The 57,671-nt window shown below is 38.8% G+C and carries 40 protein-coding genes and 1 pseudogene; 16 read left to right on the top strand and 25 right to left on the bottom strand.

The window, feature by feature from the left end; genetic code table 11:
- Positions 1-10: 10 nt before the first annotated feature.
- The gene (rpmF, locus tag ACFIK8_RS01410; protein WP_375644444.1) at positions 11-238 is read right to left on the bottom strand and encodes a 50S ribosomal protein L32; all 228 of its coding nucleotides are present in this window, start codon (positions 236-238) and stop codon (positions 11-13) included.
- A gap of 426 nt (positions 239-664) precedes the next feature.
- On the opposite strand from rpmF, the gene ACFIK8_RS01405 reads away from it, so the two are divergent.
- A complete protein-coding gene (locus ACFIK8_RS01405; protein WP_375652697.1) occupies positions 665-1,567 on the top strand; it encodes a polyprenyl synthetase family protein in 903 nt (300 codons plus the stop codon).
- 1,747 nt (positions 1,568-3,314) lie between these two features.
- Here the strand turns inward: ACFIK8_RS01405 and ACFIK8_RS01400 are convergent.
- From ACFIK8_RS01400 to ispG, 3 genes are all read right to left on the bottom strand, one after another.
- Entirely contained in the window at positions 3,315-3,533 is a 219-nt protein-coding gene (locus ACFIK8_RS01400; RefSeq protein ID WP_375668871.1) for a hypothetical protein, read from the bottom strand.
- A gap of 807 nt (positions 3,534-4,340) precedes the next feature.
- Positions 4,341-5,492: an MFS transporter gene (locus tag ACFIK8_RS01395; protein ID WP_375668870.1), complete on the bottom strand. Its 1,152-nt coding sequence runs from the start codon at positions 5,490-5,492 to the stop codon at positions 4,341-4,343.
- Between the two features lie 339 nt (positions 5,493-5,831).
- Positions 5,832-7,073 (bottom strand): flavodoxin-dependent (E)-4-hydroxy-3-methylbut-2-enyl-diphosphate synthase, encoded by a 1,242-nt coding sequence (gene ispG / locus ACFIK8_RS01390; protein ID WP_375668869.1) that lies wholly within the window; start codon positions 7,071-7,073, stop codon positions 5,832-5,834.
- Positions 7,074-7,943: 870 nt separating this feature from the next.
- Between ispG and ACFIK8_RS01385 the strand changes: the two genes are divergently transcribed.
- Positions 7,944-8,228, top strand: a complete 285-nt coding sequence (locus ACFIK8_RS01385; protein WP_375635500.1) for a hypothetical protein — start codon at positions 7,944-7,946, stop codon at positions 8,226-8,228.
- A 344-nt stretch (positions 8,229-8,572) separates the two neighbouring features.
- Here the strand turns inward: ACFIK8_RS01385 and ACFIK8_RS01380 are convergent, their stop codons facing one another.
- The 9 genes from ACFIK8_RS01380 to ACFIK8_RS01340 form a co-directional block, all read right to left on the bottom strand.
- Positions 8,573-9,580, bottom strand: coding sequence for an HlyD family secretion protein (locus tag ACFIK8_RS01380; RefSeq protein WP_273787657.1), 1,008 nt, complete (start codon positions 9,578-9,580; stop codon positions 8,573-8,575).
- 30 nt (positions 9,581-9,610) lie between these two features.
- Complete coding sequence (locus tag ACFIK8_RS01375; RefSeq protein WP_375635499.1) at positions 9,611-11,239, bottom strand: MFS transporter; 1,629 nt, start codon at positions 11,237-11,239, stop codon at positions 9,611-9,613.
- A gap of 24 nt (positions 11,240-11,263) precedes the next feature.
- The gene (atpC, locus tag ACFIK8_RS01370; RefSeq protein WP_015856985.1) at positions 11,264-11,680 is read right to left on the bottom strand and encodes an ATP synthase F1 subunit epsilon; all 417 of its coding nucleotides are present in this window, start codon (positions 11,678-11,680) and stop codon (positions 11,264-11,266) included.
- A 108-nt stretch (positions 11,681-11,788) separates the two neighbouring features.
- Positions 11,789-13,432, bottom strand: coding sequence for a F0F1 ATP synthase subunit beta (gene atpD / locus ACFIK8_RS01365; protein ID WP_375635498.1), 1,644 nt, complete (start codon positions 13,430-13,432; stop codon positions 11,789-11,791).
- Positions 13,433-13,451: 19 nt separating this feature from the next.
- Positions 13,452-14,363 carry a F0F1 ATP synthase subunit gamma gene (locus tag ACFIK8_RS01360; protein WP_375635497.1) on the bottom strand — a complete coding sequence of 304 codons (912 nt, stop codon included), beginning with the start codon at positions 14,361-14,363 and terminating at the stop codon, positions 13,452-13,454.
- A 20-nt stretch (positions 14,364-14,383) separates the two neighbouring features.
- Complete coding sequence (gene atpA / locus ACFIK8_RS01355; protein WP_026500438.1) at positions 14,384-15,919, bottom strand: F0F1 ATP synthase subunit alpha; 1,536 nt, start codon at positions 15,917-15,919, stop codon at positions 14,384-14,386.
- Positions 15,919-16,503 carry an ATP synthase F1 subunit delta gene (gene atpH / locus ACFIK8_RS01350; RefSeq protein ID WP_375635496.1) on the bottom strand — a complete coding sequence of 195 codons (585 nt, stop codon included), beginning with the start codon at positions 16,501-16,503 and terminating at the stop codon, positions 15,919-15,921. The genes atpA and atpH overlap by 1 nt, the downstream gene beginning before the upstream one ends.
- Positions 16,504-18,495: 1,992 nt before the next feature.
- A complete protein-coding gene (locus ACFIK8_RS01345; protein WP_375635495.1) occupies positions 18,496-20,703 on the bottom strand; it encodes a primosomal protein N' in 2,208 nt (735 codons plus the stop codon).
- Between the two features lie 135 nt (positions 20,704-20,838).
- A complete protein-coding gene (locus ACFIK8_RS01340) occupies positions 20,839-21,054 on the bottom strand; it encodes a hypothetical protein (RefSeq protein WP_375668868.1) in 216 nt (71 codons plus the stop codon).
- A 172-nt stretch (positions 21,055-21,226) separates the two neighbouring features.
- Between ACFIK8_RS01340 and ACFIK8_RS01335 the strand changes: the two genes are divergently transcribed.
- Together ACFIK8_RS01335 and fsa are read left to right on the top strand one after the other, a co-directional pair.
- On the top strand, positions 21,227-21,379 hold the full coding sequence (locus ACFIK8_RS01335; RefSeq protein ID WP_375652694.1) for a hypothetical protein: 153 nt from the start codon (positions 21,227-21,229) through the stop codon (positions 21,377-21,379).
- A 461-nt stretch (positions 21,380-21,840) separates the two neighbouring features.
- Positions 21,841-22,494: a fructose-6-phosphate aldolase gene (gene fsa / locus ACFIK8_RS01330; RefSeq protein WP_375620026.1), complete on the top strand. Its 654-nt coding sequence runs from the start codon at positions 21,841-21,843 to the stop codon at positions 22,492-22,494.
- Here fsa and lptE read toward each other — a convergent pair.
- Both lptE and leuS read right to left on the bottom strand, forming a co-directional pair.
- The gene (gene lptE / locus ACFIK8_RS01325; protein ID WP_375668867.1) at positions 22,491-23,087 is read right to left on the bottom strand and encodes an LPS assembly lipoprotein LptE; all 597 of its coding nucleotides are present in this window, start codon (positions 23,085-23,087) and stop codon (positions 22,491-22,493) included. The two genes, fsa and lptE, sit on opposite strands and share 4 nt — an antisense overlap.
- Entirely contained in the window at positions 23,074-25,734 is a 2,661-nt protein-coding gene (gene leuS, locus ACFIK8_RS01320; protein ID WP_375668866.1) for a leucine--tRNA ligase, read from the bottom strand. The genes lptE and leuS overlap by 14 nt, the downstream gene beginning before the upstream one ends.
- A gap of 165 nt (positions 25,735-25,899) precedes the next feature.
- Here leuS and ACFIK8_RS01315 point away from each other — a divergent pair, with 165 nt between their 5' ends.
- From ACFIK8_RS01315 to ACFIK8_RS01290, 6 genes are all read left to right on the top strand, one after another.
- Positions 25,900-26,589 (top strand): YggS family pyridoxal phosphate-dependent enzyme, encoded by a 690-nt coding sequence (locus ACFIK8_RS01315; RefSeq protein ID WP_375652692.1) that lies wholly within the window; start codon positions 25,900-25,902, stop codon positions 26,587-26,589.
- A gap of 1,043 nt (positions 26,590-27,632) precedes the next feature.
- Positions 27,633-27,926 carry a hypothetical protein gene (locus ACFIK8_RS01310; protein ID WP_375635490.1) on the top strand — a complete coding sequence of 98 codons (294 nt, stop codon included), beginning with the start codon at positions 27,633-27,635 and terminating at the stop codon, positions 27,924-27,926.
- A gap of 1,767 nt (positions 27,927-29,693) precedes the next feature.
- Positions 29,694-31,637: an acetate--CoA ligase gene (acs, locus tag ACFIK8_RS01305; RefSeq protein WP_375652690.1), complete on the top strand. Its 1,944-nt coding sequence runs from the start codon at positions 29,694-29,696 to the stop codon at positions 31,635-31,637.
- Positions 31,638-32,195: 558 nt separating this feature from the next.
- Entirely contained in the window at positions 32,196-32,855 is a 660-nt protein-coding gene (ftsE, locus tag ACFIK8_RS01300; protein WP_015856996.1) for a cell division ATP-binding protein FtsE, read from the top strand.
- Positions 32,848-33,801: a cell division protein FtsX gene (locus ACFIK8_RS01295; protein ID WP_375647345.1), complete on the top strand. Its 954-nt coding sequence runs from the start codon at positions 32,848-32,850 to the stop codon at positions 33,799-33,801. The genes ftsE and ACFIK8_RS01295 overlap by 8 nt, the downstream gene beginning before the upstream one ends.
- Positions 33,788-34,477 (top strand): YdcF family protein, encoded by a 690-nt coding sequence (locus ACFIK8_RS01290; RefSeq protein WP_375668865.1) that lies wholly within the window; start codon positions 33,788-33,790, stop codon positions 34,475-34,477. The genes ACFIK8_RS01295 and ACFIK8_RS01290 overlap by 14 nt, the downstream gene beginning before the upstream one ends.
- Positions 34,478-34,897: 420 nt before the next feature.
- On the opposite strand, the gene ACFIK8_RS01285 is transcribed toward ACFIK8_RS01290, so the two are convergent.
- From ACFIK8_RS01285 to ACFIK8_RS01245, 9 genes and pseudogenes are all read right to left on the bottom strand, one after another.
- Positions 34,898-35,131, bottom strand: a complete 234-nt coding sequence (locus tag ACFIK8_RS01285; RefSeq protein WP_375668864.1) for a hypothetical protein — start codon at positions 35,129-35,131, stop codon at positions 34,898-34,900.
- A 635-nt stretch (positions 35,132-35,766) separates the two neighbouring features.
- Positions 35,767-40,725 (bottom strand): DEAD/DEAH box helicase, encoded by a 4,959-nt coding sequence (locus ACFIK8_RS01280; RefSeq protein ID WP_375668863.1) that lies wholly within the window; start codon positions 40,723-40,725, stop codon positions 35,767-35,769.
- A 967-nt stretch (positions 40,726-41,692) separates the two neighbouring features.
- Positions 41,693-43,702 (bottom strand): MacB family efflux pump subunit, encoded by a 2,010-nt coding sequence (locus ACFIK8_RS01275; RefSeq protein ID WP_375668862.1) that lies wholly within the window; start codon positions 43,700-43,702, stop codon positions 41,693-41,695.
- A 3-nt stretch (positions 43,703-43,705) separates the two neighbouring features.
- On the bottom strand, positions 43,706-44,932 hold the full coding sequence (locus ACFIK8_RS01270; RefSeq protein ID WP_375635486.1) for an efflux RND transporter periplasmic adaptor subunit: 1,227 nt from the start codon (positions 44,930-44,932) through the stop codon (positions 43,706-43,708).
- Complete coding sequence (locus ACFIK8_RS01265) at positions 44,929-46,410, bottom strand: efflux transporter outer membrane subunit (protein ID WP_375635485.1); 1,482 nt, start codon at positions 46,408-46,410, stop codon at positions 44,929-44,931. Before ACFIK8_RS01265 ends, ACFIK8_RS01270 begins: the two co-directional genes overlap by 4 nt.
- A 67-nt stretch (positions 46,411-46,477) precedes the next feature.
- Complete coding sequence (locus ACFIK8_RS01260) at positions 46,478-47,287, bottom strand: exodeoxyribonuclease III (protein WP_375635484.1); 810 nt, start codon at positions 47,285-47,287, stop codon at positions 46,478-46,480.
- Positions 47,288-47,317: 30 nt separating this feature from the next.
- Positions 47,318-47,926, bottom strand: a complete 609-nt coding sequence (locus ACFIK8_RS01255; protein ID WP_375635483.1) for an outer membrane lipoprotein carrier protein LolA — start codon at positions 47,924-47,926, stop codon at positions 47,318-47,320.
- 122 nt (positions 47,927-48,048) lie between these two features.
- Positions 48,049-48,313: pseudogene (locus ACFIK8_RS01250) on the bottom strand (DNA translocase FtsK); the annotation flags it as partial.
- Positions 48,314-49,029: 716 nt separating this feature from the next.
- Positions 49,030-51,471 carry a DNA translocase FtsK 4TM domain-containing protein gene (locus ACFIK8_RS01245; protein WP_375668861.1) on the bottom strand — a complete coding sequence of 814 codons (2,442 nt, stop codon included), beginning with the start codon at positions 51,469-51,471 and terminating at the stop codon, positions 49,030-49,032.
- Between the two features lie 724 nt (positions 51,472-52,195).
- On the opposite strand from ACFIK8_RS01245, the gene ACFIK8_RS01240 reads away from it, so the two are divergent.
- Positions 52,196-53,473, top strand: coding sequence for a ubiquinone biosynthesis hydroxylase (locus tag ACFIK8_RS01240; protein WP_375668860.1), 1,278 nt, complete (start codon positions 52,196-52,198; stop codon positions 53,471-53,473).
- A 1,535-nt stretch (positions 53,474-55,008) separates the two neighbouring features.
- On the opposite strand, the gene ACFIK8_RS01235 is transcribed toward ACFIK8_RS01240, so the two are convergent.
- Positions 55,009-55,296: an H-NS family nucleoid-associated regulatory protein gene (locus ACFIK8_RS01235; RefSeq protein WP_375635480.1), complete on the bottom strand. Its 288-nt coding sequence runs from the start codon at positions 55,294-55,296 to the stop codon at positions 55,009-55,011.
- Between the two features lie 128 nt (positions 55,297-55,424).
- On the opposite strand from ACFIK8_RS01235, the gene ACFIK8_RS01230 reads away from it, so the two are divergent.
- The 5 genes from ACFIK8_RS01230 to ACFIK8_RS01210 form a co-directional block, all read left to right on the top strand.
- Complete coding sequence (locus ACFIK8_RS01230; protein ID WP_375661533.1) at positions 55,425-56,039, top strand: hypothetical protein; 615 nt, start codon at positions 55,425-55,427, stop codon at positions 56,037-56,039.
- Entirely contained in the window at positions 56,039-56,671 is a 633-nt protein-coding gene (locus tag ACFIK8_RS01225) for a TrwN protein (RefSeq protein WP_375668859.1), read from the top strand. The genes ACFIK8_RS01230 and ACFIK8_RS01225 overlap by 1 nt, the downstream gene beginning before the upstream one ends.
- Positions 56,672-56,795: 124 nt before the next feature.
- Positions 56,796-57,095, top strand: a complete 300-nt coding sequence (gene korA, locus ACFIK8_RS01220) for a KorA family transcriptional regulator (RefSeq protein ID WP_375647334.1) — start codon at positions 56,796-56,798, stop codon at positions 57,093-57,095.
- On the top strand, positions 57,058-57,381 hold the full coding sequence (trwL, locus tag ACFIK8_RS01215) for a VirB2 family type IV secretion system major pilin TrwL (protein WP_375668858.1): 324 nt from the start codon (positions 57,058-57,060) through the stop codon (positions 57,379-57,381). Before korA ends, trwL begins: the two co-directional genes overlap by 38 nt.
- Positions 57,382-57,454: 73 nt before the next feature.
- The coding region (locus tag ACFIK8_RS01210; protein WP_375668857.1) for a TrbC/VirB2 family protein at positions 57,455-57,671 on the top strand (217 nt) is incomplete at its 3' end.

The raw sequence follows: 57,671 nt of genomic DNA, 5'->3' as shown, positions 1-57,671 counted from the left end.
AAACGTGCATTCACTCATGAATCAAAAGAAGTTTACTACTGGAAAAGAGATAAAACGCTAAAGTTTTAACCACTAAAACGGAACGCCCGCGATACATTCCCGTTTTCAAATCAATGTGATGAGGACGACGTAATTCACCAGAATTTTTATCTTCGATATAAGTCGGCGCCTTCAGAGCATCAGCCGAACGGCGCATGCCCCTCTTCGCTGGAGAGGTTTTTCGTTTAGGTACAGCCATAAAAAGACACTCCAAATCCATTAAAACAGAAAAAGCAATGTCAAAAATGACAATGCTTCATTTAAAAACACCATAAAATTTTAAGATGTTATACACTGATAAACAAGAAGAGGCAATGTCAAAATGCTCCTCCTCTTACCAAAAATGACCTTCTTTTTATCAAAAATGATGTCAAAATGATCAAATGAATATCAAAAACACCGCAAAATTTGAAAATTTTATACGCCAATGAAAGCATTCTCATAAGACCTTCATTCAATTTTTATTTGGCTTAAAAAGGGATTTGCACATACAATAGAGATACGGATAAAAAGAGAAATTGATTTTTAATAAAAAACGACGCCAATTTATGAAAACAAGAAAAAGCGACAACATTTCTCTTTAAAACTTCGTAATTTCATTTTTGTAAAAACAAAGGAAGCAAGAATGCACGAATTTACTACCCTTCTTGCAAAACATGGACACACCGTTGAAAAGCGGCTTGATACCCTGTTAAGTGATCAAATCCAAAATGGTGAAATTTCACGCCCTAAAAACTTAATCAAAGCCATGCGCTATGGCGTGCTGAACGGTGGAAAACGCCTGCGTCCTTTTCTTGTGATTCAAAGCGCTGCACTTTTTGATATCCCTGTAGAACATTCTCTTGATGTTGCATGTGCCTTAGAATGTATCCATTGTTATTCGCTCATTCATGATGATCTTCCCGCTATGGATAACGATATACTCCGGCGTGGAAAACCCACCGTCCATATAGCATTTGACGAAGCAACAGCAATTCTAGCAGGCAATGCTCTCTTAACATTTGCCTTTGAAATCATTGCCCATAAAGCCAGTACTTTATCTACAGACATTAGAATCAAACTGATCACGTCTCTTGCACAATCGGCAGGACTTGGCGGTATGTTAGGTGGACAAATGCTGGATCTTGCAGCTGAAAAAAAACCGCAAGGAAGTAGTGACATCATCACTCTACAACACATGAAAACAGCAGCCTTGATAAGCTTTGCTTGCCAAGCAGGCGCCATCATTGGCAATGCATCTAAAGAATTAACCGAAAAGCTTACTGATTTTGGTACCTATCTTGGTTTAGCCTTTCAATTAACCGATGACCTTCTTGATGTCACCGCCAACACGCAAACCCTAGGAAAAACTGCTGGGAAAGATGAAACGGCACAAAAAGCAACTTTTGTTCATCTTTATGGCATTGAAGAAACCCAAAAAAAGCGTGATACACTCATCAGTAAAGCAGAAGCATTCTTACATCCTTTTGGCGCTAAAGCACTCCCCCTCCAACAAGCAGCACACTTTAGCGCAATACGCAAAAATTAAACTCCATCCGCTCCATTGCACATAGTGTAAACCATCACCTTTGTTGAATGCATAATAGACTTTTCAAAGAAACGTTACCATTAATCTCCATTATAGTTCTTATCATGAAATGGGTGCGACAAATCTTGAGAGGGATTTCATTAAAATAAGCCGCGTGAATTTATAACACAAGTGCATTCTGGGCATTTCATTTTGCATGAAAAATACCTTCCTTTAAAGAATGAACGAAAGAAAATGTGAAACAATGCGTAATCACCATGCTTTAAAAGATATTACCGTGGATGCTTTAAAGCCGAATAAAAACGATCAAAAAGAAGAAAACTCGTTTTCTCCTTCATGTCTTTAATCTTCTAACGATAAGGCAAAAAATAAACAGGATAAGTATCAAACAAGGCATTTTATAAACCCGTAAAAAACAATAAAAGAAGTACAATGCCCTAAGTAAATGCCCTCAGTAGAGAATCGTAATTTTTATGCCTTTCCACGCTATCTTGTTATAGAAGATCAAATATGGTTACATTCTGTAAATTCACTCGTGTATTGCTTGATCTCTAAAAACACTTTTACAAAAGTACTCGTTGTTTAGTTCAAGCATCATTTTTTTGAAGCCCGTATTTAAAATATCAGAAAAAAATGAACACAATGGCTATTTTGATTTTTATGCCACCCTCAAAGAACAAAGTTTTTTAACCCAATCTGCTCTGTAAACAGTCTAGATTCTTAACCGAGTAAGTTCCTCTAGCTTTCCACGCATGCGATTCACTTAAACTAAAGACTCGATAAACAAGACTTAAGAATATTCACCATGCAATTTTTAAAATATTTAATGTGTCAAACAGACAACCTTCACCTCCCCTCAAATGACAGTGTATTACGGCATAATAGGATAAATAAAGTCATCAATTTCAATAGAACGAAAGACCAAAGCAGTATTATTACTAATCTCTCTTTTCTTCGCAAAAAAGCTACAAATAATTTATTTATAATGATAATTCAGCGTTATTCATATTGAATTAGAACTCTGAATACCGTAGGATTTTTTCATTTCAATCTGTGTATGTTGAATCAATCAAAATCATTTGCTTGCACCTCACAAACGGAGAAAGCCGCGTGGGGAAAAACATCAAAGAACGGATTAAAAAATACCTCTTATGAATCGTCTCAAGAGCCAAGAGCTGTAGCAACATTAGGGGACAGCAAAGTGAATGATAGTGTCGGCGCGCTCCTTCAAAAGTAGAAACATTTTTACAAAACTATGGAATAATTTCAATTTAATAATAATCACGATCACTGTAGAACTTTAATTCGTCACGCTCTTTATCTCGTTTATTCAATTCATCGCATAAAAAGAGAATTGATAAGATTAAACAGAGAATGATCATTGAAACAGAAAGATAAAAAAGGCCTTATTATTAATATAATAGCGCAATTTAATTTATAATAAGTACTTTTTTCAAGCTAAGTGTAAATTTCCTCCTTTAAGTGAAATTTTCTTATTAAGATGAAGAGCATCATTGTAAGTGAACCTATGCCTGTTGCCAAAGCTGGAAAATGCGTCCATCTTTTGAAGACATAACAAAAAACATGCAACATGGCTAAGAAAATATCGTGACGATCAATAGAGTATCATAGCCATTTAATATCCTTCGAGAGAATTTTGCCCATTACCCATTAAATGTCATTTGTAAGTTTTTCTTGGTTTCATCATGTCATATATCGTATTGAGCTCTATACAAAAACCCGCTATTTATTTAGTGTTTTCATTATGACAAGCTTCCATACTAGACACAAGGTCAATAACTTGTGTTATTGAGCTAATGCCATTTCCGCTTGAAGAATTAAGAAATTTTTTCGCATAATCAATCATGGGATCCGTAGAGTTCATAGACATATTATATGCCCAAATAAAATTGTTTTCTCTCCAATTATAGTCATAACGCAAACTGCTTATGACATTAGGAAACATTGCCCATGACATCTCCTCATTATAATTCACCGCGCAATAAATTAACAAAGCGTCCACATAAAACAATAAGTCTGTGATGATGCCATATAATATCAAATTTGAGCGCTATATTCTGATAACCACGGCTATATACGAAGTTTCTTGCTTGCTCTTGTTTTTGAAAATGTTCAAAAGCCTCTTATTTTCCATTTATCTATTCTTCGTAAAGTTTATTGTACTGCTCTAGACTATCCACGCGAGTACATCCCAACAATACCAATACAGAGACCACAACCAAAGAGAAAATACTCAAAAATGAGAATGAAAGATGCCGTTATCTCAACAAGATCATTCATATTTTAAAGGAAACAGAAATAAAACGCGTTAGATATATCAACAATAAAATCGGTCATGAGGAAAGCCTTTTTGAACAGGCTAAAATTGTCCGACTGCTTAATGAGCTCTAATGAGATAAAGTGTTACCAGCAAGTAACCAATGAAAATGGGAAAACTGCTCCATCACCATTCCTTAATAAGCATATAATCCAGCACAATCATTTTCTTTATCAGCGTCCAATCTTGTCAGCAACTCTTGGTGCAATATTCATGAGAAGCATTTTTATTTTTTTAATGATTGTGATGCCACGCCCATTTATAACGTACAAGCAGATGACTTTGATTGCTTCAACATACATAGATTTGAAATAAGAATAACGGATAACATTCTGCTTTCCCATTCAACATGCAAAAACAATGATGCGCCTTAATAAATAAAAGCCTTGATCCACTATAAACCCCATGAAACACACGTGAAATACGTTACTATTTTCACTGAGATTTCTTTAGGGCTCCTTCTAAAAAAAACATTGCCAACAGATAAACCAATAAATAGATACCAAAAACATAAACGAGAGAGAAAAAGCCAAATATATCAACCATATACGCACTCATGTAAAAAAATACCAATAAGCTAAATCTCCCAACAGTTGACAAGAAAGATTCATATGTAGCCCTGAAATGATCACTAATACTATCGTGCAAAACAACTTCTACACGCAGATATGTATACTTAATTAAGTAAAAAATCATACAGACTAAAATAACAGCAATTTCTTTTTTCGGCTCAAAGAAAACCACTGTAAAAATCAGTGAAACCAAAAGAAACAGCAATAAAACAAAATTCACCCTTTCACTTAGTTTTGTAAAGAGAAAACTAGCCAAGAGCTGAGAGAGCAATATCAGTGAAAATGTCACACCAAGATCAAAATAAGTGACATTAATATTATGATCTTTAAATATCCACTGCCAATACTGCGAGAATATATTGAAAAAGATCAGTGAAAAATAAAAGCATAAAGAGATATAAGGAACTTTAATAAAAATAGACAACATCTCTTTAGCATCATAAATGAGAGAATTCGCTTTATTTGTTTTTTTCTCTCCCTTCAGGTCATCAAGAAAAAACAAACCAAATAGTGTTGTCATCAACATTAAAAACGCCGCGATATACCATATATATTGGCTAGAATAATCAGCAAAATATGCGCCAATTAAACTGAATATAAACATGCCGATGTAATTATATTGAGAGCTGGAACCAAGCACTTTTTTAGTCGATGTCACTTTTGCTTTTGCATATTGAACAAGTAAAGCATTATAAGCCCCAGCAATCAATGTCAGCGATAAGGCATTAAAAGATTCTGCCAAAAGAAAACCATAAAAGCTTGTAGAAAATCCCATGAGACATAGCCATGTAGCAGCAAAAGCCGCTGCCAAAACGATCGATATTTTATAACTTTTTCTATCGGCAAAATATCCCAGAGGAATGTCTGTAACCATCATAATAAAAGCCTGAAACGACTTAATGATCCCGATATCAATAAGAGTTAGCCCTTTTTCAAGCATATAAAATACAATAAAGGCACCTGTTAAAATTCTTATACCGTTAAACAAAAATCCAAACGCTAATATATTTGTCATCTATTCCCCAATAACGCCACGAAAGGTGTCAATACATCCTTTTATATAAAGATAAAAGCTTAAATTTTATGACAAATATGGCAATAGCCGCTATGCGGATCTCCAATCCTATCAATTTGATATCCTGAAAATTTCTGGAAATAATGTCACGTTTAGTTTGCTATTGGATCTGTTTGAAAACAGTATTATCAAGGAGAAATGCTTGAAACCAATGAAGAAGCGCCTCAATTTATGAATAATCATCTTGTTCTCAACATGCAACCACAATGAAGACTGATATTGATTTACAAGCAAAAACACAGCCTTTAATGAAGAAAAAATGCACTCCAAGAATTTATTTCAACCCTGTCCAAAGCGTGTATGAATATAATCACTCAAAAGCGCTTCAAATTCTTCAGCAATGTGATCACCCCGCAAAGTTTTTACCTTTTGTCCCTCAATAAAAACAGGTGCCGCAGGACTTTCCCCCACTCCAGGCAAAGAGATTCCAATATCCGCATGTTTTGACTCCCCCGGTCCATTGACGATACATCCCATCACGGCAACCTTCAAACTTTCAACGCCAGGGTATTTTTCACGCCAAATAGGCATATTTTTGTATAAATCTGCTTCAATTTTTTGCGCCAATTGTTGAAAGACCGTTGAGGTTGTGCGCCCACAACCAGGACAAGCCGCAACCACGGGCAAAAATTGCCGAAAACCCATCACTTGCAAAAGTTCTTGCCCCACCTTTACTTCTCGTGTCCGATCACCACCAGGTTTTGGTGTTAAGGAAATTCGTATCGTATCGCCAACACCTTGCTGTAATAAAATACCCAAAGCCACCGAAGAAGCAACAACGCCCTTTGTTCCCATCCCAGCTTCCGTTAATCCCAAATGAAGAGCATAATCACAACGTGCCGCCAAGGTGGTATAGACAGCAATAAGATCTTGAACATCACTCACTTTAGCAGAAAGAATAATTTTATCACGTCCCAATCCCATCTCTTCAGCCCAAAGAGCCGATTGCAGAGCAGACTGCACAACAGTTTCCCGCATCACTTCAGCAACCGATAAAGGATTTTCTTGCTGTGCATTTTCATTCATAAGCCGTGTTAACAACGCATTATCAAGAGAGCCCCAATTCACGCCAATGCGAATAGGTTTATGATACCGACAAGCAATCTCAATAATTTCTGCAAATTGACGATCTTTTTTTGCGCCAAAACCAACATTTCCAGGATTGATGCGATATTTTGCAAGCGCCTCAGCACACGCAGGATGCTCAGATAAAAGCTTGTGTCCAATATAATGAAAATCCCCAACCAATGGTACAAAAAATCCTAACCTCTCCAATCGCTCCCGTATTTTTGGTACAGCTGCCGCCGCTTCATCACGATCAACAGTAATCCGAACCAATTGTGAACCAGCTTGCCAAAGAGCAGCCACTTGAGCAACAGTTTCATCAACATCAGCCGTATCCGTATTGGTCATTGACTGTACAACTATCGGGCTCTGCCCCCCAACGATCACATCACCAACAGCAACACCAATAGACCGACGACGCTCAAGTGGTTTAGATAAAAAATAGGTCGTACTCATCAAGTCCTCAAATTTTTAAAACCTGCGCTATCAATCATCATTTACATTGACTTCCTCCGCGCTTCAAAGGACGAAAATTACACCGCCCCCCAATCTTAACAGATTACTCTCAAAAGGTTCCACCTACTAACCACTGATGCAATTCAACTCATAGGTGCGATTCATCCTATAGACGCACCGGATAAGTTTTACTACTTCTGTTCAAGTTTATACTTCTACACTTGGGTGATTCAAAAAGAAACCGAAACCAAACAGAGACAATACTGTATTTTTAAGTTGCATGCCGATACCGTACATCCACGTCATCGCAAAACGTGTTTTACAACACAACAGATAACGCCTATCAAAGCGCAATTTTTAAAAATTGCATGAAAGACACCGCCAAATTAATCCAACACATTGATTTATAATAATCTATTTTTTACAAATTTGAATAGAAAACCCAAATATCGTAAGATTTTCTCATTTTAAATCTTCTTAATTGAATCAATCAATACCACTTCTCCTAAAGCCGCAAGAGAACATGTAGATAAAAATTCTTTATAAACTATTTCAAGTACTAAAAGCTATCCCAACACTTTAAACAAACAAAAAAATGAAGACACCGACTTACATCTTTATGAAATAAAGATGATAGAATGAATTCTACACCATTTTGTAAAATTTTTTACCTCACATCCTTAACAAACACCATCATGAAATGAACTCGAGCACATTAAGAAATTCCTCATTAAACCCAAACTCTTAATTCTCATCTCACCCACGCGCGGCATTATCAATGCAACCTTTCAATTTTCAAGCCGTTATAGCAAAACCCCAAACACAATTCCAACTGTCACGCAACAATTTAACACATGAAGGAGTCAATAAATGTGTCTATTTTCACCCAACGCCAAAAATGCTAAAATTAAAAAACGTATAGCACAATTAAAAAGAGAGCTGGTCCCCGTAAATCATTGGAGTTCTCAAAATGATAGCTTTGAAAACATTTCTGAGCTGTTTAACACATGGAAACAAAAAGGCCGTCACGCGCTTTATCACCTCAACGAACATGCTACAGAATTAAAGAAAAAAGCGAAAGAAAATCCTAAAAAAACCCTCGCACTAGCAGCAGGAGTCGTTTTAGTAAGCTTCTTGCTGATCCGTAAAAATTAACAACACAACCAACAACCTTCCCTTTTAATGCCCGACTCAAAGCGGGCATTTTTTATAGTTTACAAAATATAAAATTTACGTCTTTCCCCCTAACTTTACACTTTCCTCCAAAAGATAAGTTTTCATCCATCCCGCTACTGAGTTAGTTCAAAAGAAATGGAAGTGAGTAAAGATGCATGCGCTTTAATATTCTAAGGAACATTAATTGACATCATGATATAGAAGTATAAGAAGCCTAAGAGCTTTAAAAGATGTATTATAAAAAACCAAACGAAATCTTCCAATGTGAATACCCATTTGCTATAAGTAAATGGCACAAGAATTAAACTGAAAAAACCCAAAATTTATCCTCCAGAATCGACCCGCTGCGAAGTATCCACATACGTAACCACAGACATCCCAGGAATGAGCTTTTCAATTCCCTCCTGCCCAGGATCTAAAGAAATCCGTACTGAAATACGTTGCGCAATTTTGATAAAATTACCAATTGTCGTATCTGTTTTTAACAATGAAAACTCTGAACCTGTCGCTGGAGCAAAACGAACCACACGCCCCGTTAACTTTTTGTTGTTCAATGCATCAACAGAAAAAACAACCGGTTGTCCCACACGCATCTGAGAAAGTTGCGTTTCCTTATAATTAGCAATAATCCAAATGTCATCAGAAATAACAGAGACCAATTGCGTACCCGGCATAACATATTGCCCTACCCTAGCGCCAACCAATCCAATATAGCCTGTTCTAGGAGATAAAATCTTTGTGTGATCGAGATTAAGTTTTGCCAACTCAACACTCACCTTTGCTCCCGCAACTTCTGACTGTAAACTTTGTTTTTCAAGATTTAATTGTTTTTGCAATTGTCGTTTTGTTTCTAGGGCTGCCAAGAGTTGTGAAAGAGGGCGAGAAACAGAAACTGCCGCATCACCAAAGCCTAACTTTTTACTATCAGAAACAACATTAGAGAATGCTCGTGAACGCGCTAATTCCGCTTCTGCAGCATTAACTTCTCCCTGTAAAATCTGAGCTTGCAATTCAATACTTGCCAGTTTTGCATTTTTTGAATCGAGAACAGCCTGTGCCCGTGCAAGCTGCTGACGAAAAAGAGAATCATCAAGCTCAAAAAGCAGCATTCCTTTTTCAACACGTTGATAATCTTGCACATAAATCCGTGCAATCACCCCAGAGATCTGTGAACTAACCAAAGTAACATTGCCCTTAATGGAAGCATTATCCGTTATTTGAATGTTATTTACAAAAGGAGGAAGTCTCCAAGCCCACAAAATTAGCAAAACACCCGTAATACCTGACAGGAATGCAACAATCGTAGCTTTTGACCGTAATGCTTTTATCATTTTTTTGCACCCCTCTTCTATACCATCACTCTACTTTTCTAACGCCCGCAAAGAGCATGACTTAACAACTATTGTGACAAGAAAGATAATGAATACAACCATTGAAATATAAAAATAAAGCCGAAAAACGTCATCATAAGCAAAAATATTTGCTGTTAACTTAAATTTTTCTATCAACAGAGAAGTTCCCTGTTCACTCCCTAAGCCATGAGGGACAGAAGTAGCATAAGAAGGCGAAAACAAAGTATTCATCTCACCAGAAATAAGCGGATCAGTCACAACAATATTTTGTGTTAAGGACTCAAAGTTTTTATGGGCAAAATAAAACTGTAGGCTGCCAAAAAAAGCCGATCCCATCAATCCCCCTGTCACTTGCGTTAGCAAAAAAACCGCAATAAAACTCAAAACATAACGCGGTCCTCGCTCACCAGCGATCACAAACCCTTTGAAAAGAGCAGGAGGCAAAAAAAGTGCATAACTAAAACTCACCAACCCTTGGCTCAACATCATATCTTTCGGACGTGTTAAATAGTTTACACGACTGTCTAAATAAGCTCCCAGCGCCAAACAACCTAAAGATAACAAATAAAAATAATCTTCACGCCCCGCCCGTAAAAAAAAGACACAAACAGCCCCCCCTAACAGAATACCCAATGTCACCGCAAGATACATGGGCGCCATCTCACGATTAAGCAAACCAAAAAGATTAAAAAAACCTACGGGCAAATTTGACCGCTCTAACAAAAAAACATGAAAGATCAATAAAATAAAAACAGATTGGACCATTTCTTTACTGAAAATCCAACGTAAATCAATCAATGGTTTTTCTCTATTAAGCTCAATAATAATAGCAATAGCCAACGAGAAAATAGCAAGTGCAAGCCCCCAACCAATCCATGGTGCTTCATACCACCAATACAATATGCCAACAGACATAATCACGGCATTTAATCCAAGACCAAGAGCAATCAAACCATAACTTATCCAATCTAACTTTTGAATAACCTTACTGCGGACAACAGGCGTTAGAGGCAAAGTATAGATACAGACCAAGCTGATGAGAACCAACCCCATTTCCAGAGCGGAAAGACTGGAAAAGCCACCATTTTCCAGCAAATCAGGAGAAATCAAACGTGATAAAGGCGCCGCTAAAGCCGCATTCATATAATTCAAACTAAGACCAATAGTAAACTTCTTTGCTGGAGCAAAAGCCTCCATCATATAAAGCAGCGCAAGCGAAGCCAAAGGCGCAGCAGCAATCCCAGCAAAAAAGCGAATAATCAATGCAGAACGCAAATCCGTAACAAAGAGTTGCAACACGCAAACCAAAACGAAGCCAAGGATTGATAATTCAGCAAAAGCACGCAACCCAAATTGATAGCGGATTTTGATCAACATAATCGCTACACTCACATTTGGCGCCATATAAGCCGCTACCAACCATGTTGTCTCGGTTAAAGTTGCGTGAAAATCACCCGTAAGATGGACAATGTTAGACTGAACAATATTAGCCCCTAAACCATAAGCCCATTGCAAAATAAGAGAAGCAAAAATATAAACAAAACATTTTGGCAAAGGTCCTGCAAAAATACGACCAGGACGAGGAAAAGGTTTTCCACCCCTTTTAGCAAACACAACCGTACTCTTTTTTCCGCTCATGTCACCTTTTTCCTGTATACGCTGCTACGCTTCTATCAACACAGCACCATCAGCTGACAATTGCTGGAAAAAAGCCTCTATTTTATGATTATCCTCATCTCTTGTCCCCCCTTCTAATGTCGCTTGGACCTGCAAAATCCGCTGTTCCAATACATCAAAAGAAAGATGCTCTACAGCCACAACGTGCTCTACCAATAAAGAGCAGCCCGAAAAGGTAATATTTGCAACGCCCCCGCATACAGCAAATAATTTTTCACCCAAAGAGGTGCGAACACGCACACTACCCAACACAATGCTTGCCACCAATGGCGCATGATGCGCCATAACTGTCAAAGAACCTGAGGCTGAAGGAAGAACAACAGACACTACCTGCTCTGAAAACACAATTTTTTCAGGCGATACAAGCTCAAATAAAAAATGCTCTTCTCTATTGTTTTCCACAAAAGTCTCCACAATACCCGATATAAGGACTCTCTGTTTTCTTCAACGACTTATCCTTTTTAACGAAAAACATCCATGACAGTTTTCTCTTGAACAAGAAGCTTCTCACTAAGACGCCTCCGCCATAAGACGCTTTCCTTTTTCAAGTGCTTCATCAATCGAACCAACCATATAAAAAGCAGCTTCTGGCAAATCATCATAATCGCCAGCACAAAGACCTTTAAAGCCTTTAATCGTCTCTTCTAAAGGAACGAGTTTCCCTGGCGAACCAGTAAAGGCTTCCGCAACATGGAAAGGTTGCGAAAGAAAACGTTCAATTTTACGCGCCCGTCCCACCAGCAATTTGTCATCTTCAGAAAGTTCATCCATTCCAAGAATAGCAATAATATCCTGAAGCGCTCTATAACGTTGTAAAATGGTTTGCACTTGACAAGCAACAGTGTAATGCTCTTCCCCTACAATCAATGGATCTAACATACGCGAGAAAGAGTCAAGCGGATCAACCGCCGGATAAATTCCCTTTTCCGCAATAGAGCGCGAAAGAACAGTTGTTGCATCCAAATGGGTAAAAGATGCCGCAGGTGCCGGATCAGTCAAGTCATCAGCCGGAACATAAATAGCCTGCACAGAGGTAATAGAGCCTGTTTTCGTACTGGTAATACGCTCTTGCAAAGCCCCCATATCTGTTGCCAAAGTTGGTTGATAGCCCACAGCAGAAGGGATACGTCCTAAAAGCGCTGACACTTCAGCACCAGCTTGCGTGAAACGGAAAATATTATCCACGAAGAAAAGAACGTCTTGTCCTTCATCACGGAAACTTTCTGCAATTGTCAATCCTGAAAGAGCGACACGCGCACGCGCTCCTGGTGGTTCATTCATTTGCCCGTAAACAAGGGCACACTTTGACCCTTCCGTTGAACCATTATTCTCTTTTGGATTCACATTCACGCGGCTTTCGATCATTTCATAATAAAGATCATTTCCTTCACGTGTACGTTCTCCCACACCAGCAAATACAGAATAGCCACCATGTGCCTTTGCAATATTGTTTATAAGCTCCATAATGAGAACGGTTTTTCCAACACCAGCACCACCAAACAAGCCAATTTTACCTCCTTTAGAATAAGGAGCTAACAAATCCACAACTTTAATACCGGTGACGAGAATTTCTGAAATGGTTGATTGCTCAACATATGCAGGTGCCTCTTGGTGAATCGAACGCGTTTTGGTTGCAGGAATTGGTCCCACATTATCCACCGGCTCTCCAATCACATTCATAATACGTCCCAATGTTGCTTCTCCTACAGGAACGCTAATTTGCATGCCTGTATCCACAACCTTTTGGCCACGCGCCAACCCATCGGTTGTATCCATAGCAATCGTACGCACAGTATTTTCACCCAAATGCTGCGCAACTTCTAATACCAAGCGATTGCCTAAATTGTCTGTTTCTAATGCATTAAGAATATTTGGCAATTCACCTTCAAATTGCACATCAACGACAGCACCAATAATCTGCTTGATCTCACCAACAGCGCCTTTTGCACGCTCTTCTTTTTTTGCGGATGCATCTTTTTTTACAGGTGTCTCTTTAGCTGCACTACGCGCAGGCGCAGAGGAAGCCTTTACATCCGCTGAAGCCTTTACATCCACTTGAGACTTCGAAGCGGCTTTTTTCACGCCGGAACGAGCAGCTGATTTCTTTTTTTCACCTTTTTCTATTCCTTTGCTTGAGGTTACTGCTTTTACCATCAATCCTTACCTTTTCCATTTAAAGCGCTTCAGCGCCCGCAATAATTTCGATCAGTTCTGTCGTAATCTGTGCCTGACGTTGACGATTATAAGCTACCGTCAATTTATTAATCATTTCACCCGCATTGCGCGATGCATTGTCCATAGCTGTCATCTTGGCACCCATCTCACCAGCAACATTTTCTAGCAAAGCCCGAAAGATTTGCACCGAAAGATTGCGTGGCACAAGCGCCTCTAAAAGAGAAGCCGCATCAGGTTCATACTCATAAACAATTGATTGTGAACCTTTGCTATGATCGGTTTGCTCCTCAACATCTATTGCCTCAATAGCTGCTTTTGGAGCAATCATCGGAATCAAGCCAAAAGCTGTTGGACGCTGATTAATCACAGAAATAAATTCAGAATAAAACAGCGTACAAACATCGAAAGCGCCTTCATTGAATAAATCAACAATCCGTTGACTAATCATCACCGCCTCTGCAAAACCAATGCGCTTTACAGCATGCAAATCGATATGATCAATTATCAAACCTTTGTAATCACGCGATAAAATATCCGCACCTTTTTTGCCCACAGTGATAATTTTCACTATTTTACCAGATGCCAACAATGCCTTAATCTGTTCACGTGCACGACGAGCGATTTGCACATTAAAAGCACCACACAAACCGCGCTCAGCAGTACACACCACCAAGAGATGCACATCATCTCGCCCCGTACCACGCATAAGAGCAGGCGCATCAACACCATCTACATCAGCAGCAACACTGGTCAAAATATCAGCCATCTTCTTCGCATAAGGACGCGCAGACTGCGCTGCCTCTTGAGCACGATGCAACCTTGCCGCTGCAACCATCTGCATAGCTTTGGTGATCTTTTGTGTTGCTTTAACCGAAGCGATACGGTCTCTAAGATCTTTTAGTGAGGCCATTCAAGCATTCCATCAATTCATCACGAGAAATTTTTCGCATAAGTATTAAGAACAGTTATCAACTTGTCTTTCAGCTCGTCTGTTATTTGCTTTTGCTCAGCAATTGCCTTTAAGAGATCTTGATAATCACTACGCAAAAGCACCAAAAGTCCCTGCTCAAACCGCGCAACATCAGAAACCGCCAAAGCATCAAGATAGCCATTCACACCCGCGAAAATAACCACCACTTGTTCTTCTGTTTTGAGTGGAGAAAATTGTGGCTGCTTCAACAACTCTGTCAAGCGCGCACCCCGATTCAACAGACGCTGGGTTGACGCATCCAAATCAGAGCCAAACTGCGCAAAAGCTGCCATTTCACGATATTGCGCCAATTCACCTTTAATCGAGCCAGCAACTTGCTTCATCGCCTTAATTTGTGCAGCAGAACCAACACGAGACACAGAAAGACCAACATTTACAGCAGGACGAATTCCTTGATAAAACAAATTAGTCTCTAGAAAAATTTGCCCATCAGTAATCGAAATCACATTTGTAGGAATATAGGCAGAAACATCATTTGCTTGCGTTTCAATAACCGGCAAAGCTGTCAGTGACCCAGATCCATTTTCCGCATTCAACTTCGCAGCCCGCTCTAAAAGACGCGAATGAAGATAGAAAACGTCTCCCGGATAAGCTTCACGACCTGGAGGACGACGCAACAAAAGAGACATCTGACGATACGCCACCGCCTGTTTTGACAAGTCATCATAACCGATCAAAGCATGTTGCCCATTATCACGGAAATACTCACCCATAGCACATCCAGCAAGAGGTGCAATAAATTGCAGTGGTGCTGGATCAGAAGCGGTCGCTGCAACAATAATAGAATATTCCAACGCTCCACGTTCTTCTAAAACTTTAACGAATTGTGCCACCGTCGAACGTTTTTGACCGATAGCCACATAAATACAATAAACTTTGTCTTGCTCTCGTCCAGCCCCTTTTTCATGAAAAGGTTTTTGGTTTAAAAATGTATCGAGCAAAATTGCTGTTTTTCCTGTTTGGCGATCACCAATCACCAATTCACGCTGCCCCCGTCCAATAGGAATAAGTGCGTCAATCGCTTTCAATCCGGTCGACATCGGTTCATGCACTGACTGACGCGGAATAATTCCAGGAGCCTTAACATCGACACGACGACGCTCCGTTGCTTTAATGGGCCCCTTACCATCTATAGGGTTTCCCAACGCATCAACCACACGCCCCAGCAAAGCGGGCCCCACAGGAACATCGACGATAGCGCCTAACCGCTTTACACAATCACCTTCACGAATATCGCGATCTGAGCCAAAAATGACCACACCAACATTATCAACTTCCAAATTGAGGGCCATACCACGCACACCGTTTGGAAAAGCAACCATTTCCCCTGCTTGGACATTATCCAAACCATAAACGCGAGCGATACCATCCCCTACAGAGAGAACCCAACCAATTTCTGAAACCTCAGCCTTTTGGTCAAAGTTTTTGATTTGCTCTTTTAGAATTTTTGAAATTTCAGATGGTCTAATATCCATCAGCTGACCTCTTTTTTCAATGAAAGCTTAAGCGAAGACAATTTTGTGAGAAGAGACGTATCAATTTGAGACGACCCCACACGAACGATTAATCCACCAAGAATTGTTGGATCCACAATGCTGTGTAGCAAAACTTTTCCTCCAACGACACCTTCCAAAGCCTCACACAACTCTTGTCTTTGTTGAGAACTTAAGGGGCGCGCAGAAATAATTTGCGCAGTCACCTGCCTACGAGCGCGCGCAACACAACGCTGAAAAGCATGTAAAATACCAAATACGGCACTAAGCCTACGGTTTGTTGCAATAACGCGTAAAAAATTACCAATAATCTGACCTGCGTTTTTATCAGCAAATTGGATGTTTGCACAAACAGATTGCATCACCTTAATTTGCTCTTTAACTGAAAAGAATGGACTAAGCACAAAGCGTTTTAAATCTTTATTTTGCTCCAAAACAAGCAAAAGATCTTCCACTGCCTTTTCAACCTTTTCAACGTTTCCAGCTTCTTGAACGCAATCAAAAAGCGCTTGCGCATAGCGTTGATCTACCAACGGCAGCGGTATGAGAGAAAATGAATCCGACACGAAATACCGCCTCTTTCCCTTGAGCGACTCTCTGATAGTTATCAGATGAAATGAAACAGACATTCTCAATCTTAAGAATCTTCTTCTTAAAACCTAGAACAAAAACCTCTTGGTTTCTAGCATAGACATAGCCGACTCGCAACACCACAAATCGCTGCTTTTTAAAAATTTTAATAAAATATTCAAAATATTTTTGAAAAGAATTTTTTTTAGATATACAGGATGGCATCACAGTTTTTTTATGCCTCTTTTTGACATTCTCTGAGCGATTTTTTCACTCTCTTTGATTTTGCTTCAAATGCTCTTGCCACTATAACAAAACACTTCTTCTCTAAAAATCACTCCCTTTATCACCTCAAGACCTTCAACAAGATGCGACTGCGACTAAAAAAGTCTATTCTTTTAAACTGATAAGAAAGAAAAAATAATGAATATCCTCCTAAAAACTAAAGAAAAAATTGATCTTTTTTCTTCAAATACCCACACCTTTTAAAAAAATTCACCAAGTATATTTTCTTGTAAACACACTCTTTAAGCATACAATGCATTGATTTATAATGATAATGTATCATTTTTCATACCAGATGAGCCCCAAACATCGAAAGATTCTCTTATTTCAAATCTTTCTATCAAAATCACTCCCTTGCTCCATCACAAACAAAAGAGGAAATGATTAAAGAAAAAACACCTCGTATAAACGCTCTCAAGTACCAAGAGCTTTCGTAATCCTAAAAGCTAAATAATAAATGGCGCCATTTTATACCTTTATGAAATAAAGATAGGGAGCCTTAATGCGTTTTTTTCATTCATGAAAGCTTTTACATTCTACACTCGAAAAACATCGTAAAATGAATCCGAGCATGCTGAGAAACATTTGCTTAAACAAGCATATGAATACAGTAATACAATAGATGTTCTGTAATATTCCGTTTTGGGCGTTCTGCTTTACATGAAGCTTTACATGAAGAATGTGCCCCCATTAGAGAACGAAAGTAACAAAAGCGTGAAGCAATGGATAATCTCCATTTCACGACAGCGTCCATAAATGCTATAATGATAACTCCATTGAGCAGCCTCATCTTTACACTTATGAAAGAACAAGCCGGCACCATCACATACTTTGCCATCTCCCAATTTTACGACAGCCCTTAACACTTGAAATGATGAGGTATTTCAGTCCTTTCTTATATAGTTTCACCCGACACAAGCTCCCCCATCTGTAACATGCAAACGAATGGTTTTGATTGATCAATATAAACAGATTTGAAATAAGAGAATCCTACAATAGTTGAAATTCTAAAGCGAATAACGGCATATTATCACTATAAATCAATATGTTATTATTTATAAAATTATAATTATGGGCGCTTTTGAAAATTCTAGAGCCATAAATAAGGACGACAACGATAAATGCTCATTTTAACCTTTACGCTCCCAAATGAGTCTATGTTCTCGTCAAAGATAAATAAAATAGATATATGCAATACTCTCGCCCTAATCTAGCATACAAAAGCAGATACGACTCGTATAGCACTAATACATCTTATGAATGCTGCTTCATAAGTTTTTAAGGTCAAACAACATCAAAAACACGACCTTCATTAAGCCTACATAGCTTCACTTTATATGGCACTATATTGCACTGATTTTAGAAAAAGCATAGATCAATATCAATTTGAACCCGTATAAATTTGGATATTTTTGGTGTATTTACAAGCATTTTCAGCCCCTATAATCAGCCATTATAAAAAAATCCGCCTATCAAAAGGATACTGTCCCTAAAACAAAAAAGGAGTAAAAGCCAAAATGATAGCGCCCTCAAATAAAAGAGACGCTTCTGCTGGTTCCATAACAAAGATATTTTTTCCCGTGGCTCTGCTTAATGCAATGCACATGTATCATATTCTGCTGCTTGGATGCTTATTCTGAATAGATAGTATTAAAGTAAAGCACCTTAAGCTAAAGGGACCTTCACTTTATGCGAGACTGGTTTTAGAAAAAACTTTGCGGATCAATATCAATTTGAACCCGAACGGAACTGGGCATTTTGGGTATACCGCTAAGCATTGCACGTATAAACCCTTGTATATCAAAAGAGCGCTGTCCTTGCAGCAAAAGCCGAAAACGATAACGCCCCCGAACCAGAGCTAAAGGCGCTTCTGCTGGTCCCATAACCGAGATATTTTTCTCCCGTGGCGCTGCTTGGCGCAATGCGCGCGCATAATGTTCTGCTGCTTGGCGCTGTTGTGCAGATACAATCAAAGAGGCAAGCCGCCCATAGGGAGGCAAATGATAATGCTGACGCGCTGCAATCTCACGTGTGTAAAAATCTTCTGGCTGGCATGAAAGTAAGGCTTTGATGACCGGATGATCTGGTTGATAAGTTTGCAATAATCCTAAACTTTCCAATCCCACACGCCCTGCTCTTCCGGTAACTTGAGAAAGCAGCTGGTAGGTACGTTCACTTGCGCGTAAATCGCCATTGGCAAGACCAAGATCAGCATCAATAACGCCAACCAAAGAGAGCTTGGGAAAATGATGTCCTTTAGCGACCAACTGTGTTCCAATAATAATGTCCACATCGCCATTTGCAATGGCTTGTAATTCGCTTCGCAATTGCCCAATCCCTCCTTTGAGATCTGTTGAAAGAATCAATGATCGCGCTTGAGGAAAAAGCATTTGTGTTTCTTCTGCAATTCTTTCCACACCCGGTCCACAAGCCACGAGATGATCTAATGTCCCGCATTCAGGACAGGCTTGAGGAAGTGGTTCATGATATCCACAATGATGACATTTCAATTGCCCTTGCGCACGATGTTCGACCAACCAACTTGAACAATCAGTACAATGAAAACGATGTCCGCAAATTCGGCATAAAGTTAAAGGTGCATAACCACGACGATTAAGAAAAAGAAGAGCTTGTTCGCCCTTATCAAGCGTTTGTTTTAAAGCCCTTTCAAGAGCAAAGGAAATAAAGCGCCCCTTTTGCACCCCTCCTTGGCGCATATCAACTACCCGCAACTGTGGAAGTGCTACTTCTTTAAAACGGGAAGGTAAATGCACCTTTTGATAACGCCCTTTTAAAACATTGGCTTGGCTTTCAATCGACGGTGTAGCTGAAGATAAAATAACAGGAAAATGCTCAAAAGAACCCCGTGCAACAGCCATATCACGCGCATGGTAAAAAATGCGCTCTTCTTGTTTATAAGCGCTATCATGTTCTTCATCGACAACAATCAAGCCAAGCTCATGAAAGGGAAGAAAAAGCGCTGAACGAGCCCCCGCAACGACACGCACCCGCCCTTCTGCAACTTGCCGCCAGACACGTTCTCTACGACGTGGCGTCAAATCAGAATGCCATTCCGCTGCCGCAGCTCCAAAGCGTGCATAAAAACGATCTAAAAACTGCTGTGTTAAAGCAATTTCCGGCAATAAAATTAAAACCTGCTTGCCCCCTTTGAAGGCTTGAGCAACCGCTTCAAAATAAACCTCTGTCTTTCCTGATCCCGTAACACCATCAAGCAAAAAAACTTGAAACTGAGAAGATAAAACACCTTCTCGCAACATTGTTGCTGCTTCATTTTGCGCTCCCTGCAACTGAGGGGGACAAAAGTCAGGATCAGGCATTGCCACAAGATCAGGAGCAGGAACTATAACATCTTCAAAAACCCCTAACGCTTTTAAACCTTCAACAACAGAAACCGAAGTTCCAGCCGCATGCGCAAGACCAGAACGTGTCCATATCTTCTCATTACGCACCAATTCCAAAACCCGTAATCGCGCTGGTGTGAGACGTTCTACATTTCCACCACAATATCGCAAACCCAACATCTGTGCTTCCGGCTCTAAAGCAGCCGGTACAGACAAAACCAATCGCGCCACAAGACCGAAAGGCGCCATTGTATAGCGACTGACAAAACGCAAAAATGTGATCATTTCTGCCTTTAATGGGGGACAATCAAAAACATGAAGCAGAGAGCGTAATTTTTCACACGCCACCAAACCAGACCTTTGCCCATCTGCTGTCTTCTCTCCGACATCCACAACAAAACCGCAAAGCTCACGCCCCATCACCGGAACCCGAACAAAGGAACCAACGTTCACCTCCATAGAAGATGGAACTTTATAACTATAAGCGTGAGCAACAGGAAGAGGAACCAATACGGATACAATCTCTTCCTCTATCACATTTGAATGCATCTTTTAAACCAATCTACGACCTCTTGAGCACCAACAGGTCTACACCTTATCTTTAAACACTCTTATAAAATTCATTGCGGGATTCAATCTCTCCCCCTATCACAACACTTTTCTCACAAAAATTCTTTTTAACACTCATTTCATCACCAAAGTGCCAATAAAAGAACCAATCTCATCGTCTATAATAAAAAACTCTATAGCAAAAAAAACCAGCGCCATTCTTCTGTGCAAATAAAGCTCATCACTATAAGCATTCAACATGATATTGTAAGTGCGCTCTTCAACAAAGCTATCCCATAGTGTAACTTCTTCCCAACACACACGTTTATTTTTTACCGCCTTATATCTCAATTTATCTTCAACAAACTGATTTATAAAGATATAATCATCATTTTACCTATTGTAATAAAAACCCTCAATACGATGAATTTTTCTCATTTCAAACCCATCGAGGAACATTTGTAAATCCTTATTGATGAGAGAGTCTCCCATGATTTTAATTACAGGGAGAATAATATTGCAAATGGAACCGTTACAATATTCACCTTGGCTTTGTGCCAAAACGTGGAAACACGTGCGTACATCTTTCAGCTTGATTGAGAATCAAGCAACAATACAAGCAGCACAAAAGCGTACTGTTGAAGAATGGGTAACACAGAATAAATCAATGTATTGACCATAAAAAACACTTCATGTGTAAAATTTTACATGCCTTCTTCAATGGTGTTTTACGATAAAATAAATCCATTCGCTTCTATTAAAAATGAGGTTAAACCTACCCCCTGAAAAAGGGAGGTATCTTATGATGCACTCTCAAATATCAAGAGCAATCGCAAATAGGAAATGAGCAAAGTGTGTGATAATGCTAGCTTATTTTCATAAGTATAAAAATACCGCTACGCAAAGATTCCAATACGCAAAAATGTTGGTACGCAATGAACTCTATGCCTTATCACGAGCAACGATATAAAATAGGTATGGAAACAATAAGTAATATTTCTTTACTGAAAACGCGTACATGGTTAACATCATAGCATTCTTGTTCTTTACACAGAGATTAATTCTTTCTCTTGCTTTTGCAGTCAACAATAGCGCATAACAAAAAATAGGATAAAAGCTAAAAAGAAGAGGTTAGATATGAAATTTTTTGTGGATAGCGCCAATATCGAAGAAATCCAAGAGTTACAGAATTTAAGCCTTGTTGATGGTGTCACCACCAATCCCTCTCTTATCCTAAAATCAGGACGCAATATTCTTGATGTTACAAAAGAAATTTGTGCTCTCATTAGCGGGCCTGTTTCTGCTGAAGTTGCAGCAACGGAATTTGAAAACATCATGAAAGAAGCGGCTGTTTTAGCAAAGATTGCCGACAATATTTGTATCAAGCTTCCTTTAACACTCGATGGATTAAAAGCCTGTAAAGCCCTCACAAAAGAAGGACTAAAAACAAATCTCACACTTTGCTTTTCTGCCAATCAAGCCTTACTTGCAGCCAAAGCAGGCGCGACATTTGTTTCGCCTTTTATTGGTAGACTTGATGATTGCGGAAATGATGGAAGTGAACTGCTTCATGAAATTCGCACAATTTATGATAACTATAACTTTGAAACACAAATCCTGGCCGCTTCAATCCGCACCGTTAATCATGTCAAAGAAGCAGCACTCAGTGGTGCTGACGTTGCAACAGTTCCACCAGCAATCTTAAAAGCACTGGTCAAACACCCTCTCACTGATAAAGGGTTGCAAATATTTCTCAACGACTGGAAAAAAACAGGACAAAATATTGCTTAATATCTAGAATTTTTATTGGAAAGATCTTTTGAAAGTAACAAAAAAATCTGTTCAGCCAACTCTTCAGCAACACGTTTTTTTGCATCTTCTTCTGCTTGCATCGTTGCATATTCTTGACGAAGTCGGTCAAAAGATGCATTCATCATTGTTGTTCCTTTTGCAACAAGAGTATTTTTCATATTCTGCAAAGTGTAAGAAGCTCTGCTCATAACAGTTCCAACAGAAGGTCGTCCTTTTCGTTTTTTCTCGAAATCAACCTCTATCTGCATAGATTCTCTTGTAGATACGGATATCTGCAATGCCAATCGATAAGCAGGTAGAGAAGGTTTACCACCATTTCCATACAAAAGAAACAGCAGATGATTGCGCACCATTTGACCAAAACGATCCGAAGGCTCTTCCACAACAATAGAGGCAAGCTTTTGCGCAAGCCCCAAAGAAGCTTGCCCAGAAACAGGATTCCTATAGGAAGTAGAATTCATTGTCATTGCACTCTGCAACTCTTGACGATAAAGCGGTTCAACTTTGCATCCACACAACAGTGTGAATACACCAGCTAAAACGACAAGAATCAAACTTTTAAAAAACGACATTTACAATCCTTTGTGGAACAATAATGATTTTTTTCACAGACTTTTCAACCAGCTGTGCCTTTACAAAATCTAAAGCCAAAACCGCTTCTTTAATCATCGTTTCATTTGCTGTTGCTGCAACGCTCACCTCACCGCGTTTTTTACCATTAATTTGTACTGGCAAAGTATAGCATTCCGCAACGGTTAACGCACTGTCATAAACAGGCCAAGCAAGCGCAGACATTAAAGTTTTTCCCCCTAAAGCAGCATGACATTCTTCTGCTAAATGAGGCATCATCGGTGCAATCATGGCAAGAAAAAAATCCATGGCTTGACGTAAAGAAGCTTTCATTTCATCGTCAACACTTGCTATTTTGTTGAGCAACGGTGCCATAATATTCAAGAATTCATAAAGGCGTGCAATAGCCCGATTAAAAGCAAATTTTTCCAAATCATCTTCTACAGCGCAAAGCGTACGATGTGCAGCCTTTGAGAGTTCCAAAGCCGCCCCCTGATGCCCTGCACAAGGTGCCACATCCTTTAAAACAGAAGCACTCAAAGCTACACAACGCCAAACACGCTGTACAAAGCGATGAGCTCCTTCAACACCAGATTCTGTCCAGATGACATCCCGATCAGGGGGAGAATCTGACAACACAAACCAACGCACAGTATCAGCGCCATAGGATGCGATAATATCATCAGGATCAACGACATTCTTTTTGGATTTCGACATTTTTTCAATCGAACCAATCATCACTTCACTTTGATCAGTCAATTTATAAGCCTGTCGTTTTCCATCCTTTTCAACAATGGAAATTTCTGCTGGAGAAACCCACCCTTGATCATCCCGATAGGTTTCATGAACCACCATACCTTGGGTAAAAAGCCCCTTAAAAGGCTCATCAACAGTCACATGACCGATCAATTTCATGGCACGCATAAAAAAGCGTGCATAAAGAAGATGCAAAATGGCATGCTCAATTCCACCAATATATTGTTGCACAGGCAACCATTCAGAGATTGCTTGTTTGTCGACAGGTTCCTGCGCAAAAGGGGCCGTAAAGCGTGCATAATACCAAGAAGAGTCAACAAATGTATCCATGGTATCGGTTTCACGTTTGGCAGGTTGACCACAGGAAGGACAAGTAACATTCTGCCAGGTTCCATGCCGTGCAAGAGGATTTCCAGGTTGATCAAAAGTAACATCATCAGGCAACACAACCGGTAAATCGGTGCGCGGCACAGGAATCACTCCACAAGATGTACAATGGATCATCGGAATGGGGCACCCCCAATAACGCTGCCGCGAAATCCCCCAATCACGCAAACGAAATTGCACTGTTTTTTTCCCTTGCGGTTGCCCATTGAGCATTTGTTTCTCAAGCCTTTTGGCTGCTTCTTCAAAAGCTTGTTGAGGTGTCAAACCATCCAAAAAGCTGGAATTGATCATCACACCATCACCCGTATAAGCTGTTTCAGCAATGACAAGATCTTCTGCTTGCTCTCCTTTTGGCAAAACCACTGGTTTTATTGGAAGATCATATTTGCGCGCAAAATCGAAATCTCTCTGATCATGAGCCGGACAACCAAAAACAACCCCTGTTCCATAATCCATAAGCACAAAATTCGCGATATAAACAGGAATATGTACTGTTGAATCAAAAGGATGAACTGCCAAAAGGGGCGTAAGAAATCCTTGTTTTTCAGCTGTTTCAAGTGCTGCCGTTGTCGTTCCACCACACCGACAGTTTTCGATAAAAGCACTCAACGCTTTATCTTTCTTTGCCAAAGCTTGTGCAATGGGATGGTCAACAGACAGAGCTAAAAAAGAGGCGCCAAAAAGTGTATCAGGACGTGTTGAATAACAAACAACCTCATTAAACATCTCACAAACATCATCAACACCACTTGCATCATCAACACCACTTGTTGCCTTTAAAGCCCAACGAATCAGTAAACCTTGCGATTTTCCAATCCAATTTTTTTGCATAGTGCGAACTTTTTCAGGCCACTGCTCCAGCTCTTCAAGCCCAGCCAAGAGCTCTTCACTAAAGTCGCTAATTTTGAAAAACCACTGTGTCAATTCACGCTGTTCCACCAACGCACCAGAACGCCATCCCCGCCCATCAACAACCTGCTCATTTGCCAAAACGGTGTGGTCAACAGGATCCCAATTCACCTTAGCCACTTTACGTGCAACCAACCCCTTTTGATAAAAATCAAGGAACAACATTTGTTGACGATGGTAATATTCCACATCACAAGTCGCAAATTCACGCGTCCAATCTAGTGAGAGCCCTAATTGCTTTAATTGCCCGCGCATCACAGCAATATTCTGATAGGTCCAAGTTTTAGGATGCACTTTACTTTGCAGAGCAGCATTTTCAGCCGGCATACCAAAAGCATCCCAGCCCATAGGATGAAGCACATTAAAACCCTTTGCCCTTTTATAGCGTGCCACCACATCCCCCATGGCATAATTGCGCACATGCCCCATGTGAATGCGGCCTGACGGATAAGGAAACATTTCTAAAACATAATATTTTTCACGAGCATCTTCTTGAACAGTCTGAAAAATTTTCTTTTCATCCCAAATTTCTTGCCATTTTTTTTCTCTCGCACGTGGATTATAGCGTTCGCCTATATTATAATGTTCAATCGTCATTCCCATTATACTCTTTTAATAAAACAGAACCAAAAACTTGTTTTATTATGCTTGACCATGGATTAACCTCATCGTCAACATTTTCGTGAAATATTTCCCTAAGTATTTTATAAAACTTTTAAAAAAACGACCAACTCTTGAACAAAAAAGGTAAAACACAAAAATATGAATACACAAACGCCCCTCGATGCCCCTTCCATTGAAGCATGGCAAAACCTTCAAAAAGACATTGCTGAAACATGTCAAGAGTTACAACGCCCTGTAGAAGAAATTGAACTTATCGCTGTTTCAAAAACTGTTCCTGCCACTGATATACGTCCCCTTTTACAAGCAGGCCAATCTTTGTTTGCAGAAAACCGCGTACAAGAAGCAGCACAAAAATGGCCTGCTTTACGTCAACAATTTGAAAATATTAAACTTCATCTCATCGGTCCCTTACAATCAAATAAAGCCGCCGAAGCTATCAAAATTTTTGATGTCATTCAAACGGTTGATCGTGAAAAAATAGCCAAAATTTTATCCGAAGAAATGCAAAAACAAAAAAGGCATCTTCCTTGCTATGTTCAGGTCAATATTGGCTTAGAACCTCAAAAAAGTGGTGTTGCACCACAAGAAGCGACATCTTTTGTCAACCAATGCAAAAACAACTATGGACTTGATATCATCGGCCTTATGGGCATCCCCCCTGTCAATGAAAACCCCGGCCCCTATTTCGCACTGTTAGCAAAATTAGCAAAACAAGCAGGTCTTCCAAAGCTTTCCATGGGTATGTCCAGTGACTTCAAAACCGCTCTACAGTTTGGCTCTAACGTCCTTCGCATTGGCTCTACTTTATTTGGAAAACGCCCTGTGTAAAGCAATTTCCTCTCATATAAATTCATTCCCCCTTCATATAAACTCCCATTGAAAATTCTACGAACAAGCCAAAAACAGCAGAAATGAGAAAAAATATTTCCTTCAATATCAATAAAAGAGCAATTCTAGCAAAAAAGATTCCAGTCCCTCTTTCATCCTGTTAGCAAAATAAGCAAAAAAGCTGGTCTTCTCAAATTTCTCACCAGCACATCCACAACACATACAATAGCTTCAAGATAGCAACGTAAAAAATAAATCCTTATATAAAGGCAAAATGATAAGAGGGGCGTTGCGCATGAATGAAAAAACTGTCGCAAAATCACCAATTGCAAAAGAATATTCAATACGATTATCGCAATGATTTCCATTAAAAACCACGAATTCTCTTAACTTCTCCAACACGCGTAAACAATTTCCCCACATGCCAATGGCGTAAAGCAGGCAAAAAGAGGCTTATGGCTGCATAATACAGTAACAAAACTCTTTCATGTAAGTCACTTGAGCAAAATAAACATCTCAAATGCTCAATAGAGCACCAAGAGCCGCGCTAAACAACATGAATAGCAATCCTATAAGATCACAACGATAGCATAGAGACTTTCTATGCTCTACAAAGCGTAAATACAGTCAATATCCGCCTGAAAAATAAAAGAACGAATCCCGTGCATATGCGCATAATACATGCATGCAAAACAATGGCAATGAAACCGATCCCAATAACGATATTTCTTTATCATTATTCCTTTGTGGATTTCTTAAACAAAGAGAAAAACTTCAACTTTTAATATACGCAATTTTTCTAAATTTAAACTTTAATTAAGAAAAAATATGGTGTCATTTCTTATATTTTAAAAACTTATAATTAATATTATTATCTTTTTAAGAAAAAAATTCATATATACATAATTTATATATTATTTATACAGTATTTTTATTGTTATTTTTAAAGTTTATCTTTGACATTTCTCTAAAAATACGTGATAGCCATTTGAAATGTATCATTGTGATGCTACTTTTACTGTAGATAATTAAGAATAATTAATATGTTTGGTTCATTCAACACATTCGGTCATATGGCGACAAAGCATTCTTTTGGTCATTCGCACAATTCAAGACCTACTCATGGAAATGCATTTAGTCCTGGTGCTTTTATGTCTCACATGAATGCACGTGGCAGCGAAGTAGGAGTTCCGGCAGGAGTAGTTGGTGCAATTCAAGGTGGTATAACTGGGGGACCAGTGGGTGCATTTACAGGTGGAATGGGAGCTTTGTCATTGGGATACATAGGAGGTGCTGCTTGGGGCTTTATAGAAAAAGGTCGTGAGTGTTGGTTCTAATTTATAGAGAATAGCTACAAAGATATCTCTGAAGATAAATAATTCTGTAAATATATTCGAAAGAATATACCAAAATTAAATATCTACATCTGTGGATAAAATAGTTTTCGGAGATATCTATTGTGAATCACATCTTATAATCAGGATTTTGTTATAATGAATATTCTTTATGAAATCATAAGACTGTTTTGCATTCTCATTGTATTCATCCCTATATATGCTATTGGTTTTAAAAAAATTGGTGGTTACAGTTTGAAAGTATCTATAAAAACAACATTATATACAGTAATTCTGTTCATTATTTCTGATAGTTTATGTAGATATTTTGGTTTATATTAATCTTTATCGGATGAGTTCCAAGTACACTGAATAAAGTAGCGATGGTGCTATTAATGAGAAATTATGATTTATAATGACAGATTTTACTCATAAAATTATTGAATCGCTTATAGCAACATTTTTTTGGTTTAATATATCTTTTTTATTATAATTTTATTTCTTATAGTTGGAAAGATTCTCTAAAAAATCATTATTAATAAGCTGTATATTCTTTCTTATTAGTCTTTTATTTAACTATATTGGTTTATATCAAATTATAAGTAATATTTTATAATGTATATTTTTAAATATTAATATTATATAGATACATATTTACAAATATGTATATTTAAGATAGCATTCAACGCTGTATGTTACAATCGCAACTTTTATGAAGGTACTTATAATGGATCTTATGGATCTTACGACTATTAGTGATACTCTTCTTCTTATTTATTTTTTTGGTTTCATTTCTGTTTGGTGTATTTTGTAAATATAACGTTGATAATTTAAAAGATATAATATTAAAAGCATTACACTAAAATTATTATTTATACATAATAATTTTTTATATTGTATTTTATACAAATACAATAGGTGATTGCGAAATTATTCGCCGTATTAATTATATCTATTACTATATTTATTTTTTTTAGAAAAAATTTTGTTACATTTAGAAAATATCATAACGGCATTATAGTCAGTTATTATGTTCTTTATTTCTAATAACTTATTTATATATTTGTGTTTATATTAATTAAAAAACAGTCAAATCGATAAATTACCCAGCATGTTTATAACACTGCTTTAAAGGATGATATTTTTAGGGCGTGCACAATCGGATAGTTAACTTGATTTTTTCCTTTCCCTAAAAAACAAGCAAGAATTAATTTTAGATTTTCAATGCGTTCCTAGCCTTAAGTGGATCTTGAAGGAACATTTGTCCTTGCTCCCAATACCATTTCCTAGTACAATCAGTGAATGGCATAACGCAAAACACTAAGTGTCAGTATTTTACATTTATGGAAGTAATAAATCTGTAGTGTGGCAATATTCGCCCTTCGAAAATGACTTTATAAATAATGCCGATAATCTACGAATCCCCATCTCCTTTTAACTTTTATATGAATTTGTTTTTAAAATTTAATTTCTTATCGGCACATAAAGAGCTCTCTCTACAACAATACGATCTTTTTGTATTTCTATACAATTTACAGCTCTTTATGACGATATACTTTGTCACACGTTACCCCCTAAAACAGCATAAAAAAGCTCTCTTAAAATATAAACGTAAAGACAAACACAGATGATTTTAAAAATTGACTATTCTAATCTTTGTCATTTAGTCTAACCTCGCAATGAAAAGCTTTTGGAAAACTCTGCCAAAAATATAAACATACGAAAGTATAGAGGCAAATTTTTCCAAACAATAAATTAAAAGAGGGACACATGACTGAAAAAATTTATCCAATATCAGAAGAAATCAAAAAAAATGCGCTTATCAATGAGGAGACCTATCAACAATGGTATCAAGAAAGCGTCAATGATCCAGAAAGCTTCTGGGCAAAACATGGAAAATGCATTGAATGGTTTAAACCTTATACAAAAGTAAAAAACACTTCCTTTAATGGAGATGTATCAATAAAATGGTACGAAGATGGAATAACAAATGTTGCCTATAACTGCATTGATCGCCACCTGAAAACCCATGGAGAAAAAATCGCGCTTATTTGGGAAGGAGATAATCCTTATCATGATAAAAAAATAACCTATAACGAGCTTTATGAACATGTTTGTCGTTTTGCTAATCTTTTGAAAAGTCGTGGTATTAAAAAAGACGATAAAGTAACCATTTATCTCCCCATGATTCCCGAAGCAGCCTATGCTATGCTCGCGTGTGCCCGCATTGGTGCCGTTCATTCGGTTATCTTTGCTGGCTTTTCTGCTGAGGCAATAGCAGGACGCCTTGTTGACTGCGAATCAACCTTCATCATTACCGCTGATCAAGGCTTGCGTGGCAGCAAACGGATCAACTTAAAAGACAATGTTGATCATGCTATTGAGATAGCAGCGCGCCAAAACGTGCATGTGGACCAAGTCATGGTTATACGGCGGACTTGTGGACCCATTCAATGGATAGAGGGACGTGATTTTTGGTACCACGAAGAGATAGCTCATGCCAAAACAGACTGCCCACCAGAACCAATGAACGCTGAAGATCCGCTTTTTATTCTTTATACTTCAGGCTCCACCGGCAAACCCAAAGGTGTTTTGCATACTACAGCGGGCTATCTTGTTTATGCCGCAATGACACATCAATACGTTTTTGATTATCACCCTGATGAAATTTACTGGTGTACAGCTGATATTGGTTGGATTACCGGTCATTCTTACTTGGTTTATGGACCTTTATGCAATGGTGCAACCACTTTAATGTTTGAAGGCACACCAACCTTTCCTGATAAAGGAAGATTTTGGGAAATTGTCGACAAGCATCAAGTCAATACACTCTATACCGCACCAACAGCTATCCGCACCTTAATGGGAGCAGGAAATTCGTTTGTTGAACACTCAAACAGGACATCGTTGCGTCTTTTAGGCACGGTAGGAGAACCGATTAACCCAGAAGCATGGGAATGGTTTTATCATACAGTTGGAAATGACCGTTGTCCGATTCTCGATACATGGTGGCAAACAGAAACAGGAGGGCATATGATCACGCCCTTGCCTGGTGCAACCCCCCTCAAAGCAGGATCAGCCACACGTCCTTTTTTTGGTGTTCAACCCCAAATTGTTGATGCTCAAGGCAATATTTTAGAAGGTGAAGCAGAAGGCAATCTTTGTATCAGTGATTCATGGCCAGGACAAATGCGCACGCTTTATAAAGATCATGAGCGCTTTATTCAAACTTATTTTTCCTCCTATAAAGGAAGATATTTTACAGGCGATGGTTGTAGGCGTGATAGTGACGGCTATTACTGGATTACAGGGCGGGTTGATGACATTCTCAATGTCTCGGGGCACAGGTTAGGAACTGCTGAAATTGAATCAGCCCTCGTTTCTCATCCCGCTGTATCAGAAGCAGCCATTGTGGGTTACCCGCATCCCATTAAAGGACAAGGAATTTATAGTTTTATCACCTTAATGGAAGGGACGGCTCCAAATGAAGAGTTACAAGAAGAGCTTATTAAACATGTGAGAAAGGAAATAGGCTCCATTGCCATATTGGATAAAATTCAATTTTCCCCACAGCTTCCCAAAACGCGATCAGGAAAAATTATGAGACGTATTTTACGAAAAATCGCCGAAAACGATTTTGATACTCTCGGAGATATCTCAACTCTTGCCGAACCACAAGTTGTTGAAGATCTTATTGCCAACCGACAAAATTAAAGAAACCACGAAGAAACACAACATACGGTGGTTTTTGTTTTTCTGCTAAAATTATCCTAGCATTGTTACGAAAACCACCCATGAGAATAAAAAAACAAAACAATTCATGGGAAGCTCAACAACTCTAACAACAAACGCCTTTCTTCATAACAAATAAGAAACAATAGAAGAAAAAACTTCACGATTGGAAGATGCTAAGATTGGAATATAAATGCGAATAGGAATAAGAAAGTGAGATAAAAAGAGCAACATAGCTTTTTAAAATCACCCAGTACCCACTCAATGCAAAAAAGCCTCTGAGAAAGAAGGAAAAATAGTTCTGATGTTTATGCTAGAATCACTTTGAAATTCCTGCTAAAATCATAGATAAAGCTAAAAAGAGAAAGTATAAGTGATAATATTTTTGAGCAAAAATATTTATCTATAACGAGGGTGTGTAAAAAATATTGAAAACCATGAAATCTAAAATAACCAAGCTTACAACAAAAATCTAAAGTAATGAAAGTAAGAGTTCTTAGAATAAATGATGCAATATAAAATCAGGAGTAATAATAAAAAGTGATTCATTTTGAAAATGTCGGTCTACGCTATGGAATGGGACCTGAGGTCCTTCGTGATATTAGCTTTCATATTCCTCCTGGATCATTTCAATTTCTCACTGGCGCCTCTGGAGCAGGGAAGACGTCGTTGATGCGTCTTATGTTTTTGGCAATCAAACCCACCCGCGGTCATATTGATTTATTTGGAACAGACACAGCGTTACTCAAACGACAAGAGCTCCCTGCGCTGCGACAACGTATCGGTGTTGTTTTTCAAGATTTTCGTTTACTCGACCACATGACCACTTATGAAAATGTCTCCTTACCTTTACGCATTAAAGGACAAGAAGAGGCAACCTATCGCAGTGAAGTGGAAGATCTTCTCTGTTGGGTAGGTCTTGGAGATCATATTCATGTTTTACCACCAGTTCTTTCCGGCGGAGAAAAACAAAGGGTAGCCATTGCACGCGCGCTCATTGATCAACCTGAAATTCTACTTGCCGATGAACCTACCGGAAATGTCGATCCGCCCTTGGCAAAACGCCTACTCCGTTTGTTTATTGAATTAAATCGTTTTGGAACAGCTGTTATCATTGCTACCCATGATATTGCCTTAATGGAACAAGTTGCAGCACGGCGTATGCTTCTCCATAACGGACGGATGACGATTCATGAATAAGTCTTTCCCCATTTTTACAAGCAATAAAAAAAATACAACAGCGATTATTCCCAGTGGTAATATTTCTGGAAAAGCACTGGTTGCCGTGATTGCTATTATGACATTTCTTTCAAGCCTCACCTTAATCGGTGTTGATTTAGTCCAACGTGCCGCCCAAAATTGGAGTAATCAGATTAGCTATGAAGCAACAATACAAATACGCCCCATGGACAATGTTGATATCAATAAAGCACTCCGTGATGCCGTACAATTGGTTAAAACATTTTCTGGTGTACAAGATGCAAAAATTGTTGACCAAAAAGCTACAGAAAAATTACTGGAACCATGGCTTGGAACAGGCTTTAATGTCAATGAACTGCCCCTTCCCCGTCTTATCATTGTGACCCTGAAAGAGGATGAAAAAATCAATTTTGCAGCCATTAATCACGCCATTAAAACCCAAATTCCAGGAGGTCAATTTGATGATCACCGTGTTTGGGTCCATCGTTTTGCAACCATGGCACACACCACTGTTTTCATCGGTTTTTCAATTTTAGCATTGGTTCTAGGCTCTCTTATTCTTACCATCATTTTTACCACCCGCAATGCATTGGCAGAAAATGCGCATATTATCAATGTCTTATATTTCCTTGGTACTGAAACTCTTTTCATTGCCCGCCAATTTGACTGGCATTTTTTTAAAACTGCGCTGCGTGGTGCTTTATATGGTGGTCTCACAAGCATATTTCTGTTTTTAGCCTTTTGTCTCTGGACGAATTATAACTTGGGAAGAGTGGAAGCTAGCCAAGTAACAGCTTTGTTTGGACATATTTCCATAAGTTCCATTCCTTACGGAAAAATCATTTTTCTTATTATTTTCGTTTCTTTTCTTACCACTCTTACAAACCGCATGACTATTTTAGCGCAACTGAAAAAAATCGATCAATGTGAAAATGGTTTATTTTAATTTTATGACTTACCACTCCTACCATTCCAACTCGTTGAGGCAAAACAATTTAGAACGTCCTCTTCCAAAACCACCCCACTATCGTTGGTCTGTGTGCTTTTTATTTCGCTATTTTCCACCGACAACACTTACTCTTGCAATCATTGTTTTCATTTTCTGGGGCGGTTTTATTGTTTTTTCTGAAAAAACTGAACGACTTTCTCCCCCAAAGCCTCTCCCCAAAGCTGATGCCATCATTGTGCTTACAGGCGGAGAAAACCGAATAGAGACAGGAATCCATCTCTTACAAAAGGGGCTTGGTTCACGACTCCTTATCAGTGGCGTAAACGCCACAACCAATCTGAAAGGTTTCATGCATAACAGGCATATTACCCCACGGCTTATCTCCTGTTGTATTGACATTGGGCATCAAGCGATTAACACCCAAGGGAACGCTAAAGAAAGTGCTGCTTGGATCAAAAAACACCACTATAAAACCCTTTATATCGTCACCCATGATTACCATATGTGGCGCTCGATGCGAGAACTTAAGTATTTAATGCCTGATATCCATTTCATTGCTTATCCTGTTAAAAAGAGCAATGCTGAAAGCGCAATACAACAGATCAATCAAATCCGCATTCTCATATTCCAATATATTAAAACGCTTCAAGTCTATATCAGAACCGCATTCTAATCTTTATCCTTCTGACTTTTTTAAAAACCTTGCCACCCACGAACCGCTTCATACCGTTCTTTCCATAGCCTTCCACACGAGGTTGCTTCTATAAAAGCTCGACAGAGCTACCCTCATATAACACAGAATACCCCAATACACGTATCACTGTATTGCACATTCACCCAAGACATCTCTCACATCCCAAACATATCTCACAGCACGGGATCTGTACATGCCATCTCAATATATAAGCTCTTGTAAATAGAGCGCCCAGCCAACTATAAGATCTCCCGACTTGTTATAGAGATCTATTTATACCACCGTCTTTACGCTTCATAAAAAAGACAAACCACCCCATCCTATATTTTACCGCCCCCAATATTACGATAGCTCTTACACCACTTGGAATGATTGGTAAGAGACATGCTTTCGCCTTTTTTAAACACGAGCATACCAACCTCGTATGACATGAAAAGAAGTAATTTTAATAGATTTAAAATAAGAAAATTTATGATACTTAGATTTCTCATTCAACAGAGAGAAGCTTAAACTATCATTATAAACCAATATATTAGTAATAATCTCTTCATTCAACAAAGCATCTTCATAAGGGCATTTTAGATCACAGATAGGAATAAGCTCAAAACGCACACCACCACGAACATCCCACACTTTTTATCGCAATCTTTTTTGAAATCATTTCCCACTAAAAACACTTTTTGTTTGGCTGCCTCCCCAAAAAAGAACGAAAATTTTTAAACTCTAGCAATCTGTAAACAATAACAATCCAGCTTCTTGTCTAATGCGTTCTCCCTGCTCACTTCCAATCACCCCCGCTCAAAGGACGATGATTCCCATCAGCAACGGTTTGTAAACAATCCTACTTCTCTGGGCAGGTTCCTCTCAGCTTCCCCATTTATATGGTTTACTCACATAAGGCTCAACGAACAAGCTCTGCTTAAAGCTATTCATCACGGTCGCTAAAGCGCATGCGTCATCATTTTATCCGTCTACTACCTAAGATGTTTTATCACATACAACATATTGATTTATAAGGAAAGTTTATACGCTACAACTTGAATGAGATCTCTCAATATCATCAGATTCTCTCATTTTAAACCTATTCTCTGTTGAATCAATCAAAACCATTTTCTTGCACATCACAAGGGAAGAGAGCTTGCGTGGCGTAAAACTGTACAAGAAAGGCATGCCTCTTATGGACTTGTCTCAAGTGCCAAAAACTGTCGCAATACCCACGAGCTGGCAAAGTGTATGATAGTGCCAGTTTGTTACGACACAGCGCTGTTTTACCGCACAATGGATAACTTAACCTTTTCAGTTTCTCTCACTTCCAATTTTGGAAGACTGCGCACAATTTTCATTGTTTCCAAGCTTACCGTAATAACCCGCTGAAACAATTCCAGAGGATAGGCCGGATTACCCACCGTTTCAACAGCATAGCGATTAGCATCATTCACAAGACCGCTCGCTTTGTCCGTTTTGACAATCTGCCGTTCCATAACCCATTCAAGAGCAGACCGGCCATTGACCACATACTCATAAGCTTCAAGAGGAATATTCTGCATCGTAATATGCGCATTATAAATCACTGTGCTTTTATCAATAGCGCCACGCTTACCAGCAAATTTCATTGCTTCAACACGGTAGAAACTCTTCTCATCAGAAATCATCCAAGTTCTTGGATCACCCTGTTTATAAGTAACAGGATAGGGCTCAACCTCTTCATAATTCATATGTAAATCACCAAGCTTTCGCCCCGCTGTTACAAAAGCCCAAAAATCCTCTACCTTTTTAACTGTTGGGATACGTGGCAATTGTTTAGACAAGTTATGCGCATAACGTGCACGATAATCCTCAGAATGCAAAATCCCATAAGCATAATAAAACAAATCATCCTTTGTTATCATTTCACTAGGATATGCTGCCTTAAAATATACCAACCCTTCATCCGTGAGAGCATCACGCCGCTGCAAACCAGTTTCTTTGCTTTCCTCTGCAAAATTTGCAAACAAATGAACCTGATCCTTCTCTTTATCTCCTAAGGACTCAGCATCTTCATAAATATATCTTGGAAAACACTGACCAGTATCCATTGTATGAAGATTGGATAAATAATTAGTCATCAGAACAGAAAAACCACTACTTGCTCCAACTCCCGTAACTTGTATTACCCTGTTTTCAACCGCTGTTTCCATAGGGAATATACGCGGCATTTGATAAACTCTCTCATTAAAGGTGCGACTATAGTAAAGCCACTGTCGTGTAAAAGGACGATAAAGACTTTGCACTAAGCAATTACTTTCAAAGTCAGAAAACTTTCCTCTTACCAATTCTTCTTTAAGGCTACTACTCCAGCTGATTTTCCTTGCATCTAAATTTACGAAATCATTCACAGCATTTGCACGCACTTTGCGGTCAGAATGCGCATAAACATTATTAAAACGTTTCACTTCATTGTTATAAAAAGTTATCGTGTTACGCATATTCTTCGCTAAAGCTCCACGGCTTGAATTATATGCCCAAGCATCGCGAGTAGTTATAATCCCACGAGAAAACGTTTCAAAGAGTTTTTTATCACTGCCCTTCTTATCACCTAAGGCCAGAAATTTTTCAAAATCACTGTTGCGCTGATTCAACCAATCGCCATGCTCATCTGGTGTAATCATCTGCCAGCCTTGTGCACGCTTGATCCCACCAACACTATTCAACCGCTGAAGTTGAGATAATTTCTCTTTTGTCGTGAGATTATCACCAATATCGTAATAGTGAATTTTGCAATGCTCCATGACATTTGGATTTTTAATAAATAGTGTCACAGCAATTCCTGCCATACTTCCACTTCCGAAAACATTTTGCCCTTCTTGAGCACGTCCTTTGCTCATCATATTTTTGCGAATATCACCACGCAAATTGAGAACATAAATGCTTGAAAATTCTTCATTCAATTCTTTTCGTAATCCACTCGTAGAATATCCATTGATAAAACCTGAATTTGTCACAAAACCAATAACACCACAGTCTTTTATGCGATCACTTGCCCAGCGAATAGCACGAATATAACTGTCATAAAGTCCATTAACATTACTCGCTTTGGATTGAGCAGCATAAGTTTCACGAATGCGACAATCCAATTTAGGATAGCCAATATTTTTCGCATTGTCGTTTTCACTTTTTTGCCCCGAAGAATAAGGAGGGTTGCCAACAATAACACGAATATCCAGTTCCTTCTGGCGTGATCGGCGTGTGCTGTTATCCACCAGCAAATCACTGATCAGGTCTTTTTCTTGCTCATAAAGCTGGAATGTATCGGTTAAACAAATTCCCTCAAAGGGAACATAATCTCCCCCCATCAAACCATGATAGGTCGTCTCAATATTAATGGCTGCAATATAATAGGCTAAAAGCACAATCTCATTGGCATGAATTTCATGACAAAATTTGTGTTTCATCTCCTCTGGCTTTATCAGACCCGATTGTAAAAGCCGCGTGATAAAAGTTCCCGTTCCAGTAAAGGGATCCATGATGTGCACACCCGATGAGCCAAGCGTTTGCCCAAATTCTTGCTCTAAGACATCATTGACAGAGTGCAAAATAAAATCCACAACCTCAACGGGGGTATAAACAATGCCTAGTTTTTCTACAGTACGTGGAAAAGCATAACGAAAAAACTTATCATAAAGCTCTACAATCAACCTCTGTTTTGCTTTTGGATCCGTAATGCCACTGGCGCGTAATTTTACACTTGCGTAAAACTTTTCCAGATCTTTGGATTCCTTATCAAGGTTTGCCTCATCAAGTACATCAAGCATACGCTGCATAGCACGCGAGACAGGGTTCTCACGTGTAAACTGATACCCCTCAAACAACACCTGAAAAACAGGACGCGTGATAATATGTTGTGCCAACATCTCAATCGCATCAGCTTCTGTAACAGCATCATTTAAATCATCACGCAGTTCTGCCACAAACCTGTCAAAGGCTTGACGCGCCTCAGTATTTGGCTCTGCCAGAATACCTGTTAAACGCGTGATATGATTCTTAGCAATTTCAGCAATGTTGCTCGCCCAATCTTCCCAATAATCACGTGTCCCACATTTCTTGACAATCTTTGCCAAAATCGCACGAGAAATTTCATCCACCGGGAAAGAAAACTCCTTGTTTAACTGATCTGTACGAGTTAAATCATATTCCGGTGTCCCAATGCCTGCTCGTGCCGGTTGTGCGCGTAGTGGAAGATTGTCTACAACAGCTGTAACAGCCTGTAACTCAGTGCTCTGCGTGACACCAATAATCTCAATCACATTGCTAATATCTTGGCTCAACGATGCCATATTAATCGTCGAATCAAAACGATCATCATGCGCACGCAAAGCATTTAAAATTTGCCAAACAACCCGATATTTATCATTGTTGTTCAAAGCCTGTTCCACTGGAATCCCAGAGGGAATACCAATTGGCAAAATGACATATCCCATCTTTTTGCCCTCAGACCGACGCATCACCCGCCCAACCGCTTGCACAACATCAATCTGGCTCTTGCGTGGATTTAAAAACATGATCGCATCCAGAGCCGGAACATCCACCCCCTCAGACAAACACCGTGCATTGGTCAAAATACGACAAACATCCTCACCACTATCAGCTTTCAGCCAATCAAGTAATGCACCACGATCCTTCGCATTGAAAGTGCCATCAACATGCTCAATTTCACACTTCAGAAAGCGCTCATTTTCCGTATCCTCTTTCGTATAATCAAGATATTCTCTAACAACCGCAGAAAATTCATCACACACCAGTTTAGAACTTTTAATAGTTTTACAAAACGCCAAAGCACGACGCATGGGGTGTGGATCCGCACCAACATCAGCCTTCAGATCTTGTTTTGTCAGCGCCTTATAACAACCAATAATCTTCGTTGCATCATCAAGAACAAGTGAAGACTGGTCATCACTAAGACGCTTCTGAACAGCGGAACTGACCAATTTTTCGTCCATTGCTAAGACAATAACCTTATAATCCGTTAAAAGATCATTTTGTACTGCCCAAGAAAACCCCCGATAAAAAAGTGTTTTACCAAAAAGCTTTTCATCATCCATCGAAGCAAGAACAACATTGGCTTCATTCGCGCGACTTTTTGCGTTATCACCAAAAATACGTGGTGTCGCTGTCATATAAAGGCGCTTCTTGGCACGAATAACATCATTAGAATGCACCTTAACAAAATTGGATTCATCCTCTCCAACCAGCGTTGCCCCTGTTGTACGGTGCGCTTCATCACAAATGATAAGATCAAATGTTGGCAAACCATACTTTTTCTGAGTATCCGCAACCACCTGAATGGATTGATAGGTTGCAAACACAACGGTCATCCTATCTGCAACACTCTTACCCGCCTGTTCTGCAAGTTTAGCAGCATCGGTTGTCGCCGGAAAAGCAAGATCAAACACATCAATTTCAGCAACATCATCACTATTTTTACGACGCTTTCCCACTTGTGTATCTGAACAGACAGCAAAGGATCTCAATCCGATTTCTGCATCCGTTGTCCATTCACGGACCGTCTGTGACATCAGTGCCAAGGAAGGAACAAGAAACAGAACAAACTTGCCTTCACCCGCTAAATCCTCAGCAATTTTAAGACTGGTAAATGTCTTACCAGTACCACAAGCCATAATAAGCTTACCCCGATCTGCTTGAGCAAGCCCAGCACGCACATCACGCAACGCATCCTGCTGATGTGGACGGATTTTCTTTTTATCCTCCAACACAACTTTGCCCTGGGCTGCAAAAGTTTCCCAACGGATCGGACTTTGTTGTATATCGGAAAGATTAATCCGTATAACAGGAATATCCTGCCCCCGTATCATTGTTTCAGCGTTATCACTCCAAGCACTTTCAGTGCTATCTATAATAACACGCCGCTTAAATGGAGCTTTCCCTGATGCCGAAATAAAACTATCAATATCTGCTTTTCTAATCCGATATGCTGCATCATAAAATTTACATTGGATTGCCGCAAAACCCTCTTCATTACGAATCTTTGCCACAAGATCGATGCCAGTATCATGACCATTCCAATCATTTTCACGAGCCCAATCTTTAAAGGTTTGAACCTTTTCATAGCACCCAAACTGAAGAGGATCATGTGTCAGATAAGCAAGAGCAAAACGCTCAAAATATGTACCTTTGTCCCGTTCGGTACGCGCTTCGTCACGATATGTCTGTAAAAGCGATTGCAGCGTCATGCTTCCCCCCAATGAAAAATACTTTCAATTATCGAGTCTAGACAAATTGGTCAATGCCTATTGTCCCACCCAAAAGACTTTAGATAACTCGATTTACTGAATGAACCAATATTTATAATGGAATATGTACTAAACAAAACAAATGAATAAAGTTTTACTTATCAACAAAAGAATAGAATCTGCTCTTCCCACATCCCTGATAAATATCATGTAATCACGCACAAGAATGTAGAGATTTGCTTCATTATTTTGATGAGCTTTTTTTGATATTTATCTATTGAAAATAGTTTAAGCTCATATTCAGGAGGTGCTAAACGCAATAAAAGCATAACGTAAAACTAACAACCAGCTATACCAATACACATAATAATGAATACAGCAATTAACATTCCCAGCAACATGAGCCCATAAGTGTATTCATCTCGTTCTCCCTACAAAACTGGAGCTTCGTAAAAACCTATATCTCCGTCGCATAAAGCCATAAAGAATCTTAAAACCAAACGTTACCAATACCAACGCCCCTCTCTTTGCCATACAATTTGTGAGAAAAAACAGGGTAACGAATAAACAAAAGGAAAAGAAAAACTATAGAAGACCAACTCGCCTCGTATATCCGTTCATTTTTGGGATATAAGCTGCTTTTCGTTTAAACTTGCTTCTTTTTTATCCTGTTTATCAACAGATATACACTCCCCTTTCCCCTCTTACTTTTAGGTTAAAATCCTAAAGTTATCGCGCCTTGTATTTTGTATAGCTATAAAAATACAAGGGAAATTTATTCATGATACGTTGTGTCGTAAAACTTCATCCTTTAACGTTATATAAAGCACGCTCCACTTAACGAACAAAGCGTTTTCTAAAATAGAACAGCGAATAATGCTAAATTTTTCCCATCCATGTTTCGCTTTATAAACGCTTCATCCAAGTGGAAAACATCACAACAAACATGCCCCACAATTGATAAAGCCTAATCGCGTGAAAGAGCGACAACAGGGTCAAGCCGTGAAGCTTGCCGCGCTGGAGAAAAACCAAAACAGATTCCAATGAGGGTTGAAAAAGTAAGGGATAAGATGATCGAATCAATCGTATAAACCAAGTGGATAGGCGCCTTAAACAGAAGAAATAAACCACCGATAGAAAGCCCAAACAGAATCCCCAAACCACCACCAATGACACAAACCAACACCGCTTCAATGAGAAACTGCTGCAAAATATCACTTTGGCGTGCACCAACTGCCATACGCACACCAATTTCATTGATCCGCTCAGAAACGGTGACCAGCATAATATTCATCACCCCAATACCACCCACAATCAGGGAAATAGCTGCAATTGAAGAAATTAAAAGTGTTAAGATATGTGTACTTTCCATGATACGTTCACGAAAGAATTCTGAATTTCTAATGAAAAAATCTTCTCCACCATGCCGCATAATGAGAAAACGTTTCACCATGTTTTCCGCTAAATGTGAATCGACATCATCAGCAATCCTAACGGTAATCGCACGAACTTCTGTTGTGCCAAGAAAACGCGTTTGCACTGTTGTATAGGGCAAATAAAGCTGTAATGTATTTGATGTATTTCCATTTGCGTTATTTTGCGAATCAACAACACCAATAATGCGCGCTGGAACATTACCCACAAGCACCACTTTGCCAAGGGGGCTCTCATGGCTATGGGGAAAAAGAACAGACAATGCTTCTTTCTCAATCACGAGATCAACCGCCCGATCATGCACACTTTTTTGATCAAAAAACTGTCCTTTGAAAACTTTAAGCCCCTGTGTCTGAAAGAATTGTTCTCCCACCCCCACAATGACGGCATTGACTTCAACTGCACCAAAACGCACTTTCGAACTTGTTGAAATCTGAGGCGTTACACCAGAAACATAAGGTAACCCAGACAAGGCTTCTGCATCAGCTTCAACAAGAGTTGTTATTTTCTCTGCTTGTGGATCAGAAAAACTTTTGCCAGGTAAAATTGTTAATGTATTAGCACCCAAGCTTTTAAAATTTTCCAAAATTTTCTCTCGTGTACCATTTCCCAAAGCCACCATAGCAATAATCGCCCCAATACCGATAATCACCCCAAGCATTGTTAAAAAAGTTCGCATTCGATGTGCATTCATTGCCAACAAAGCCATAATAAATGCCTCACGAAACCGCTCAACAAAAGACCGAAAAGAGCCAAGCTGTTGTTTAACTTTTAGTTTCTGTTTTTCATAAAAAGATTGACTATCCGTTTTTATTTTTGCCCCCGCTGCTCTTTTCTTTGCAACCTTTGTCATACTGTCAGCAATAATTTCTCCATCACTGATTTCGATAATACGCTCTGCTCTTTTGGCCACCTGCATATCGTGGGTTACAATGATAATAGTACGACCTTCTTGATGAAGCTCATCCAAAATACGCAACACTTCCTGTCCACTCTGTTTATCTAGTGCACCAGTTGGCTCATCGGCAAGAATGACCTCCGCATTATTCATCAACGCTCGAGCAATAGACACCCGTTGTTGCTGACCACCTGAGAGTTGATTTGGACGATGATTCACCCGATCACCCATGCCCAAGCGCGTTAAAAGATCTTGTGCACGCTTTTTCCTTGCTTCCACAGCACATCCTGCATAAATAGCCGGAATTTCAACATTCCCAAGAGCTGTCAACTCATTCAACAAATGATAACGCTGGAAAATAAAACCAAAATGATTACGCCGCAAAGCCGATAATTCATCAGCTGAAAGAGAGGCTGTTTCTTTCCCTGCAATCCAATAACGACCAGAAGTTGCCCGATCAAGACAGCCCAAGATATTCATCAATGTAGATTTTCCTGAACCAGAAGCTCCCACAATCGCTACCATTTCACCGCGCTTAATGGTAAGATTGATATCCTTCAAAACAGTAACAAATGTTTCGCCCGCTGGAAATTTACGTACAATATTTTCCAACACAAGGACAGCATCTGCTTGGTTTGTGTTCATGGTTTAAATCTCGTCTTCACTATGCACGTCAGAAGGTTCTGGCATCACCCCATCAGGCGAGCCGGTGATAACAACATCGCCCTCATTAAGTCCTGAAACAATCTCTGCCATCACCTTATTATTCAACCCAACGCTCACCTGTTTAGTAACCACCTTGTTCCCCCCCTCCAAAACAGAAACCCATGCCTTATGCTCTTTTGTCTCATCGCGTAAAGCATCGCTTGGAACCAACAAGACATTTTGAGCACGCCCTAAGATAATATGAACTTGAGCAGTCATATAGGTTCGCAAAAAATTGTCCGCATTATCAACATGTAAAATTCCGTTATAATAAATAGCTGATGAGATTAAAGCACTAGACCCCCCTACCATACCAGGGTTAATACTCACATCAGCACGAATTGCTTCAGGAGCCGGCTCTATCTTTTCTAAAACGCCCTCATAACGACGCTGCGCATTCCCTAAAACTGTAAAATAAAGTGGTTGTCCAGCCTGAACTTTAAGAACATCAGCTTCTGAGATTTGCGCCTTGATCGTCATCTTTGACAAATCGCCCAAAATAACAATTGTTGGCGCCGACTGAACTGCATTCACATTCTGCCCTTCTTCCACAACTGTTGCCAAAACCGTTCCCGCTGAAGGGGCAGTTATGCGTGTATAACCTAAATTGACCTCTGCACTATCCACATCAATTTGTGCTTGCACAATCTGCTGTTGAAGTTGAGCAATTTGCGCCTCACGTATTTTTACTTGTGTCACAGCATCATCGAGATTAGCCCGTGAAACCGCACGTGACTCGATCATTTTTTTCTGACGTGCTAAATTTTTCTGCGCAAGAGAAAGATGGGCTTCTTGTTCTACCAAACTCGCATAATAGTGAGATAATGCTGCTTTTTTTCTTTTTAAATCATTTTCTTGATCTGTAGGATCAATTTCTGCCAAGAGATCGCCTTCTTTCACAACACTCCCAGGAGAAACGCGCATTGACACCACACGCCCTGTTGCACGCGCACCAACAGCCACCAACCGATAAGGACGTACAAGACCAGAAGCTAAAACACTTTCCTCAATATCCCCACGCTTCACCACCGCTGTTATATAAGTTGGGCTAGATGTTCCAAAAACAACAGAACGCAACCATAAAAACAAGAGAAGAAGGAATATGGCAGTTAAAAAGAAGGAAAGTTTTTTGTGTTTTGTAATGAAATTTTTGAGTAGACTTTTTTTCATTTCCCTACCTTTGCACGCGAACGAGGTGCACCATCAACGACTTCCGGACGTGATACATCAACAACGCCATCCCAGCCCCCCCCCAATGCTTTCATCAACGTGATATATTGCGTAACCAAAGAAACACGGCTATCTTTAAGTGCCATTTGTGCAGAATAATAAGAGCGATCAGCGTTTAACAATTCAAGAAAACTGGTATTTCCATTCTCAAAAAGGCTCCGTGAAAGTTTTAAGGAATGAAGAGAAGCTTTATTCGCAACGATTAGCTTTTCTAAGCGTTGATGTTCTTTAGTTAATCTTACCAGCGCATTTTCTACATCTTCTAAAGCTCCCAACACAGCAGCCCGATAAGTAATAAAAGCTTGATCACGTTGTGCACGCGCAACAGCAATAGAAGCCTCAACCTGACCTCCATTAAAAAGAGGTAAACGAAGACCAGGTCCAAAAGACCAGCCAATCGTTGAATTTTTCCATAACTGATCAATCGCCGTTGCGGCTGTCGAAATATTACCTGTTAAAGTAAGTGATGGATAGCGATCTGCTTCACGCTGACCAATCCGCGCTGTTGCTTGCGCGTATTGACGCTCTGCCCGTCGCAAATCCGGACGTGTTAACAAAATATCGGCTGGAATTCCTGCTGGTATCGGCCAGCGTGGTTGTGGAATCTTTGCATGTTTAGCATTTTTTTGTAAAAGATCCTTCAATGCCGTAGGCACACGACCAGTTAAGACAGAAAGGCGATGAACGCTCATTGCTAAATTCGCTTCCATCTGTGATATATCTGCTTCTGTATTTGCCATTTGTGCTTGCGCATTTGAAACATCGAGCTCAGAAACATCACCAGCTGTTAATCTAGCGCGCATCAATTCATAGGTTTTACGTTGTGATACAGCAATTTGCCGCACAATCAACAACTTCTGTTGCCAACCACGCATTTGCACATAATTTGTTGCCACATCTCCTAACAATATCACCATGGTAGCGCGCATATCTTCCACAGCCGCATCAAGACCATAACGCGCTGCTTCAACCGCTCGTTTATGCCCACCAAAAAAATCAAGCTCCCAGCTTGCATCAAAACCACTATGATATTGGTTTAACAATGCATCAGACTGTCCAGAATGACTACGGGTTCCTGAAATTGAATTGGACACATTTGGTAAAAGAGTTCCTACAACCTGCCCTAAACCCGCACGCGCCTCACGTACCCGAGCTTTGGCAACAGCAACATTATTATTTCCAGAAATCGCATAATCCATTAACGCATCTAGAACGGGGTCATTCAAACGCCGCCACCATCCGGCAAGCGCAACTGACTGCCCAGACGCCTGTGCAGATTTTTCTCCCCAAACTGCTGGAACACGAAAAGATGTTTTCTGGTAATTAGGACCAACCATACATCCTGACAAAAGCAAACACAAAAAGATACTAGAAAGTAATCCACGAGAAGCGCCCCTTTTGAGATTTCTGATATACATCTAGTCTCCCGCATTCTTTCAGAATCATTATTTAATATTAATACTTTATTTACTTCTTATTTCAAACTTAACGTGAAAAATCAAATACAGTTTGCACAGGAATATGATCTGAAGGACGTTCCCATCCGCGCGCATCACGAAAAATCGAAAGATCTACAACAAAAGGTGCTAAATCAGGAGAAGACCAAATATGGTCAAGCCGCCGCCCATAATCGGTAAATGCCCAATCGCGTGCACGATAACTCCACCATGTGTAAAGCTTGGTAGGAACAGGGATATGTAACCGCATCAGATCAACCCATCCACCTTGACAGCATAAAGCTTTTAAACGCTCGGTTTCAATGGGAGTATGGCTTACAACCTTCAACAATTTCTGATGAGACCAAACATCCTCTGCCAAAGGAGCAATATTTAAATCGCCCACCAAAAGAGAAGAAAGACCATCTCCTTGATCCGCACATACGGAGGACATTTCTTCTAAAAAATCAAGCTTATGCCGAAATTTTTCATTCACATCAGCATCAGGAATATCTCCCCCAGCAGGAACATAAAAATTATGAATCCGCAAGCTTCTCCCATGGGCTTCCACAATAACTGAGATATAGCGACAATCTTGGTTTTGGCAAAAGAAACGCTTTTCTACCTTTTTAAAAGGCAACCGAGAAACAATAGCCACCCCGTTATAAGATTTTTGTCCACTCAATGCGATATGCTTATAACCCGCCGCTTCAAAAGCCTCCACTGGAAATAAAGCATCTGGACATTTTGTTTCCTGTAGACACAAAACATCTGCGGAAAAGAGTTCCAAATACTGAAAAACCTGTGCAAGACGCAAACGAATAGAATTAATATTCCAAGTTGCAATACGAAAGAACATCCATTTCAATCCCAATGAAATAACACAGCACTATTTCTTTGAAGGAAGTGTAAACATTCCATTAGCGAAGCGGACGTCCGTCCGCACATTCATAATCTGCACAGTAGTTTCCAAATTTTGTTGGTCAACAATTGTCCACTGGCGCAAAGCAGAGCCTTTAGAATCAAAAACCATCCTTATTTGCCCTGCCCCAATCGTTTTATCACGCAGAACAATCGTCACAGCCCCTGGATCTTCGCGAAATGCCAACAAGCGCCCAGAAGATACATCAATTTTATCACCCAACAGAAACTTCATTGGCGTTTGCGAAAGTTGTGAAAAGTTCCAAGTATTCAAAGCCCGATTGTTAATACCTACAAATTGACCATCTGCAATAATCTGTAAGGGCATTTTTTTGTAAATGAAACGAATTTTCCCTGGACGCTCTAGGTAAAATGTCCCCTGAGACATTTTCCCCTTTGGACTAAACTGAATAAAATCACCTGTCATTGTTTTGATTGCCGCAAAGTGATTTACAACATTTTGCGCCTTTATCACTTTATTAGACGCTTGCGAAAAAACAGGAAAAGTTAAACACCAAAAGATAATAATTCCCACCAACCCAAAGACTCTTCTTTGCGACAAAAAAGACGTTTTCATAAAAAAATGCTCCCAAGCAATACTTAATTGACTTTATAATTTATAACTTAAGTAATCAACGATGAATAAATACCCTTCTTTATAAGATAACGATATTGTTTGAAAAAACTATCAAAAGATTTTTAAAAGTATTCTTCTTCGACCGTCCCCAAAACTTTCCGCTTACCCATATCATTTGCTGGACTAATAATGCCTTCTCCTTCCATCCTTTCAATCAATGTTGCGGCACAATTATAACCAATACCTAAACGGCGTTGAATATAAGAAGTCGAAGCCTTACTGTTCACGAAGCACAACTGCCACAGCTTGACTATAGGAATCATCTTCTAAAGAAAAAGCTAAAGAAACATCCTTCTTTATTTCTTGCGGTATCGTTTCCAAATAATTAGTCTGCGTTTAAGTTTCCGAAAGCATCCAAATTTCCCGTTTTTCTGCTGATTTTCTAAACGCATAATATATTCTTTCCCACCCCTAATCTGTGAAGCAACATAAATTATAGTCAATACATAACGGATTAAGTACTAAACATATTGCTCACGCACCTGAAAACTCTTTTAAGTGGCAAAAATGCTTTTTTGACTTCCTTCCAATCCAAAAGAATAAAAATTTTCACCCGAACCAGTCTGTAAACAGTTTGGAGTTTAGCAGATTTCACTTGGCTTCCCACCCCATATGATTCATTTATATAAGGCTCGACAGATAAGCCTTGCCCTCAATATTTAGAGCGCACTTAAAAAAACACTTAAATATCAAGCCTTACATGCTTTTATACCCCTACATTCGCAATGACATTATTTTATACCAAGATATTGATTTATAATAATTTATCTTTTTAACTTAAATCATAACGCCAAATACAGGAAGGTTCTCTCATCACATACTTTCGCATATCGAATCAATTGAAATCATTTTCTTGCACGTTACAAGCAAGGTTGGTGTGTGGATAAAAATTATATAAGATAAAGAATCCCCTTATAAAGAGTCTCAAGTGCCAAGGAGCTATCGCAAATCGAGAGCTGGTGTATGAAAATGCAGAATTTCTACGATAAAGTGGGATAAACACTTGTTTTATAAGATATTATAAAAACAACTATAAAGATTTTTCAAAAGCGTTCTTCTTCGGCAGGCACTAAAATTTCTCGTTTCCCTGCGTGATTTGCTGGACTAATGATACCTTCTTCTTCCATCCTCTCAATCAATGTCGCAGCACGGTTATAACCAATGCCTAAACGGCGTTGAATATAAGAGGTCGAAGCCTTACGATCACGAAGCACAATAGCAACAGCTTGACTATAGGGATCATCTTCTGAAGGAGAAGCCAAAGAAACATCAGCACCATCCTCTTCAACTTCTTGCGTAATTGTTTCCAAATAATCAGGTCGTGCTTGCGCTTTGAGATGCGCAACAACCTGCTCCACTTCATCATCCGCAACAAAAGGACCATGCACACGTTGAACACGTCCTCCTCCCATCATAAAAAGCATATCTCCTTGTCCCAATAATTGCTCAGCCCCCTGTTCACCTAAAATTGTTCGGCTATCGATTTTTGAACTCACCGAAAAAGAAATACGTGTAGGAAAATTGGCTTTGATCGTTCCAGTAATAACATCGACGGAAGGACGCTGTGTCGCCATAATTACATGGATACCGGCAGCACGTGCCATTTGTGCCAAGCGTTGAACCGCGCCTTCAATGTCTTTACCAGCAACCATCATCAAATCAGCCATTTCATCAATAATAACAACAATATAGGGCATAGGACTAAAATCAAGCGTTTCCGTTTCATAAAGAGGCTCACCAGTTTCATGATCAAAGCCCACTTGAATTGTCCGCGCCATTGTCTCTCCCTGACTTGCTGCTTCCCTAAGACGTGCATTAAACCCATCAATATTACGAACGCCCAGTTTTGACATTTTACTATAGCGCTCTTCCATTTCACGAACAGCCCACTTTAAAGCAATCACGGCTTTTTTAGGATCTGTCACCACGGGCGTTAATAAATGAGGAATGCCATCATAAACCGAAAGCTCAAGCATTTTCGGGTCCACCATAATGAGACGACATTGTTCAGGTGTCATCCGATAAAGCAATGATAAAATCATTGTATTGATAGCAACAGACTTTCCCGATCCTGTTGTACCAGCAACCAAAAGATGGGGCATTTTTGCTAAATCTGCAATAACAGCTTCCCCCCCAATTGTCTTACCCAAAGCAAGCCCTAATTTTGCTTTGCTTTCAATAAATTCTTGCGCCTGCAACATTTCTCGTAAATAAACCATCTCACGCTTTGCATTGGGCAATTCTATTCCAATCACATTACGTCCTGGAACCACCGCAACACGCGCCGAAATCGCACGCATCGAGCGTGCAATATCATCTGCCAAACCAATAATACGGGAAGACTTAATGCCGGCAGCCGGTTCAAATTCATACAAAGTTACCACCGGTCCAGGACAAGCATCAATAATTTGCCCCTTGACTCCAAAATCTAACAAAACCCCTTCAAGTTCCTGAGAATTTGCTCTTAAAACAGCAGGAGAAAGTTTTGCATCCCTAACAGACGGTGGTGGAACCGAAAGATAATCTACAAGAGGAAGAACAAAACCACCATTTGAAGAAGCTGTTAAAGACTTTCGATTTTTAACAGGAGAAACATAGGCTTTATTTTGATTTTCCTCACACTTTACTTTTTCACCCAAAAAAGTTGGCTCAATCCGATCAAATGACTTTCCTTGCCCCTTACTCTGAAAACGCCTTTTGAAACAGAACAAACGAAAGAAACGCGCTTGTAAAAAATAAAAAAGATGTAAAAGAGCGCCAAAAGTTGTCGCAAAAAAACCATGATTTTCACGATCATCCTCTGCAGCATATTCCGTGTCTTCTTCCAATTCAAAGACTGGATTAACGATTGCATCTTTTGGAATGCTTTTTTCTTTTCTTTTCTTTGTTCGACGCCGCCATATCACATTGCCAGCAAAAGCAGCAGTGAAAAAACCTAAAAGAATAAAAACAACACTAAAAAACACCGTGTAAAGAGGAGAAAGAAAAAGAGGAAAGACTGAAGAAGCAACACTTAAAGCTTTATCTCCTAAAACCCCTCCCAATCCCATTGGCAATGGCCAATAAGTAAAAGAAGCAACAGGTGACATAAGGGCAAAAGCAATTAAAAAACAAATTGTTGATAGCACCCATAAAAAAAAGCGCAAAGTCAAATTGTAGATATTCTTTTGCGCCAACAAGAGAAAAGACCAAAATAATGGCGGCAACAAAACAGCAAGACTTGCCAAGCCAAAAAACTGCATAATAAAATCTGAAAAAATTGCCCCCATCCACCCCATAAGGTTTGTAACCTCATTTGTACTTGCATGGGTTAAAGATGGGTCCGCAACATTCCACGTCGCCAAAGCAAACACACAAAAAATAATAAAGCCCAAAAGCCCAAGCCCAATAAATACCCCTATCTGACGTAAAAACATCTCAATAAGACGCGAACCTTGAGAATTTCGCACTTCTAATGAATCATAAGGAGAAGAACTTCGGTGCATCTATCAATTCCAAATACAAAACTTTCATATTTTAAAGAGTTATAACTCCCTCTCTCTTACAAAAGGGTGAAGCTTAAACTCTGTGCCGATCTGTAAACAAAATAGCCTGTAAATAATCCGACTTCTTATCTAGCGCGTTCTACCTTCTAACCCACTTCATATATCACCACCTTAAGAGACTATCCGTCATAAGGCGCACAAAAAGATCTCCCTGAATATTTATCACAGGATCAACCAAAAAACACCTCATGTGTAAAGTTTTACATGGGTCCTATAGCACCTTCCTAAACAGATGATGTTTTTTACACTACATCATGATAACGGCAAAATATTAATACTGTTTTAACCATCACGAATGAACACAATTTTTTATCTATCATACTAACTAAATATCCCCCTTCAGGACAGGCATACTAAAGTACACTCATACAACTTAAAAAATATACGATCATCTTTGTTTATTTTTAGTTTTCTTTTTTATCAACCAAGTGTAAAAAGAATTGAAGAGGACATTCAAAACAGCTTATCCGATAAATCTGTAAAATGAATCACATAAATGATGAAGCAGAAGAACTCTGAAAAATCAATCTGTCATCAGATTGGCGCCAAAAAAGAACCTCGTTTTTGTAAAGCAGAAAGAAAAGTAAACGTTAAGATATTTTAGGCAATTTAAAAAGATATTCTTTTTAAAAGAAAGCAAACTGTAAACAATGGAAGAAGTATTGTGTGTTCTAATCGCAATAAAGACGTACAACCCAATAAAAAAATTAAATCTCATAAAACAAAACAATGTGATCTTCTCATTGCAGGGGGAGCGGCTGTCGGTTTAACCTTAGCGATAGCACTCAAGCAAACAGCCCCTAATCTGAAAATAAAAATCGTTGATGCTGCTCCACAAGAAGATACTCCTGCTTCTAACATACGAACCATTGCCCTTGCTGCTGCTTCTATTCGTATGTTAAAACAATTACAATGTTGGGAACCTATAAAACCCTATGCGCAACCCATTCATTCAATGATCATCACAGATACAAGCACAAGTGACCCTGTCAAACCCACTCTTTTAACCTTTGAAGGCGACATTAACCCTGGTGAGCCCTTTGCTGCTATGGTAGAGCAGAGAGAACTCATCAACACTTTAAAAAAACGTGTCAAAGATCTCAATATCCCTGTTATTGCAAACACGCGTGTCATTGATTTTCATCAAGAAGACCAATATAAAACCGTCACTTTAAATAATGAAGAGGTTTGGCAAACAAAATTGCTTATTGCAGCCGACGGAGCCCATTCGAAATTACGCCAAAAAGCAGGTCTTAAAAACTTTTCTCATCCCTATAAACAAACAGCAATCATCTGTACAGTTGAACATGAAAAACCCCATAATGGTCAAGCAATTCAACATTTTTTACCTGCCGGTCCTTTTGCTCTTCTCCCTCTCAAAGGCAACCGATCTGCCATTGTGTGGAATGAAGATCATAAAACTGCGCAATATTATCTCAAAGCTAATGCCCTTATTTTTGAAACAGAACTCGAAAGACGCATTGGCCATCGATTAGGCAAACTCTCTTGGAATGGCGAACGTCAAGCTTTTCCTTTGAGTCTTTCTTTAACACGTCAATGCATTAAACCACGTTTTGCTCTCGTTGGCGATGCCGCCCATACCATCCACCCCATTGCAGGACAAGGACTCAATTTAGGATTACGTGATAGCGCTGCCCTCGCTGAAGTGATTATTGAAACAGCACGACTAGGTCTTGACATTGGCTCCCTCACTGCTTTAGAGCGCTATCAAAGCTGGAGACGTTTTGAAGTTGTCCGTATGGCTTTAAGCAATGATTGGCTTAATAAACTCTTTTCTAATGATAGCCTTCTTTTACGGATGCTCCGCGATACCGGCCTTGGTATTGTTAATCAAGCGCCAAAAATAAAAAAATACTTCATCCAAGAAGCTGCCGGACTCACTCCAAATGCCCCACGCCTTCTACACGGCTTCCCACTTTAAGCAAAAATTCATCCTATTTCACTTTTTTACAACCTTTGCCTCCCTCCTTCAAAGAACAAAAAATTCCTATCTCATCCAATCTGTTTACAAACCAGATTCCTGTCGAGTAATTTTCTCTTGACTTCCTCCTGCCATATTTCACTTAATATAAGACTCGACAAGCGAGATACATTCTAAGAATATTCACCACGCACTGAAAAAAAACATTTAATGTCTCAAAGAGGTTGCCTTATATCACCACACCTTAAAAGAAGCCATTTCACGTCATAACGAAATAAACAAGACCTTTTAGCACACAACATTTTATTTATAATAATAAATTCATTGTTCTCATATTGAGTGATAAATCTAACGATCATAAAATACCCTTAATTCAAATCTCTCTCATGTTGAAGCAATCAAAATCATTCACTTGCACATCACAAGCAGGAGTGTCGTATAAATAAAACAGCAATAAAAATCCTTACCCTCTCAAGTACTAAGGGCTTTAGTAACATTGGAGGTGAGTAAAGTGTATAATGGCGCCGGCTTATATTTTTTATTGAAATAAAAATGGTGGTGTACAAAATGGATTTTATGTAATCATAGGGACTTTTACGTTATACTATTCACGAGAAGCACCATAAAATAAGCTTAGTTGCATTGAAAAATTTTTCTTTTAAAAAAAGCACGTAAATTGGTAACACAACTGTATTCTGTTTGAGGTATTCTGTTCCTCAGACTAACCCTTTAACTTATTGTGGAATACCACACGATTTTAGAAAAAATATTCTAATATATAACAAAGTGTTCCGTACTCTATACCATCACACATAATTGTAAACTTGCATATCACCCCCCCTATTCCACACCATAAAAGAAGATAAACCGCAATAGAAATGACTCAATCCTTTTATTTTCAAATAAGCTCTTTATTCATTATTCATAAATGCTCATAAATGAATTTTAATCACAAACGCTCAGAAATATGTCATAAATTCTATAAACCCCATAACAGCCATAAAAATTTTTCATTTCCTACACACTCACTCATCTCAACAAAACGAACGATAAATAAAGTAAATGCCTCATATATAATCTTACAGAAAAAAGACCAAACAAAATCTATAACATCAGGCTTGTTCTACAGAACAATATTTCAAAAATATAAGTATGCTAATTTATTAACTTATTAATTGATAAAATTATCATTTTACATATTAAGTGAAAATCCCCATGCAATAAATTATTCTCATTTCGACCACTTTTGTAAAGAGTCAATAAAACTATAAAAAGAAGTAAAATATCTCCCTCTCTCAAATGCCAAAAGCAATTACAATATTATAATCTGGCATCATCATTATGCTTGCCAGATTATAACAACAAGACCTTTTTCATTTAAATACATTTATTCATGCCCCCTATCATTTTATTTGATCACTCAATACTTTAATATATTCGTTCAGTATATCTATACAATCAAATTACCCAAAAGAGCATACTTCTTACATTTACATTCCTTGGTATTCCCTTATCTTGTAAATATCGCACACGTGTTATGTTACTTCAAGTTCATCAAGTGTATACCCATTCTCCAACCACTCTTTAATCCACTTAGGCCTACGTCCACGCCCATTCCATAATTCCCATTGGTTATTGGGATTTCTATAATGGCGCTCTTTGCTCACAAGATCAGCGATATCAATTCCATGGGCATTAGCAATTTCAAGAATTTTTCGTCGCGCATTTTGCTTTTCCTTTGCTTGCCGTTTTTTTAATTCCATATCGATTTGTGTACGCATCTCTTGTAGTTCATCAAAATTCATATTTTTGAGATCATTCACCTTAATTACTCCCCTTGCAAAAAAGAATTTTTTCTTGCCATATTTTAAACACAATTATAGACAATTTTCGTCTATTTATTATCGAAATTAAAATTACGATACATATATCACTTTGACGGAGATGTGCTTTGGACCACAAAGAACTGTTTATTGGTACATCAATTACCACCACTGCATCTTTTTTCAGTTCAATCGCTGGAACTACTAAATGTAGTGCTCAAACACCATCACACCTCTCTGACTCTCATGAATCAGTAGTCAAAAGTAAATATAAATCGTCACTCTATAAGTTATGGCAATACGCAACAAAGAACAAGCCCTCTCTGTATAATGATAGTGTGGTTCATTATGACAATAAAACCTCCCCTCATACACAACGGATTTTTACTTCGTATAAATTTTTTTTGAAAAGATTTTTGCAACTAGAAAATTATATAAAACAAGCAGCTTCAATACAGTATCAAAGATTATTATTTTTTAAAAGCAGCGCATTTTTTCGTGATTCCAATAATATTGGTTGGCGTAATGTGCTCTATTTTATTCCACACTTTTATCTTGTTGGTTGGATATTCGCATATATTAGAAATATTCTTAGAAGAGAACAAAACAGTAATCACAGGGAATATTCTACGCTAAACAATTTCGTTCTGCAAATTTATAAAATCAAAAGACAACGAAAAAATGCACCACAAAGAATTAGCATTTGTATTAATAAAATTTTTCATAATAAGGTGTATTGCTAATGATTGTTCCAGATTTCACATTTTTTGCTGCTGCATACATATCCAATACGCCTCCCATAACATTTTCAGTTATCGCCGAACAAGAAGCGCGGGACAATGTCTATGTAACAGATGATAAAGATAACTTCTTCTATCATTCATCTCAGCTTAAGGAAACAATCGCAACAACTGAACAGTTTAGACAGAGCAAACATAATTTTAACATAATTTTAGGGCAAATTGGTGTTGGAAATGTGAAATTGTTTTCTCTTTTTGATGCATTTGGTTTTTGCAGAAATCTTACAGCTGTACAAAGCGCTTTGACTTACTGCTATGAACAAACAACATCAAAGTGCATCTTTGAAAAAGCGACTTTGCAATCTGTGCTAAATTTTTACAACACAGAAAACTCAAACCACACCTCTATACAGAAAGTTACTTCATATATTGGAGTAAAAGCTGCTGTACAAGAAAATGAAGATTTGCAGGAGCCTGTAAAGCTTAAAAAAGAAGAACCAGAACAGACAACTAACGTAGATTCTCTTCCTCCCTCTTCAAGAGGAGAGGAAGATGCATTTACACATAAAGAAAGTGGCACCAGCGATGCTTTTTCGGCTGAAAATTCTTCTTCATCGAGAGGCTCGCTAGAGTGACAACTGATATTTTCACGAAACCCTAGAATTTTGATAGGATATTATAATGAAAGGTAGATAAGAAAATGTTAAAGCTCTAATTAGTAAGATTGGACAAAATCTCTTCTAATTGAGGGCAAAGATAATGAAAATGATAGAACAAAACAGCGTTGATATAGCATTTAATCAAAAAGCAGCACGTGAGATTACAGTCGTGATGCTTTCAGAAAGAGAATGGTATTTTACGTTTATTTCCGATGATCCAATCACCGGAAAGCCAAATAAATATACGTTACTTACACAAAGAGGAAAACTAAGAACTTGGGCTGATCCAAAATATCTCTTTAAGTTTCTTCATGAACGAGGGGTCATTTGTGGGAGTTTTAATCTTAATCAGGATAAAGAACATGAAACAATTAAATATTCTTCACACAACAGCTCGTAATAAAATTGCTGAATTTTCAGCAGCTTTGGCCATATTTTTTATGAATAGTTCTGCTCATGCACAAGCCCAAGCAACCGTTTTAAAAAATGCAGAGGGCGCTCTAAAAGATTTACAGACAGACTTAAAAGTGATTATCCCTATTGCTGCTGCCGTTATACTGTTGTGCTTAGCAATTGGCTATGCAGGACGCTACATCGGAAAAGACACATTTGTACGGTGGGCAATCGGTGTTGTCATCGCAGGTTCTGCAACCCAACTTGTTACTCTGCTATTTAAAACAGCGTAATAATGGCATCAATTATAAATACAATATGTTTATTTATATAAAAATATTATCTAGATTTTAATAAGAGTGAAATATGCAAAAATTAACTAGTCTTCAATCGAAAAGTAACAACAAAATCATCGCAATTTCTGCAGCTATGACTGCGTTCTTTATGAATAATTCTGCTTACGCCGCCGCAAGCGTTTTAAAAAATGCAGAGGACGCTCTAGCAGGTTTACAGACAGACTTAAAAGTGATTATCCCTATTGCTGCTGCCGTTATACTGTTGTGCTTAGCAATTGGCTATGCAG

The organism is Bartonella sp. MR168JLCBS (assembly GCF_042194175.1).
This window is presented reverse-complemented; position numbering and strand designations above follow the sequence as displayed.

Bases quoted from the DNA above. Each gene is read 5' to 3' on its own strand.
- ACFIK8_RS01225 (WP_375668859.1), top strand. From the start codon at position 56,039: ATGATTGTTCCAGATTTCACATTTTTTGCTGCTGCATACATATCCAAT.
- ACFIK8_RS01275 (WP_375668862.1), bottom strand. From the start codon at position 43,702: ATGAACACAAACCAAGCAGATGCTGTCCTTGTGTTGGAAAATATTGTA.
- ACFIK8_RS01395 (WP_375668870.1), bottom strand. From the start codon at position 5,492: ATGACAAATATATTAGCGTTTGGATTTTTGTTTAACGGTATAAGAATT.
- ACFIK8_RS01375 (WP_375635499.1), bottom strand. From the start codon at position 11,239: ATGAGCGGAAAAAAGAGTACGGTTGTGTTTGCTAAAAGGGGTGGAAAA.
- ACFIK8_RS01255 (WP_375635483.1), bottom strand. From the start codon at position 47,926: ATGAAAACGTCTTTTTTGTCGCAAAGAAGAGTCTTTGGGTTGGTGGGA.
- ACFIK8_RS01400 (WP_375668871.1), bottom strand. From the start codon at position 3,533: ATGTTTCCTAATGTCATAAGCAGTTTGCGTTATGACTATAATTGGAGA.
- ACFIK8_RS01315 (WP_375652692.1), top strand. From the start codon at position 25,900: ATGAATACACAAACGCCCCTCGATGCCCCTTCCATTGAAGCATGGCAA.
- ACFIK8_RS01270 (WP_375635486.1), bottom strand. From the start codon at position 44,932: ATGAAAAAAAGTCTACTCAAAAATTTCATTACAAAACACAAAAAACTT.
- ACFIK8_RS01290 (WP_375668865.1), top strand. From the start codon at position 33,788: ATGGTTTATTTTAATTTTATGACTTACCACTCCTACCATTCCAACTCG.
- korA (WP_375647334.1), top strand. From the start codon at position 56,796: ATGAAAATGATAGAACAAAACAGCGTTGATATAGCATTTAATCAAAAA.
- ACFIK8_RS01280 (WP_375668863.1), bottom strand. From the start codon at position 40,725: ATGACGCTGCAATCGCTTTTACAGACATATCGTGACGAAGCGCGTACC.
- rpmF (WP_375644444.1), bottom strand. From the start codon at position 238: ATGGCTGTACCTAAACGAAAAACCTCTCCAGCGAAGAGGGGCATGCGC.
- ACFIK8_RS01405 (WP_375652697.1), top strand. From the start codon at position 665: ATGCACGAATTTACTACCCTTCTTGCAAAACATGGACACACCGTTGAA.
- ACFIK8_RS01385 (WP_375635500.1), top strand. From the start codon at position 7,944: ATGTGTCTATTTTCACCCAACGCCAAAAATGCTAAAATTAAAAAACGT.
- ACFIK8_RS01335 (WP_375652694.1), top strand. From the start codon at position 21,227: ATGGAACCGTTACAATATTCACCTTGGCTTTGTGCCAAAACGTGGAAA.
- ACFIK8_RS01310 (WP_375635490.1), top strand. From the start codon at position 27,633: ATGTTTGGTTCATTCAACACATTCGGTCATATGGCGACAAAGCATTCT.
- ACFIK8_RS01265 (WP_375635485.1), bottom strand. From the start codon at position 46,410: ATGTATATCAGAAATCTCAAAAGGGGCGCTTCTCGTGGATTACTTTCT.
- ACFIK8_RS01380 (WP_273787657.1), bottom strand. From the start codon at position 9,580: ATGATAAAAGCATTACGGTCAAAAGCTACGATTGTTGCATTCCTGTCA.
- ACFIK8_RS01345 (WP_375635495.1), bottom strand. From the start codon at position 20,703: ATGCATTCAAATGTGATAGAGGAAGAGATTGTATCCGTATTGGTTCCT.
- ACFIK8_RS01295 (WP_375647345.1), top strand. From the start codon at position 32,848: ATGAATAAGTCTTTCCCCATTTTTACAAGCAATAAAAAAAATACAACA.
- trwL (WP_375668858.1), top strand. From the start codon at position 57,058: ATGAAACAATTAAATATTCTTCACACAACAGCTCGTAATAAAATTGCT.
- acs (WP_375652690.1), top strand. From the start codon at position 29,694: ATGACTGAAAAAATTTATCCAATATCAGAAGAAATCAAAAAAAATGCG.
- ACFIK8_RS01260 (WP_375635484.1), bottom strand. From the start codon at position 47,287: ATGTTCTTTCGTATTGCAACTTGGAATATTAATTCTATTCGTTTGCGT.
- ACFIK8_RS01360 (WP_375635497.1), bottom strand. From the start codon at position 14,363: ATGGCCTCACTAAAAGATCTTAGAGACCGTATCGCTTCGGTTAAAGCA.
- atpD (WP_375635498.1), bottom strand. From the start codon at position 13,432: ATGGTAAAAGCAGTAACCTCAAGCAAAGGAATAGAAAAAGGTGAAAAA.
- ACFIK8_RS01245 (WP_375668861.1), bottom strand. From the start codon at position 51,471: ATGCACCGAAGTTCTTCTCCTTATGATTCATTAGAAGTGCGAAATTCT.
- atpA (WP_026500438.1), bottom strand. From the start codon at position 15,919: ATGGATATTAGACCATCTGAAATTTCAAAAATTCTAAAAGAGCAAATC.
- fsa (WP_375620026.1), top strand. From the start codon at position 21,841: ATGAAATTTTTTGTGGATAGCGCCAATATCGAAGAAATCCAAGAGTTA.
- leuS (WP_375668866.1), bottom strand. From the start codon at position 25,734: ATGACGATTGAACATTATAATATAGGCGAACGCTATAATCCACGTGCG.
- ispG (WP_375668869.1), bottom strand. From the start codon at position 7,073: ATGAGTACGACCTATTTTTTATCTAAACCACTTGAGCGTCGTCGGTCT.
- lptE (WP_375668867.1), bottom strand. From the start codon at position 23,087: ATGTCGTTTTTTAAAAGTTTGATTCTTGTCGTTTTAGCTGGTGTATTC.